56 protein-coding genes and 1 pseudogene (1 of these 57 only partly in view) are annotated in these 56,133 nt (G+C 75.4%); 34 read left to right on the top strand and 23 right to left on the bottom strand.

The genetic code is table 11. The features are described 5' to 3' along the window. A pseudogene (locus tag EPD83_RS03355) lies at window positions 1-1,387 on the top strand (SulP family inorganic anion transporter) (it extends 105 nt beyond the left edge of the window). Between the two features lie 39 nt (window positions 1,388-1,426). Here the strand turns inward: EPD83_RS03355 and nadA are convergent. Both nadA and EPD83_RS03345 read right to left on the bottom strand, forming a co-directional pair. Beyond that, on the bottom strand, window positions 1,427-2,623 hold the full coding sequence (gene nadA, locus EPD83_RS03350) for a quinolinate synthase NadA (protein ID WP_128367396.1): 1,197 nt from the start codon (window positions 2,621-2,623) through the stop codon (window positions 1,427-1,429). Between the two features lie 27 nt (window positions 2,624-2,650). Beyond that, the gene (locus tag EPD83_RS03345) at window positions 2,651-3,169 is read right to left on the bottom strand and encodes a DinB family protein (RefSeq protein ID WP_128366755.1); all 519 of its coding nucleotides are present in this window, start codon (window positions 3,167-3,169) and stop codon (window positions 2,651-2,653) included. A gap of 102 nt (window positions 3,170-3,271) precedes the next feature. Between EPD83_RS03345 and EPD83_RS03340 the strand changes: the two genes are divergently transcribed. The 4 genes from EPD83_RS03340 to aat all read left to right on the top strand — a co-directional run bounded on the left by EPD83_RS03340 (window position 3,272) and on the right by aat (window position 6,816). Further along, window positions 3,272-4,438 carry a glycerate kinase family protein gene (locus EPD83_RS03340; protein ID WP_128366754.1) on the top strand — a complete coding sequence of 389 codons (1,167 nt, stop codon included), beginning with the start codon at window positions 3,272-3,274 and terminating at the stop codon, window positions 4,436-4,438. 213 nt (window positions 4,439-4,651) lie between these two features. Continuing rightward, window positions 4,652-5,023, top strand: a complete 372-nt coding sequence (locus EPD83_RS03335; protein WP_128366753.1) for a HesB/IscA family protein — start codon at window positions 4,652-4,654, stop codon at window positions 5,021-5,023. An 81-nt stretch (window positions 5,024-5,104) separates the two neighbouring features. Further along, window positions 5,105-6,088 (top strand): carbohydrate kinase family protein, encoded by a 984-nt coding sequence (locus EPD83_RS03330; protein ID WP_128366752.1) that lies wholly within the window; start codon window positions 5,105-5,107, stop codon window positions 6,086-6,088. 50 nt (window positions 6,089-6,138) lie between these two features. Then, window positions 6,139-6,816, top strand: coding sequence for a leucyl/phenylalanyl-tRNA--protein transferase (gene aat, locus EPD83_RS03325; protein ID WP_128366757.1), 678 nt, complete (start codon window positions 6,139-6,141; stop codon window positions 6,814-6,816). Here aat and EPD83_RS03320 read toward each other — a convergent pair. Next, window positions 6,783-7,070, bottom strand: a complete 288-nt coding sequence (locus EPD83_RS03320) for a sulfurtransferase TusA family protein (protein ID WP_128366751.1) — start codon at window positions 7,068-7,070, stop codon at window positions 6,783-6,785. The genes aat and EPD83_RS03320 overlap by 34 nt on opposite strands. Then, the gene (locus EPD83_RS03315; RefSeq protein WP_235950320.1) at window positions 7,067-8,245 is read right to left on the bottom strand and encodes an aminotransferase class V-fold PLP-dependent enzyme; all 1,179 of its coding nucleotides are present in this window, start codon (window positions 8,243-8,245) and stop codon (window positions 7,067-7,069) included. Before EPD83_RS03315 ends, EPD83_RS03320 begins: the two co-directional genes overlap by 4 nt. Before the next feature lie 89 nt (window positions 8,246-8,334). On the opposite strand from EPD83_RS03315, the gene ctaC reads away from it, so the two are divergent. From ctaC to EPD83_RS03300, 3 genes are read left to right on the top strand one after another with little or no spacing between them, the layout of a single operon-like run. Then, on the top strand, window positions 8,335-9,225 hold the full coding sequence (gene ctaC, locus EPD83_RS03310; RefSeq protein ID WP_128367520.1) for an aa3-type cytochrome oxidase subunit II: 891 nt from the start codon (window positions 8,335-8,337) through the stop codon (window positions 9,223-9,225). A 28-nt stretch (window positions 9,226-9,253) separates the two neighbouring features. After that, complete coding sequence (gene ctaD, locus EPD83_RS03305) at window positions 9,254-11,011, top strand: aa3-type cytochrome oxidase subunit I (RefSeq protein ID WP_235950324.1); 1,758 nt, start codon at window positions 9,254-9,256, stop codon at window positions 11,009-11,011. A gap of 3 nt (window positions 11,012-11,014) precedes the next feature. Then, window positions 11,015-11,428, top strand: coding sequence for a cytochrome c oxidase subunit 4 (locus EPD83_RS03300; protein ID WP_128367518.1), 414 nt, complete (start codon window positions 11,015-11,017; stop codon window positions 11,426-11,428). A 57-nt stretch (window positions 11,429-11,485) separates the two neighbouring features. Here EPD83_RS03300 and EPD83_RS03295 read toward each other — a convergent pair whose 3' ends face one another. From EPD83_RS03295 to ctaE, 6 genes are all read right to left on the bottom strand, one after another. After that, window positions 11,486-11,839 carry a metallopeptidase family protein gene (locus EPD83_RS03295; protein ID WP_235950319.1) on the bottom strand — a complete coding sequence of 118 codons (354 nt, stop codon included), beginning with the start codon at window positions 11,837-11,839 and terminating at the stop codon, window positions 11,486-11,488. A gap of 28 nt (window positions 11,840-11,867) precedes the next feature. Continuing rightward, the gene (locus EPD83_RS03290) at window positions 11,868-13,292 is read right to left on the bottom strand and encodes a serine hydrolase domain-containing protein (protein WP_165566196.1); all 1,425 of its coding nucleotides are present in this window, start codon (window positions 13,290-13,292) and stop codon (window positions 11,868-11,870) included. 155 nt (window positions 13,293-13,447) lie between these two features. Continuing rightward, complete coding sequence (gene qcrB / locus EPD83_RS03285) at window positions 13,448-15,205, bottom strand: cytochrome bc1 complex cytochrome b subunit (protein WP_128367387.1); 1,758 nt, start codon at window positions 15,203-15,205, stop codon at window positions 13,448-13,450. Continuing rightward, window positions 15,202-16,350, bottom strand: a complete 1,149-nt coding sequence (gene qcrA, locus EPD83_RS03280; protein WP_128367386.1) for a cytochrome bc1 complex Rieske iron-sulfur subunit — start codon at window positions 16,348-16,350, stop codon at window positions 15,202-15,204. The genes qcrB and qcrA overlap by 4 nt, the downstream gene beginning before the upstream one ends. 49 nt (window positions 16,351-16,399) lie before the next feature. Next, window positions 16,400-17,212 carry a cytochrome bc1 complex diheme cytochrome c subunit gene (gene qcrC / locus EPD83_RS03275; RefSeq protein ID WP_128367388.1) on the bottom strand — a complete coding sequence of 271 codons (813 nt, stop codon included), beginning with the start codon at window positions 17,210-17,212 and terminating at the stop codon, window positions 16,400-16,402. Window positions 17,213-17,250: 38 nt separating this feature from the next. Further along, the gene (gene ctaE / locus EPD83_RS03270) at window positions 17,251-17,940 is read right to left on the bottom strand and encodes an aa3-type cytochrome oxidase subunit III (protein WP_456107189.1); all 690 of its coding nucleotides are present in this window, start codon (window positions 17,938-17,940) and stop codon (window positions 17,251-17,253) included. 147 nt (window positions 17,941-18,087) lie between these two features. On the opposite strand from ctaE, the gene EPD83_RS03265 reads away from it, so the two are divergent. Both EPD83_RS03265 and trpD read left to right on the top strand, forming a co-directional pair. Beyond that, window positions 18,088-18,537 (top strand): response regulator, encoded by a 450-nt coding sequence (locus EPD83_RS03265; RefSeq protein WP_128366945.1) that lies wholly within the window; start codon window positions 18,088-18,090, stop codon window positions 18,535-18,537. A gap of 5 nt (window positions 18,538-18,542) precedes the next feature. After that, on the top strand, window positions 18,543-19,613 hold the full coding sequence (trpD, locus tag EPD83_RS03260) for an anthranilate phosphoribosyltransferase (protein WP_205859390.1): 1,071 nt from the start codon (window positions 18,543-18,545) through the stop codon (window positions 19,611-19,613). A 114-nt stretch (window positions 19,614-19,727) separates the two neighbouring features. Here the strand turns inward: trpD and EPD83_RS03255 are convergent, their stop codons facing one another. From EPD83_RS03255 to EPD83_RS03245, 3 genes are read right to left on the bottom strand one after another with little or no spacing between them, the layout of a single operon-like run. Then, a complete protein-coding gene (locus EPD83_RS03255; protein ID WP_128366944.1) occupies window positions 19,728-20,009 on the bottom strand; it encodes an Lrp/AsnC family transcriptional regulator in 282 nt (93 codons plus the stop codon). 9 nt (window positions 20,010-20,018) lie between these two features. Next, window positions 20,019-20,786 (bottom strand): dienelactone hydrolase family protein, encoded by a 768-nt coding sequence (locus tag EPD83_RS03250; protein ID WP_128366943.1) that lies wholly within the window; start codon window positions 20,784-20,786, stop codon window positions 20,019-20,021. Window positions 20,787-20,834: 48 nt separating this feature from the next. After that, window positions 20,835-22,553 (bottom strand): DEDD exonuclease domain-containing protein, encoded by a 1,719-nt coding sequence (locus EPD83_RS03245; RefSeq protein ID WP_128366942.1) that lies wholly within the window; start codon window positions 22,551-22,553, stop codon window positions 20,835-20,837. A 160-nt stretch (window positions 22,554-22,713) separates the two neighbouring features. On the opposite strand from EPD83_RS03245, the gene EPD83_RS03240 reads away from it, so the two are divergent. Together EPD83_RS03240 and EPD83_RS03235 are read left to right on the top strand one after the other, a co-directional pair. After that, on the top strand, window positions 22,714-22,971 hold the full coding sequence (locus tag EPD83_RS03240) for a hypothetical protein (protein WP_235950318.1): 258 nt from the start codon (window positions 22,714-22,716) through the stop codon (window positions 22,969-22,971). A 184-nt stretch (window positions 22,972-23,155) separates the two neighbouring features. Further along, window positions 23,156-24,463: a hypothetical protein gene (locus tag EPD83_RS03235; RefSeq protein WP_165566195.1), complete on the top strand. Its 1,308-nt coding sequence runs from the start codon at window positions 23,156-23,158 to the stop codon at window positions 24,461-24,463. On the opposite strand, the gene EPD83_RS03230 is transcribed toward EPD83_RS03235, so the two are convergent. Both EPD83_RS03230 and EPD83_RS03225 read right to left on the bottom strand, forming a co-directional pair. Continuing rightward, window positions 24,411-25,817 (bottom strand): hypothetical protein, encoded by a 1,407-nt coding sequence (locus tag EPD83_RS03230; protein ID WP_128366790.1) that lies wholly within the window; start codon window positions 25,815-25,817, stop codon window positions 24,411-24,413. The two genes, EPD83_RS03235 and EPD83_RS03230, sit on opposite strands and share 53 nt — an antisense overlap. Continuing rightward, the gene (locus EPD83_RS03225) at window positions 25,810-27,600 is read right to left on the bottom strand and encodes an AMP-dependent synthetase/ligase (protein ID WP_235950317.1); all 1,791 of its coding nucleotides are present in this window, start codon (window positions 27,598-27,600) and stop codon (window positions 25,810-25,812) included. Before EPD83_RS03225 ends, EPD83_RS03230 begins: the two co-directional genes overlap by 8 nt. Before the next feature lie 70 nt (window positions 27,601-27,670). Between EPD83_RS03225 and EPD83_RS03220 the strand changes: the two genes are divergently transcribed. The 4 genes from EPD83_RS03220 to EPD83_RS03205 are packed head-to-tail and all read left to right on the top strand — an operon-like array spanning window position 27,671 to window position 30,409. Continuing rightward, a complete protein-coding gene (locus EPD83_RS03220; protein WP_128366789.1) occupies window positions 27,671-28,114 on the top strand; it encodes an SRPBCC family protein in 444 nt (147 codons plus the stop codon). After that, window positions 28,111-28,632: a hypothetical protein gene (locus tag EPD83_RS03215; RefSeq protein ID WP_128366788.1), complete on the top strand. Its 522-nt coding sequence runs from the start codon at window positions 28,111-28,113 to the stop codon at window positions 28,630-28,632. The genes EPD83_RS03220 and EPD83_RS03215 overlap by 4 nt, the downstream gene beginning before the upstream one ends. Next, window positions 28,625-29,707, top strand: coding sequence for an ROK family glucokinase (locus tag EPD83_RS03210; protein WP_128366787.1), 1,083 nt, complete (start codon window positions 28,625-28,627; stop codon window positions 29,705-29,707). Before EPD83_RS03215 ends, EPD83_RS03210 begins: the two co-directional genes overlap by 8 nt. Before the next feature lie 6 nt (window positions 29,708-29,713). After that, entirely contained in the window at window positions 29,714-30,409 is a 696-nt protein-coding gene (locus EPD83_RS03205) for an endonuclease/exonuclease/phosphatase family protein (RefSeq protein WP_235950316.1), read from the top strand. A gap of 31 nt (window positions 30,410-30,440) precedes the next feature. Here EPD83_RS03205 and EPD83_RS03200 read toward each other — a convergent pair whose 3' ends face one another. Next, complete coding sequence (locus tag EPD83_RS03200) at window positions 30,441-31,022, bottom strand: hypothetical protein (protein WP_128368160.1); 582 nt, start codon at window positions 31,020-31,022, stop codon at window positions 30,441-30,443. A 146-nt stretch (window positions 31,023-31,168) separates the two neighbouring features. Between EPD83_RS03200 and EPD83_RS03195 the strand changes: the two genes are divergently transcribed. The 5 genes from EPD83_RS03195 (at window position 31,169) to EPD83_RS03175 (ending at window position 36,349) form a co-directional block, all read left to right on the top strand. Then, window positions 31,169-31,990 carry a lysophospholipid acyltransferase family protein gene (locus tag EPD83_RS03195; protein WP_128368161.1) on the top strand — a complete coding sequence of 274 codons (822 nt, stop codon included), beginning with the start codon at window positions 31,169-31,171 and terminating at the stop codon, window positions 31,988-31,990. An 8-nt stretch (window positions 31,991-31,998) separates the two neighbouring features. Beyond that, window positions 31,999-33,180 (top strand): MacS family sensor histidine kinase, encoded by a 1,182-nt coding sequence (macS, locus tag EPD83_RS03190; protein ID WP_165566194.1) that lies wholly within the window; start codon window positions 31,999-32,001, stop codon window positions 33,178-33,180. After that, a complete protein-coding gene (locus tag EPD83_RS03185) occupies window positions 33,177-33,872 on the top strand; it encodes a response regulator (RefSeq protein WP_128367822.1) in 696 nt (231 codons plus the stop codon). Before macS ends, EPD83_RS03185 begins: the two co-directional genes overlap by 4 nt. Before the next feature lie 69 nt (window positions 33,873-33,941). Beyond that, window positions 33,942-35,294: a class II 3-deoxy-7-phosphoheptulonate synthase gene (locus tag EPD83_RS03180; protein ID WP_235950315.1), complete on the top strand. Its 1,353-nt coding sequence runs from the start codon at window positions 33,942-33,944 to the stop codon at window positions 35,292-35,294. An 8-nt stretch (window positions 35,295-35,302) separates the two neighbouring features. Then, window positions 35,303-36,349: a threonine aldolase family protein gene (locus EPD83_RS03175; RefSeq protein WP_165566193.1), complete on the top strand. Its 1,047-nt coding sequence runs from the start codon at window positions 35,303-35,305 to the stop codon at window positions 36,347-36,349. A gap of 122 nt (window positions 36,350-36,471) precedes the next feature. Here EPD83_RS03175 and EPD83_RS03170 read toward each other — a convergent pair whose 3' ends face one another. Genes EPD83_RS03170 through EPD83_RS03160 form a run of 3 tightly spaced genes read right to left on the bottom strand, consistent with a single transcriptional unit; the run spans window position 36,472 to window position 40,531 of the window. Beyond that, window positions 36,472-37,401, bottom strand: a complete 930-nt coding sequence (locus tag EPD83_RS03170) for a DMT family transporter (protein WP_235950314.1) — start codon at window positions 37,399-37,401, stop codon at window positions 36,472-36,474. A gap of 7 nt (window positions 37,402-37,408) precedes the next feature. Then, complete coding sequence (pknB, locus tag EPD83_RS03165; RefSeq protein ID WP_235950313.1) at window positions 37,409-39,364, bottom strand: Stk1 family PASTA domain-containing Ser/Thr kinase; 1,956 nt, start codon at window positions 39,362-39,364, stop codon at window positions 37,409-37,411. 51 nt (window positions 39,365-39,415) lie between these two features. Beyond that, window positions 39,416-40,531 carry a LysM peptidoglycan-binding domain-containing protein gene (locus tag EPD83_RS03160; protein ID WP_128365295.1) on the bottom strand — a complete coding sequence of 372 codons (1,116 nt, stop codon included), beginning with the start codon at window positions 40,529-40,531 and terminating at the stop codon, window positions 39,416-39,418. Window positions 40,532-40,714: 183 nt separating this feature from the next. On the opposite strand from EPD83_RS03160, the gene EPD83_RS03155 reads away from it, so the two are divergent. Next, complete coding sequence (locus tag EPD83_RS03155) at window positions 40,715-41,098, top strand: Rv2175c family DNA-binding protein (protein ID WP_235950323.1); 384 nt, start codon at window positions 40,715-40,717, stop codon at window positions 41,096-41,098. Beyond that, window positions 40,987-42,408: an alpha-amylase family glycosyl hydrolase gene (locus EPD83_RS03150; protein WP_235950322.1), complete on the top strand. Its 1,422-nt coding sequence runs from the start codon at window positions 40,987-40,989 to the stop codon at window positions 42,406-42,408. Before EPD83_RS03155 ends, EPD83_RS03150 begins: the two co-directional genes overlap by 112 nt. Before the next feature lie 65 nt (window positions 42,409-42,473). Here EPD83_RS03150 and EPD83_RS03145 read toward each other — a convergent pair whose 3' ends face one another. Continuing rightward, complete coding sequence (locus EPD83_RS03145) at window positions 42,474-43,559, bottom strand: polyprenyl synthetase family protein (RefSeq protein WP_128365294.1); 1,086 nt, start codon at window positions 43,557-43,559, stop codon at window positions 42,474-42,476. Window positions 43,560-43,642: 83 nt separating this feature from the next. Here EPD83_RS03145 and metF point away from each other — a divergent pair, with 83 nt between their 5' ends. Further along, window positions 43,643-44,548 (top strand): methylenetetrahydrofolate reductase [NAD(P)H], encoded by a 906-nt coding sequence (gene metF, locus EPD83_RS03140; RefSeq protein ID WP_128365293.1) that lies wholly within the window; start codon window positions 43,643-43,645, stop codon window positions 44,546-44,548. A 77-nt stretch (window positions 44,549-44,625) separates the two neighbouring features. Continuing rightward, window positions 44,626-44,910 (top strand): hypothetical protein, encoded by a 285-nt coding sequence (locus EPD83_RS03135; RefSeq protein WP_128365292.1) that lies wholly within the window; start codon window positions 44,626-44,628, stop codon window positions 44,908-44,910. Window positions 44,911-44,932: 22 nt separating this feature from the next. Here EPD83_RS03135 and EPD83_RS03130 read toward each other — a convergent pair whose 3' ends face one another. Continuing rightward, a complete protein-coding gene (locus tag EPD83_RS03130) occupies window positions 44,933-45,484 on the bottom strand; it encodes a YbaK/EbsC family protein (protein WP_128365291.1) in 552 nt (183 codons plus the stop codon). Between the two features lie 195 nt (window positions 45,485-45,679). Between EPD83_RS03130 and EPD83_RS20530 the strand changes: the two genes are divergently transcribed. The 9 genes from EPD83_RS20530 (at window position 45,680) to EPD83_RS03085 (ending at window position 55,247) form a co-directional block, all read left to right on the top strand. After that, window positions 45,680-46,072: a YciI family protein gene (locus EPD83_RS20530; RefSeq protein ID WP_128365290.1), complete on the top strand. Its 393-nt coding sequence runs from the start codon at window positions 45,680-45,682 to the stop codon at window positions 46,070-46,072. Further along, a complete protein-coding gene (locus EPD83_RS03120; protein WP_128365289.1) occupies window positions 46,069-47,319 on the top strand; it encodes an RNA polymerase sigma factor in 1,251 nt (416 codons plus the stop codon). Before EPD83_RS20530 ends, EPD83_RS03120 begins: the two co-directional genes overlap by 4 nt. A gap of 225 nt (window positions 47,320-47,544) precedes the next feature. Next, on the top strand, window positions 47,545-47,955 hold the full coding sequence (locus tag EPD83_RS20525; RefSeq protein ID WP_235950312.1) for a DUF6504 family protein: 411 nt from the start codon (window positions 47,545-47,547) through the stop codon (window positions 47,953-47,955). Window positions 47,956-47,969: 14 nt separating this feature from the next. Further along, on the top strand, window positions 47,970-48,383 hold the full coding sequence (locus EPD83_RS03110; protein WP_128365288.1) for an SAV_6107 family HEPN domain-containing protein: 414 nt from the start codon (window positions 47,970-47,972) through the stop codon (window positions 48,381-48,383). 20 nt (window positions 48,384-48,403) lie between these two features. Further along, the gene (locus tag EPD83_RS03105) at window positions 48,404-52,426 is read left to right on the top strand and encodes a DNA polymerase III subunit alpha (RefSeq protein ID WP_128365287.1); all 4,023 of its coding nucleotides are present in this window, start codon (window positions 48,404-48,406) and stop codon (window positions 52,424-52,426) included. Window positions 52,427-52,483: 57 nt separating this feature from the next. Continuing rightward, window positions 52,484-53,284: a class I SAM-dependent methyltransferase gene (locus EPD83_RS03100; protein WP_128365286.1), complete on the top strand. Its 801-nt coding sequence runs from the start codon at window positions 52,484-52,486 to the stop codon at window positions 53,282-53,284. Between the two features lie 60 nt (window positions 53,285-53,344). Next, window positions 53,345-54,601, top strand: coding sequence for a DNA polymerase IV (dinB, locus tag EPD83_RS03095; RefSeq protein WP_128365285.1), 1,257 nt, complete (start codon window positions 53,345-53,347; stop codon window positions 54,599-54,601). A 59-nt stretch (window positions 54,602-54,660) separates the two neighbouring features. Then, window positions 54,661-55,050, top strand: coding sequence for a DUF3040 domain-containing protein (locus EPD83_RS03090; protein ID WP_164896074.1), 390 nt, complete (start codon window positions 54,661-54,663; stop codon window positions 55,048-55,050). Between the two features lie 11 nt (window positions 55,051-55,061). After that, window positions 55,062-55,247, top strand: a complete 186-nt coding sequence (locus tag EPD83_RS03085; protein WP_128365283.1) for a PGPGW domain-containing protein — start codon at window positions 55,062-55,064, stop codon at window positions 55,245-55,247. Here the strand turns inward: EPD83_RS03085 and EPD83_RS03080 are convergent. Together EPD83_RS03080 and EPD83_RS03075 are read right to left on the bottom strand one after the other, a co-directional pair. Further along, window positions 55,240-55,734 (bottom strand): DUF456 domain-containing protein, encoded by a 495-nt coding sequence (locus tag EPD83_RS03080; RefSeq protein WP_128365282.1) that lies wholly within the window; start codon window positions 55,732-55,734, stop codon window positions 55,240-55,242. The two genes, EPD83_RS03085 and EPD83_RS03080, sit on opposite strands and share 8 nt — an antisense overlap. Next, complete coding sequence (locus tag EPD83_RS03075; RefSeq protein ID WP_128365281.1) at window positions 55,734-55,952, bottom strand: DUF7455 domain-containing protein; 219 nt, start codon at window positions 55,950-55,952, stop codon at window positions 55,734-55,736. Before EPD83_RS03075 ends, EPD83_RS03080 begins: the two co-directional genes overlap by 1 nt. Window positions 55,953-56,133 lie beyond the last annotated feature (181 nt).

Below are 56,133 nucleotides of genomic sequence, written 5' to 3'. Positions count from 1 at the left end.
GCCCTCATCCCCGAGGCCATCTCCTTCTCGGTCATCGCCGGCGTCGACCCGCGCGTCGGGCTCTTCGCGTCCTTCACTATGGCCGTGTCCATCGCGGTGCTGGGCGGCCGCCCGGCGATGATCTCGGCGGCCACCGGCGCGGTCGCCCTCGTCATCGCCCCCGTCGTGCGCGAGTACGGCCTCGATTACCTCCTCGCCACCGTCGTCCTGGCCGGGCTCATCCAGGTCGCGCTCGGGCTGCTCGGCGTGGCCCGGCTCATGCGCTTCGTGCCCCGTTCGGTGATGGTCGGCTTCGTCAACGCGCTGGCCATCCTCATCTTCCTCTCGCAGGTGCCGCACCTGGTCGGCGTGCCGTGGCTCGTCTACCCCCTCGTGGCGGTGGCGCTCGCGGTCATCGTCCTGCTGCCGCGCCTCAGCACCGCCGTGCCGTCACCACTCGTCGCCATCGTCGGCCTCACCGCCGTCACCGTCGCCGCGGCCCTCGCGGTGCCGACCGTCGGCGACGAGGGCGCCCTGCCGGACAGCCTGCCCGGGTTCGTCCTGCCCGACGTCCCGTTCACCCTCGAGACGCTGCGTCATCGGTCCCTACGCCCTCGGCATGGCGCTCGTCGGGCTCATGGAGTCGCTGATGACCGCGACCCTCGTCGACGAGATCACCGACACCCACTCCAGCAAGACCCGCGAGTCCTGGGGCCAGGGCGTCGCCAACGTCGTCACCGGCTTCTTCGGCGGCATGGGCGGCTGCGCGATGATCGGCCAGACGATGATCAACGTGCGCGCCTCGGGCGCCCGCACCCGCATCTCGACGTTCCTCGCCGGGGTGTTCCTCCTCGTCCTCGTCGTGGTGCTCGGCGACGTCGTCGGGCTCATCCCCATGGCCGCGCTCGTCGCGGTGATGATCATGGTGTCGGTCGGCACCTTCGACTGGCACAGCATCCGCCCCTCCACCCTGCGCCGGATGCCGCGCAGCGAGACGGCGGTCATGGTCGTCACGGTCGCCGTCGTCGTCGCCACCCACAACCTCGCCATCGGCGTCGTCGTCGGCGTCCTCACGGCGATGGTGCTCTTCGCCCGCCGCGTCGCCCACCTCACCCGCGTGGTCCCCGTGGAGTCGGGCGACCCCGGGGTCCGCGTCTACGCCGTCCAGGGCGAGCTGTTCTTCGCCTCGAGCAACGACCTCGTCACCCAGTTCGACTACGTCGGCGACCCCGAGCGCGTCGTCGTCGACCTCACCGCCGCGCGGGTGTGGGACGCCTCGAGCGTCGCCGCGCTCGACGCGGTGACGACGCGCTACGCCGCCAAGGGCAAGACCGTCGAGGTCGTCGGGCTGGGCGGGCACAGCCGCGACCGGCACGAGCGGCTGGCCGGCCACCTCGGCTCGCACTGACCCCCGACCCGACCCGGTCCGCCGGGGAGGGCGAGGGGCTCAGTCCTTGGCGGTCTCGCCGGGGAGGGCGAGCATGCGGTCCAGGGCCACCCGCGCCCAGTGCGCCGTGCCCTCGTCGACCCGGATGGGGTTGACGACGCGGCCGTCGACGAGCGACTCCAGCGCCCAGACCAGGTGCGGCAGGTCGATGCGGTTCATCGTCGAGCAGTAGCAGACGTTCTTCTCCAGGAAGAGGATCCGCTGCTCGGGGAACCGCGCGGCCAGCCGCCGGACGAGGTTCAGCTCGGTGCCGACCGCCCAGGCCGTGCCGGGCGGGGCCGCGGCGACGGTCGCGATGATGCGCTCGGTGGAGCCCACCTCGTCGGCGAGCTCGACGACCTCGTGGCGGCACTCCGGGTGGACGATGACCTTGACCCCGGGGACCTCCCGGCGTGCGGCCTCGACCGCCTCGACGGAGAAGCGGCCGTGCACCGAGCAGTGGCCGCGCCACAGGATCATCGTCGCGTCGCGCAGCTGCGCGGCGGTGAGCCCGCCCTGCGGCTTGTGCGGGTCCCAGACGACGCAGCCGTCGAGCGACCCGCCGAGGTCGCGCACGTAGGTGTTGCGCCCGAGGTGCTGGTCGGGCAGGAAGAGCACCTTGCCGCCGTCCCCGGCCTGCTCCAGCGCCCAGGTGAGGGCGGTCCGCGCGTTCGACGACGTGCAGATGGTCCCGCCGTGCTCGCCGGTGAACGCCTTGATGGCGGCCGAGCTGTTCATGTACGTCACCGGCACGGTCGCGTCGGCGACCCCGGCCTCGGTGAGCTCGTCCCAGCACTCGCGCACCTGGTCGATGGCGGCCATGTCGGCCATCGAGCAGCCGGCGGCGAGGTCGGGCAGGACGACGGTCTGGGTGTCGGCGGTGAGGATGTCGGCGGACTCGGCCATGAAGTGCACGCCGCAGAAGACGACGTACTCGGCGTCCGGCCGGGCCGCGGCCTCCTTGGCGAGCTTGAAGGAGTCGCCCGTGACGTCGGCGAACTCGATGACCTCGTCGCGCTGGTAGTGGTGGCCGAGGACGAACAGCCGGTCCCCGAGGGCCGCCTTCGCCGCCCGCGCCCGGGCCACGAGGTCGGGGTCGGACGGCGCCGGCAGGTCGCCGGGACACTCCACGCCGCGCTCGGTGGCGAGGTCGCGGCCGTGACCGAGGACGAGCAGGGGCAGCGGGGCGTGCTGGGGCGTGCCGGTGGTGGTCGTCACCCGGCCGATCCTAGGTGCACCGAGGACTCAGGCCATGGTGCGCTGCCCGTCCAGGGCCTCCCGGAGGATGTCGGCGTGGCCCGCGTGCTGCGCGATCTCGGCGGCGAGGTGGACGAACGATCGCCGGGCCGAGCGGACCGCCCCCGGCTCGAACCACGGCGCGGGCGGCAGCGGCCGGGTGGCGTCGAGGTCGACCGAGGCGACGGCGGCGTCCGTCGCCTCGCCGGCGGCCGTGAAGGCGGCGACGAGGTCGGCGAGGGTCTCACCGGCGGCCATCGTGAACGACGCGGTGAACTCCTCCTCGTCGCCCGCCATCGCCGACGGCCCCTCGAGGACGAACCCGGTCCACTGCCGCTCCATGAGCGTGAGGTGCTTGACGAGCCCGCCCAGGCACAGGGTGCCCACCGTCGGGGTGGCGGCCGCCTGCTCGTCGGAGAGCCCGTCGACGGTGCGCAGGAACAGGAAGCGCTGGGTGCGCAGGGACTCCAGGAGGTCCGCGCGCTCGCCCCCGGCGGGAGGGGGCTCGGTGGTCGGGGTGTCGGTCACGGCGGGCTCCTCGGGGGGTCGGCGGGTCGGACCTGCGACGGTACGCCGGGGCACCGACACCGGTCTGGGTCCGCGGCCGTCCGGCCCGATACCCTCGCACGCGTGCGCGTCCTCATCGCCCCCGACGCCTTCGGGTCGACGCTCGGACCCATGCAGGCGGCCGCCGCGATGGCCGAGGGCTGGGGGACCGGAGCCCCGCACGACGAGGTCCGCACCCTGCCGCTGTCGGACGGCGGGCCCGGCTTCCTCGACGTCCTGGAGTCCGCCACCGGTGGGACGACGGTGGCCGTGACCGTCAGCGACCCGCTCGGGCGCGAGGTGCCCGCGGCGGTGCTCGTCGTCGACGACGGACGCCACCGCACCGTGTGGATCGAGGCCTCCCAGGCCACCGGGCTGCACCTCCTCGGCGCCGACGAGCGCGACCCCGGCGTCACGAGCACGTGGGGTGTCGGACAGCTCCTCGACGCCGCCCTGGCCGAGGGCGCCACCCGCGTCGTCGTCGGCGTCGGCGGCGGGTCCACGAACGACGCCGGTGCCGGGATGCTCGCCGCCCTCGGGGCCGGCCCCGCGTCGGTGCTGGCCCGCGGCGGCCTGGCCCTGCGCGACGCGCCGGGGGACTCGCTGCTCGGCCTGCCGGCCGTCCTGGACCGGCTCTCCGGCGTCGAGCTCGTCCTCGCCACCGACGAGGAGACCCCCCTGCTCGGGCTGTCCGGCACGAGCGCCGTCGAGGCGCCGCGCAAGGGCGCGTCGCCGGGCCTGGCCCAGACCCTGGAGTTCGCCCTCGGGCACTTCGCGGACGTTCTCGGCCGTTCGCTGCCCTCGCCCCCGCTGGACCTGCTCTCGGGCCGCCCCCGCCGCCTGGACCGCGAGCCCGGCGCGGGCGCCTCCGGGGGCCTCGGTTTCGCGCTGCTCGCCCTCGGCGCGCGGCCGGTGGGCGCCGTCACCGAGGTGCTGCGCGTCACCGGCTTCGACGTGGCCGCCGCCGGCAGCGACCTCGTCGTCACCGGCACGGCCCGGCTGGACTGGACCGCGCTGCGCGGCTCCGTGGTCTCCGGGGTGGCCGAGGCGACGATGCAGACCGCCCGGCCGGTGGTCTGCATCGCCGGCGAGCTGCTCGTCGGCCGGCGCGAGACGATGACCATGGGGCTCGCCGGCTGCTACGCCGTCGCCGACCAGCCGCACGAGGTCGAGGCCATGGTCGCCGACCCGGTGGCGACGCTGGAGGCGCGCACCGCCCGGGTGGCGCGCACCTGGTCCCCGGGGCGCTGACCCACGAGGACGCCGAGCGGTCCGTCCGGCCCCGCCGGCACGCGGTGGCGGGCCGCGCCGACACCGGCGGACGCGCCCGGACCGGCGGCCCGTCCGGCGCTGTCGGCGAGGAGACGTACAGTGGACGTCGTGTCCGGGAACACCCGCCGACCCCCGGCGGTTCCACCCAGTGAACCGGCTCCGGCCACCTGAACCGACGAGGAGGACTCCTCCATGAGCGACCAGCTCCAGACCACCACCGAGGCCCCCGAGACCGCCGCCCACGGCGTCGTGCTCACCGACCTGGCCTCGTCCAAGGTCGCGTCCCTGCTCGCGCAGGAGGGGCGCGACGACCTGCGGCTGCGGGTCGGGGTGCAGCCGGGCGGCTGCTCCGGCCTCATCTACCAGCTGTACTTCGACGAGCGCACCCTCGACGGCGACCTCGTCCGGGACTTCGACGGCGTCGAGGTCGTCGTCGACCGGATGAGCGCCCCCTACCTCGAGGGCGCGACCATCGACTTCTCCGACACGATCGAGAAGCAGGGGTTCACCATCGACAACCCCAACGCGGGCAGCTCCTGCGCCTGCGGCGACAGCTTCAGCTGACCTCGGCACGCGGACGGGCCCGGACCACCCCCTCGGTGGCCCGGGCCCGTCCGCGTCCCGGCGCCCGGTAGGTTCGCTCCCGTGCAGATCGCCGTCACCGGATCCATCGCCACCGACCACCTCATGACCTTCCGCGGGAGGTTCGCGGACTCGCTGGTCGTCGACCAGCTCGACAAGATCTCGGTGAGCTTCCTCGCCGACCGCCTCGAGATCCGCCGCGGCGGCATCGGCCCGAACATCTGCTTCGGGATGGCCGTGCTCGGGATCCGGCCGCTGCTCGTCGGGTCGGCGGGGGAGGACTTCGGGGAGTACCGCAGCTGGCTCACCCGGCACGGCGTGGTCACCGACCACGTGCGGATCTCCGACACCCAGCACACCGCCCGGTTCGTGTGCACGACCGACGACGACATGGCCCAGATCGCGACGTTCTACACCGGGGCGATGTCCGAGGCCCGGATGATCGAGCTCGGCCCCATCCACGACAGGTGGGACCTCGACCTCGTCCTCGTCGCCCCCGACGACCCCGAGGCGATGCTGCGGCACACCGAGGAGTGCCGCGCCCGGGGCATCCCGTTCGTCGCCGACCCCAGCCAGCAGCTCGCCTTCGCCGACGGCCCGTTCATCCGCAAGCTCGTCGACGGCGCCGACTACCTCTTCACGAACGAGTACGAGTCGCACGTCACCGAGACCAAGACCGGCTGGACCCAGGACGAGATCGACGACCGGGTGACCACCCGCGTCATCACCCGCGGCAAGGACGGTGCCGACATCCGGACCAAGGGCGCCGAACCCATCCACGTCCCGGTGGCCGGGGAGGTCGAGCGCGTCGACCCGACCGGGGTCGGCGACGCCTTCCGCGCCGGCTTCCTCGTCGGCCTCGCCGGCGGCCTCGGGCACGAGCGCTGCGCCCAGATGGGCTCGGTGCTCGCCGCCTACGTCCTGGAGACCGTCGGCACGCAGGAGTACACCGTGGGGCAGCGCGGCTTCCTCGACCGGGTCGCCGCCGCGTACGGCGACGACGCCGCCGCCGAGATCGCCCCCGTCGTGCGGTGCGCGCGCCCCTGACCCGCCCCCGCGCCGTGTTCCCGCCGCAGGAGCCCCCGCGCAGCCCGTGGATGCTCGACGCCGCCCGGGCGACCCCGGGGGAGGACCTCGTCGCCGCCGGGGCCGACCTCGAGCCGGGGACCCTCCTGGCCGCCTACCGGCTGGGGCTGTTCCCCATGGGGCTCGGGGCACACGGCGAGGGGACGACCGGCTGGTGGTCGCCGGACCCCCGCGGCGTCATCCCGGCCGGCGGCCTGCGGGTGCGCACGTCGCTTCGGAAGGTGCTCGGCCGCTTCGAGGTCACCGTCGACACGGCCTTCGCCGACGTCCTCGCCGGCTGCGCCGACCCCTCCCGTGAGGGTCGGTGGATCACCCCCGAGGTCGAGGCGGCCTACACCGTGCTGCACGAGCTCGGGTGGGCCCACAGCGTCGAGGTGTGGCAGGACGGCGCCCTCGTCGGCGGCCTCTACGGGGTGTCGGTCGGCGGGCTGTTCGCGGGGGAGTCGATGTTCCACCGGGTGCGCGACGCCTCGAAGGTCGCCCTCGTCGGGCTCGTCACCCGCTTCCACGCCGACGGCGACCCCCGGCGCATCGTCGACGTCCAGTGGGCCACCGACCACCTGCGGCGGATGGGGGCGCAAGAGTGGTCCCGCGAGCTCTACCGGGAGCGGCTGGCGACAGCGCTCACCGCCCCCCAGGTCGACCTGGCCCGCGTTCAGCCGGTGCCGGCGCCGAGGACGAGCACGTAGCGCGTCCACGTGCCCTCGGGCTCGGCGTCGACGTGGTGCCCACGCAGCCAGGCCCAGGCGGGGACGTCGACGGCGGCGATCTCGTCGTCGGCGAGGAGGACGACCGTCGCGCCGGCCGGGAGGTCACGGGCGGCGCGGGCCACCCGGACGACGGGGACGGGGCAGCGGGTGCCGCGGGCGTCGACGACGGGTGGCTCGCCGCCCGGCCGGCCGGCCGGCGGTCCGTCGTCCGGGGCCCGCTCCGGCGCCGTCACAGGTCGGCCACCCCGAGCCGCGCGCGCAGGCCGGCGACGACGTCGGGCAGGAGGGCGCAGAGCCGGTCGACGTCGTCGGCGCGGTGCGGCGAGACCGACGCCAGCGGCAGGGTGACGCGGACGTTGCCGTGGGTGAGCACACCGAGCGCCGCGAGGACGTGGCTGGGGCGCAGGGTGCTCGAGGTGCACGCCGACCCCGAGCCGACGGCCAGGTCGTGCCGGGCCAGCTCGTCGACGACGGTCTCGCCGTCGACGTAGAGGACGCTGAAGGTCACGACGTGGGGCAGGCGGTCCTGCGGGTCGCCGACGACCTGGACGTCCGGCACGGCGCCGGCGGCCGCCCGCAGCCGGTCCACGAGCGCCCGGGCGGAGGTGGCGTCCTCGTCCGCGGCGGCCTCGCCCTGGCGCCAGGCCTCGGCGGCCGCGAGGACGAGCGGCACCCAGGGTGCGGCGAGGGCGCGGCCCTGCTCCGCCTCGCGCCGGGGCCCGGGTAGGCCCCAGCGGGCCCCGGACCGGACGCCGAGCAGGCCGAGCGGGGGGCCGCCGAAGGACGCGGCGTCGGCGACGACGACGTCGCCCGCGCCGGCCGGCAGCGGGTCGCGCCCGAGCGAGGTGGTGGCGTCCAGCAGCAGGGGCACGCCGGCCTCCCGGGCGGCGGCCGCGACCGCCGCGACCGGCTGCCGGGTCCCGACCTCGCCGTTGGCGGTCTGGAGCACGACGGCGGCGGTCCCGGGACGCGCGAGGGCGGCGACGAGGGCGGCGACGTCGACGACCCCGGACCGAGACACCGGCACCGGCGCCTCGTCGCCGGTGCGGACCAGCACGGCCGTGCGCTCGACCGCCGAGGCGACGACCCGCTCGCCGACCCGCCGGCGGGCGTGCCGCAGCCCTTCGAGCCCGACGGAGAGGGCGTCCTCGGCGCTCGCGTGCACCGAGAGCTCGTCGGGCCGCACCCCCAGCGCACCGGCGAGGACCTCGCGGGCGGTGTCCAGGAGGCCGCGCGCCCGGCGACCGGGCCCGTGCCGGCGGGTCGGGTCGGCCCAGGCGAGGTCGGCGGCGGCGCCCAGGGTGGCCGCGGCGAGGGGGTGCAGCGGGCCGCGCGTGGCGTCCAGGCAGCCGGCCGCGACACCCCCGGGGGGACCGGCCGGGAGAGGGTCCGAGGTGGTGTTCGCCACGGTTCGACAATAGGGCCCCAGCCTGGGCCGGACCGGGGGGGTGCAGTAGGCTCTGACCCGTTCTGTCCACTCGACCAAAGGGTGAAGCGGTGCGCCAGCACGACCTCCTTCCGCCCCGACGCCCGGCCCGCCGGATCGGCACGTGGGCCGCTCTCGGAGCGCTGTCGGCCACCGTGCTCGGCGGGTGTGCGAGCGGCGACCTGCGCGGTGACGCCTCGACCGGTTGGCTCCCGCACGCGGTGACCGAGGGCGGGGAACGGGTGACGAACCTCTGGATCGGCGCCTGGATCGCCGCCATCGCCGTGGGCCTGCTCGTCATCGGCCTCATCGTCTGGTGCATGGTCGCCTACCGGCGCCGCAAGGACGACGTCGAGCTGCCGGTGCAGCTGCGCTACAACATCCCGATCGAGATCCTCTACACGGTCGTGCCGATGCTCATGGTCATCGTGCTCTTCTACTACACGGCCCGGGACGAGTCCGCGCTCATCGACACCAGCCAGGAGCCGGACGTGACGGTCAACGTCATCGGCAAGCAGTGGAGCTGGGACTTCAACTACGTCGAGGCCGACGTCCACGAGGTCGGCACCCAAGCCATCCTCACCGGTGAGCCGGGCGCCGAGGAGACCATCCCGACGCTCTACCTCCCGGTGGGCGAGCGCACCGAGTTCGTCCTCACCACCCGCGACGTCATCCACTCGTTCTGGGTGCCGGCGTTCCTCCAGAAGATGGACATGATCCCGGGGCGGGTCAACCGCTTCCAGGTCGTCCCGACCCAGGAGGGGCAGTTCAAGGGCAAGTGCGCCGAGCTCTGCGGGGCCTACCACTCGCAGATGCTGTTCAACGTCAAGGTCGTCTCCCGCCAGGAGTACGACGCGCACCTGGCCGACCTGCGGGCCGCGGGCCAGACCGGGCTGCTCAACAACAGCCTGAACCGCTCCGAGCTCATGGACGACCAGGTCGTCACCGACGGAGGGAACTGACCCGATGAGCACCGCCTCCGACACCCGGATGTTCCGGGAGGCCACGACGACGAGCACCACGCGCCGCGTGGCCAAGGGCTCGGTCGTGGTCCGCTGGATCACGACCACCGACCACAAGGTCATCGGTCACCTGTACTTCATCACCTCGTTCATCTGGTTCCTCCTCGGCGGCGTCATGGCGCTGGTCATCCGCGCCGAGCTCGCCGAGCCCGGCCTGCAGATCGTCGACAGCCCGGACCAGTACAACCAGCTGTTCACGATGCACGGCACGATCATGCTGCTGCTCTTCGCGACGCCGCTCTTCGCGGGCTTCGCCAACGCGCTCATGCCGCTGCAGATCGGCGCCCCGGACGTGTCCTTCCCGCGCCTGAACATGTTCGCCTACTGGCTGTACCTGTTCGGCGGCCTCATCGCCGGCGCCGGCTTCCTCACCCCGAACGGCGCCGCCGCCTTCGGCTGGTTCGCCTACGCCCCGCTCTCGGACAACGTCTACAGCCCGGGCGTCGGCGGTGACCTGTGGGTCTTCGGCCTCGCGCTCAGCGGCTTCGGCACCATCCTCGGCGCCGTCAACTTCATCACGACGATCATCACGATGCGCGCACCCGGCATGACGATGTTCCGGATGCCCATCTTCACGTGGACGGTGCTCATCACCTCGATCCTCGTGCTCATCGCCTTCCCGGCGCTGGCCGCCGCGCTGTTCGCGCTCGGCGCCGACCGTCGCTTCGGCGCCCTGATCTTCGACCCCTCCGGGGGCGGGGCGATGCTCTGGCAGCACATCTTCTGGTTCTTCGGGCACCCCGAGGTCTACATCATCGCGCTGCCGTTCTTCGGCCTGATCTCCGAGATCCTCCCGGTGTTCTCCCGGAAGCCGATCTTCGGCTACAAGACGCTCGTCTACGCGACGATCGCCATCGCCGCCCTGTCGGTGTCGGTCTGGGCGCACCACATGTACGCCACCGGACAAGTGCTGCTGCCGTTCTTCGCGATCATGACGATGCTCATCGCCGTGCCCACCGGGGTGAAGTTCTTCAACTGGATCGGGACGATGTGGGGCGGCAAGATCGAGTTCGCCACGCCCGTCTACTGGGCCATCGGCTTCCTCGTCACGTTCCTCTTCGGCGGGCTCACCGGGATCATCCTGTCCAGCCCGGCCCTGGACTTCCAGCTGTCCGACAGCTACTTCGTCGTCGCGCACTTCCACTACGTCGTCTTCGGCACCGTCGTGTTCGCGATGTTCGCCGGCTTCTACTTCTGGTGGCCGAAGTTCACCGGCCGCATGCTCGACGAGAAGCTCGGCAAGATCCACTTCTGGATGCTCTTCGTCGGCTTCCACACGACGTTCTTCGTCCAGCACATCCTCGGCGCCCAGGGCATGCCCCGCCGGTACGCCGACTACCTCCCCGAGGACGGCTTCACCCTCGGCAACCAGATCTCGACGGCCGGCGCGTTCCTCCTCGGCGCCTCGATGATCCCGTTCTTCTACAACGTGTGGAAGACCTGGAAGACGGCGCCGCTCGTGGAGTCCGACGACCCGTGGGGCTACGGCGGCTCGCTGGAGTGGGCGACGTCCTGCCCGCCGCCGCGGCACAACTTCGACCGCATCCCGCGGATCCGCTCGGAGCGTCCGGCCTTCGACCTGCACCACCCGGAGGCCGCGCCCCCCGGCAGCCACCACCCCGACCGCGACGCGTCCAAGAAGAGCAGCCTCGTCTCGGCGCTCGGCCCGGCCGACATCGAGGACGAGGGGTTCACCGACGAGCCGCGCCAGAACACGGAGGACTGACCGATGCGCGCGATGGAACGGATCGGCATCCTCGTCGGCGTCTTCGCCTTCACGATGGCCGTCATCTACTGGGCCTGGACGGCGTCCACGGTCATCGGTGTCGAGTGGGTCGGGGTCATCGGCCTCATCCTCGCCGGGCTGCTCGGCTTCATGATCGCCTGGTACCTGTGGATGACGCGGCGCAAGCTGGACCAGGACCCCTCGGACGACCCGCTCGGCGACATCGACGAGATCCAGGGCGACTACGGGTTCTTCAGCCCGCACAGCTGGCAGCCGCTGTTCCTCGGCGCCTCGGCCGCGGTGTGCTTCCTCGGCCTCGCCGTCGGCTGGTGGCTCTTCATCATCGGCGCCTTCTTCGCCATCCCCGCGCTCGTCGGCTGGACCTTCGAGTACTGGAAGGGCCCCAACGCCCTCTGAGCCCGCCGCGCGGCCCACGACGGGCCGTGCCGCGGCGTCCGTGGCTCCCGGACGCCCTCAGTCCCAGCCGAGGTCGTGCAACGCGTCGTCGTCGATGCCGAAGTGGTGGGCGATCTCGTGGACGACCGTCACCGCGATCTCGTCGGTCAGCTCCTCGGTGTCGGCGCACATCCGGGTCAGCGGTCCGCGGAAGAGCAGGATGCGGTCGGGCAGCGCGCCGGCGCCCCAGCCGTCGCCGCGCTCGGTGAGCGGCACGCCCTCGTAGACGCCGAGCAGGTCGGGGTCGTCGGCGGGCGGCTCGTCCTCGACGAGGAACACGACGTTGTCGAGCATGGCCATGAGCTCCTCCGGGACCTCGTCGAGGGCGTCCTCGACGATGGCGTCGAACTCCTCCGGGCCGATCGGCTGCACGGGCGTGTCCCTGGTCGTCCCGCGCCGCTCAGGCCCACGGGGCGGGCAGGGCGTGCAGGGCTGGAACCGCCAGCGGCACGCCGTTCCAGGACGCGGTGACCGTGCCGTCGACGCAGCGCAGGTGCAGCACGTGAGGGGACTCCACGGCGCAGACCGACGTCTCGAACACCCCCGGCGCCGTCCACGCCCCGGCCGCGGTCCAGGGCCCCGTGACCGGTGCCCACGCGCCGTCCCCGCACGGCACGTCGAGGACCTCCTCTCCCTCGTCGACCCGCAGGCTCCACCCGTCGTCGGCGGGGGACACGGTGACGGCGGCGAGCCGGGGGACCTCCTCGGTCGGCTCGTGCGTGAAGACCCACGGGCCGGGACCGTCCGGCACGGAGGCCGGGACGGGGTGAGGCAGCGTCAGAGCCCCCAGGTGGGCCGTGAGGGCCTCCTGGGCGTCCGCGGACGGCGGGAGGGGTCCCTCGGACAGCGCGGGCAGCAGGACCTGCCAGATCGCGTCCAGCGTCTCCTGGGTGCGCTCGGTGCAGGAGGTGAGGGCGAGGACGAGGTCGGCGCCGGGGACGACGACGGCGAACTGCCCGTACGCCCCGTCCGCCCGCCAGGCGTCGTGGGTGCAGCGCCACATCTGGTACCCGTAGCCCTGGCGCCAGTCGGCGGTCTCGGGGTGGTGCGAGGTGTCGGTGTGCACCGTCGTCATCGCGGCCGCCCAGCCCGGGGGGAGGACCTGGCGGCCCTGCCAGGCGCCGTCGTGCAGCACGAGCTCGCCGAGACGGGCCAGCGCGTCGGTGGTGACGTGCAGGCCGGAGTAGCCGGCGTCGGCGCCGCCCGAGCCCAGCCAGGCCGCCGGCCCGATGCCGACCGGGTCCAGCAGCCGCGGCCGCAGGTAGTCCAGCAGCCGGGTGCCGGCGGCCCGCTGCACCGCGAGGGCGGCCAGGCGGGTCGCACCGTTGTGGTAGACGAACCAGCCCCGCTCCTCCTCCGGCTCCAGGGCGAGGACGCGCTGGACGAAGGGCACCGGCTCCTCGGCGCGCCAGAACAGCGTGTCGGCGCGGTGGCCGGTGCGCATGGCCAGCAGGTCGTGCAGGGTGAGCTCGCGGGTGCGGGGGCCGGCGTCCGCGGCGGCGGCCTCGTCGGGGAAGAGGTCGACGACCCGGTCCTCGAGGCGCAGCAGGCCCTCGTCGACGGCGAACCCGACGGCGCACGCGGTGAACGTCTTGCTCACCGAGTAGACGAGCTGCACCCCCTCCGGCCGGTACGGCGTCCACGAGCCCTCGGCGACGACGTGGCCGTGGCGCAGCACGAGCACCCCGTGCGGCTCCAGCCCGGACCGCTCCCAGCGGCGGACGAGCGCGAGGAGCGCCTCGCTCGGCACGCCCTGGCTCTCCGGGGTGGCGCGGGGGAGTGGCACGGTGTCGGTCCCGGACGGGGCGGGCTCGGTGTCGGTCACGGGTCCACCCTAGGCAGCACGGCCCGCGGTCGGCCCGCGACCTGCGCGGGACACCCGCCGGGCCCCGGTCCGGGGACGACGGGTGTCCCGCCGGACGACGAGGGGCCGCACCCCGGTCGGGATGCGGCCCCTCGTCGTGCTCCGGTCCGGCCGGGTCACTCCAGGCGGCGCGCCAGCGCGTCGTCGCGCGAGGAGGACTCGATCTCGCCGGCGGGCGTCGGACCCTCGATGGCCTCGGCCTCGTGGCCGTGGTGGTGGGCCGCGGCGAGCTCGGCGGGCGTCACCGGGTTGACGGCGTCGGCGAAGTAGAACCGCGACATCGCGCTGCGGACCCGGTCGGAGCGGGCCGCCGGGCGGGCGACACCGTGCTCGTCGGCGGTGGCCGCGATCTCGAAGGGCCGCACGGCCTCGTGCTGGACGAGGATCCACTGGTCCTCGGGCAGCTCCGCCTCGTGCCGCTCGAAGAAGCGGCCGTCGGGGGTGCGGATGATCGTCCCGGACTCGCGTCCGTGGAGGACCTGCTCGCGGTCGCGTCGCTGCAGGGCCAGACAGGTCCGCTTGGTCACCCAGAAGACGATGGGCGGCAGGACGAACAGCCCGATCCGGAAGAACCACGTGATGTCGTTGATCGACAGCCCGAGCTTGATGGCCATGATGTCGTTGCCGGCCGCGAACATGAACACCGTGTAGGCGGTGATGCCGGCCATGCCGATGCCGGTGCGCACCGGGTTGTTGCGCGGGCGGTCCAGCAGGTGGTGCTCGCGCTCGTCCTTGGTGACGAACCGCTCGACGAACGGGTAGGCCCCGAGCACGATGTAGACCAGCGGCAGCAGGACGAGGGCGCCGAGCGCGATGTTCAGCGACAGCGTGTACTCACCCCAGAGGTTGAACTCCAGCCACCCGGGCAGCAGCCGCAGCGCGCCGTCGGCGAAGCCCATGTACCAGTCCGGCTGGGACCCGGCCGTCACCGGCGAGGGGTCGTAGGGCCCGTAGCCCCAGATCGGGTTGATCTGCACGAGGGCCGAGATGAGGGCGAGGACGCCGAACACGATGAAGAAGAAGCCACCGGCCTTGGCCGCGTACACCGGCATCACCGGGTAGCCGACGACGTTGTCGTTCGTGCGGCCGGGGCCGGGGAACTGGGTGTGCTTCTGCAGCGCGACGAGGGCGATGTGGACGGTGAAGAGCCCGACGAGAATGGCGGGCAGCAGGAGGATGTGCACCGAGTACAGCCGCGGGATGATCATCTCGCCGGGGAAGGGCCCGCCGAAGATGCCGTACACGAGGTAGGACCCGATGACCGGGGCGGTCTGGACGAAGCCGGCCATGGCGCGGATGCCGGTGCCGGAGAGCAGGTCGTCGGGGAGGGAGTAGCCGGCGAAGCCCTCGATGATCGACAGCAGCGCGAGCACCGAGCCGATGACCCAGTTGATCTCGCGGGGCTTGCGGAAGGCGCCGGTGAAGAACACCCGGAACATGTGGACGACGACGGCCACGGTGAACATCAGCGCGGCCCAGTGGTGGATCTGGCGGATCATGAGACCGCCCTTGATGTCGAAGCTGATGTGCAGCGTCGAGGCGTAGGCCTCGGACATCTCCACCCCGCGCAGCGGGACGTACGAGCCGTCGTACACGGTGAGCCCCGCGCTGGGGACGTACCAGAAGGTGAGGAAGGTCCCGGTGATCAGGCAGATGATCATCGAGTACATCGCGATCTCGCCGAGCATGAAGGACCAGTGGTCCGGGAAGACCTTCTTCATGAGGTAGCCGACGGGCTTGGCCGCGCCGGTCCGGTCGTCGACCCAGCCGGCGAGGCCGCCGACCTTGCGGGCGGCGGCGCTCGGGGGCGCCTGGTAGGCGGAGTCGCCGTCGCGCAGCGCATCGGCCGGACGTGGTGTCGACGTGGTCGTCATGAGTTCCGCTCCCAGAAGCTGGGCCCGACCGCTTCGTCGAACGGCTGGGCCGAGACGAGGTACCCCTCGTCATCGACGGTGATCTTCAATTGTGGCAGCGGACGCTTGGCGGGACCGAAGATGACCTTGCAGTCCTGCGTGACGTCGAACGTTGACTGGTGGCACGGGCACAGCAGGTGGTGGGTCTGCTGCTCGTAGAGGCCGACGGGGCAGCCGACGTGGGTGCAGATCTTCGAGTAGGCGACGATCCCCTGGTAGCCCCAGTCGCGCTCCTTCTGGCTCTTGATCTGCTCCGGGTCCAGCCGCATGAGGAGGACGGCGGCCTTGGCCTTCTCCTCGAGGAGGTGCTCGGCCCCGCCCTCGTGGGTCACCGGGTCCGGCAGCAGGCCCTGCGGCATGACGTGGAACACCGAGCCGATGGTCACGTCGGACGCCTTGATGGGCAGGTTCTCGGGGTCCTTCATGAGCCGCAGCGGACGGAACGTGGGGATCTCGCCCGGGCCCGACGGGCCGCCGTTCCACCAGGTGAGGGAGAGGCTCTTGCGGGGCATCTCGCCGAGCGATCCCGCGACCTGGAGGACGATGGGCAGGGCGAACAGGCCCATCGCCCCGCCGAGGGTGTACTTGATGAGCGGGCGGCGCCCGATCTGCGACTTGCCACCCTCCTGGGTCATGACCCGGACGGCCTCGGCCCGCTCGGCGTCCCCGGCGCGCATCGGGTGGCGGTCCTCGACGACCTCCTCGTCGGGCATGAGCGTCTTGGCCCAGTGGACGGCGCCCAGGCCGATGCCGAGCAGCGAGAGGGCGAGGGTGACCCCGAGCGCGGCGTTGGACGCGCTCGTCACCCCGACACCGGGGATGAAGACCGTCTGGTTGACGTCGATGACGAAGTAGAGGACGAGGAAGGCGAGTGTCGCGAGCATCGAGATGCCGAAGAGGGTGGCGACCTGCTTCTCGGCCCGCTTGGCGGCGGCCTCGTCGAGGTCGGCCATCCGCGGGATGTGCGCGGGCAGGCCGGGGTTGGCGAACCGCTCGGGCACGCCGCCGGCCCCGACGACGTGACCCTCGTCGAGGCGCACGGCACCGCCGTGGCCGTCCTGACGGGCCACCTCCGTGCCGGTGGTCTCGTGGTCCTGCTCGTTCATCGGGTCCGGACTCTCTCGTGGGGGACGGGCGTACGGGGGCTCACGCGGGTCAGGCGGCCTTGGAGCCGAGCCAGACGGCGCAGCCGACGAGGATGCCGAGGCCGAAGACCCAGGCGAAGAGGCCCTCGGTGACCGGGCCGAGCGACCCGAGCGTCATGCCGCCGGGGTTCTCCTGCTCGTCGATGGTCGTGAGGAAGGCGATGACGTCGCGCTTGTTCTCGGGGGTGATGTTGGAGTCGTTGAAGACCGGCATGCTCTGCGGGCCGGTCTGCATCGCCTCGTAGATGTGCGTCGGGGTGACGCCCTTGAGCGACGGCGCGTACTTGCCGCGGGTCAGGGCGCCGCCGGAGCCGGCGAAGTTGTGGCACATCGCGCAGTTGACGCGGAAGATCTCGCCGCCGAGGGCGGGGTCGCCCTGCGTCGGGTCGACCGCCTCCTCGCTGGGCACGGCCGGTCCGGGGGCCAGGGAGGCGATGTACGCCCCGAGGTGGTCGATCTGCTCCGGGGTGAACTGCACCTCGTCCGAGGCCGCGGCCTGGACGCCGGGCTGGGTCATCGGCATGCGGCCCGTGCCGACCTGGAAGTCGACGGCGGCGGCGCCGACCCCGGCCAGCGGCGGGCCAGCGATCTTGTCGCCCTGGCCGGTGGCGCGTCCCTCGGCGTTGAGGCCGTGGCAGGAGGCGCAGTTGGCGCGGAAGAGGGCCTTGCCCTCCTCGACGGACTGGGCGGGCAGGGCCCGGGTCGTGGCGTCGGCGGGCTCGGGGGCCACGGCGGCGTACGCGGCCCCGGTGAGGAACAGGCCGAGCATGAGGAGGACGGCGATCGCGGCCGGGTGTCGGCGGCGGGCTGCCAGTGCGTTCACGACGGGGGCGCTTCCTTCTCGTCTGCTGCGGTCGGGGGTCAGCCCACGCCGGGCGCGGGGAGGAGGTAGATCATCGCGAAGAGGGCGATCCACACGACGTCGACGAAGTGCCAGTAGTAGGAGGTCACGACGGCGCCGGTGGCCTGGGCGTGGCTGTAGCGGCGGGTCGTGAAGGTGCGCCCGATCATGAGGAGGAACGCGATGAGGCCGCCGGTGACGTGGAGGCCGTGGAAGCCGGTGGCCAGGTAGAAGATCGAGCCGAAGGGGTCGGAGGAGAGCGTCACGCCCTCGGTGACGAGGTTCGCGTACTCGAGCACCTGCCCGGAGACGAAGACCGCCCCGAAGATGTAGGTGAGCACGTACCACTCGCGCATGCCCCAGTTCTTGTACGGGCTGCGGTACAGAGGGGTCCCGGCGGGGCGGGCGGCGACGCCGCGCTCGGCCTGCCACACCCCGAGCTGGCACCACACCGAGGAGATGACGAGGATCAGGGTGTTGACGGCGGCGTAGGGGACGTCGAGGCCCGCGACGCTGTCCCGCCAGATCTCGGGCAGGTTGCCCCGCAGGGTGAAGAAGAAGGCGAAGAGCGCGGCGAAGAACATCAGCTCGCTGGACAGCCACACCATCGTCCCGACGGCGACCATGTTGGGGCGCGTCGCGGGGCCGGAGCCGGCGATCGAGGGGACCGGCCCGGTGTGCTTGAGCGATGCTGCCGTTGTAGACGCCACGCACGCATTATGCCGACTCACCCCCGGGCTTGCCGAGGCGACCCCCCGTAACCCTCGACACGTCGTGCGGCCCGCCCGGCCGCGTGCCGGTCGGGCCGCCGCCCGCCAGGTCGGGGGCGCCGGAGCGCCCTCGCTACGATGCACGTCATGAGCGACACCCACGCCGCAGCGGGCGCCTCCGCCACCTCCGCGACCGACGGCGTCCACCGGGTCCGCGTCCTGCTCTACAGCGACGACATCACGACCCGTGACGCCGTGCGCGCCGCCGCCGGGCGTCGCCCGGACCGGGACGTCGAGATCAGCGGGTGGCACGAGTGCGCCACCGCGGAGGCCGTCATCGAGGCGATGGACGCGGGCGGCGTCGACGTCGTCGTGCTCGACGGCGAGGCCGCGCCGGTCGGGGGGCTCGGACTGTGCCGCCAGCTGAAGAACGAGATCTTCCGCTGCCCGCCGATCCTCGTGCTCACCGGGCGCCCACAGGACGCGTGGCTCGCGGGCTGGTCGCTCGCGGACGACGCCGTCCCGCACCCGCTGGACCCGATCGCGGTGGCCGAGGCGGTCTCCCGCCTCGCCCGCGAGCGGGTCGCCGGCGGCTGAGCGCCGTGCCGAGCCCGGAGGCCGCACCCACCTGGCCCGACCTCATCTCCGCGCTGCTGCGCGGTGAGGACCTGCGGACCGAGGAGGCGGCCTGGGCCATGGACCAGATGATGCGCGGCGAGGCGACGCCCGTGCCGGTCGCCGGCTTCCTCGTCGCCCTGCGGGCCAAGGGCGAGACGGTCGACGAGCTGCGCGGGCTCGCGGACGTCATGCTCGCCCACGCCCACCGCATCGAGGTGCCCGGCCCGAGCATCGACATCGTCGGCACCGGCGGCGACCGCATGCACTCGGTGAACATCTCGACGATGGCCTCGGTCGTCGTCGCGGCCACCGGGCTCACCGTCGTCAAGCACGGCAACCGCGCCGCGTCCTCGTCGTCGGGGTCCGCCGACGTCCTCGAGGCCCTCGGGGTCGACCTCGGCCTCACGCCCGACCGGGTGCAGGCCGCCGCCGGCCGCGCCGGCATCACCTTCTGCTTCGCCGCGGCCTTCCACCCCTCGATGCGGCACGCGGCGCCGGTGCGCAGCGGGCTCGGCATCGGCACGGCCTTCAACGCGCTCGGGCCGCTCACCAACCCCGGCCAGCCGACGTACGCGGCGGTGGGGGTCGCCGACGCGCGCCTCGCCCCGCTCATGGCGGGCGTGTTCGCGGGGCGGGGACGCCCGGCGGCGGTGTTCCGCGGCGACGACGGGCTCGACGAGCTGACCCTGGCGACGACGTCCACCGTGTGGTGGGTCGCGGGCGGCGAGGTCACGACGCTCACCGTCTCCCCGGGCGACGCCGGCCTGGCCGAGGCGCCGGTCGAGGCGCTGCGCGGCGCCGACGCCGCCTTCAACGCCGACGTGGCCCGCCGGGTGTTCGCGGGCGAGGCCGGGCCGGTGCGCGACGCCGTCGTCCTCAACGCCGGGATGGCGCTGGCGGTGGCCGCGGGCCTGGAGGGACCGCCCACCCGCGAGTCCCTCGTCGCCGCGCTGCGCGACGGGGTGCGGCGGGCCGAGGCGGCCCTGGACGACGGGGCGGCGGCCGCCCTGCTGGAGCGCTGGGTGGACGTCACCCGCGAGCTCGCGGCCGGCTGAGCGGGGTCCCGGGGTCCCGGGGTCCTGCGGGCCGCAGGGGTCGGGGCCGGCCGAGGCGGAGGCGGACCGCCGGGCCCCGGACGACGACGGCGCCCTCGGTGGGCGCCGGGGAGGTCAGTCCTCGATGCCGAGGCTGAACGCCGACTCCAGGTCGTGGGAGGAGTAGGTGCGGAACGCGATGTGGGTGTTGGTCCCGGTGACGCCCTCGACCTTGTTGAGCCGGTCGGCGATGACGTCGGCCAGCGCCTCGTGGCGGCGGACCCGGACCATCGCGACGAGGTCGGCGTCCCCCGCCACCGAGTAGACCTCGGTGACCCCGTCGAGGTCGGCGATCTCCTGGGCGACCTCGGGGATCCGGTCGACGTCGGCGGTGATGAGGACGATGGCGGTGATCACGCCGCCAGCCTAGCCAGTGCGCCCGGGGCCGACCCGGCGGGAGAGCAGGTCGTGGAGCACGTCGTAGTGCCGCTCGGCGCCGCGCTCCTGGTACATCGAGGTGTCGGCCATCGTGTAGCCGTGCGGGGCGTCGGGGTAGACCTCGTTGCGGGCGGTGAGGCCCGCCTCGGCGATGGCGACGCCGAGCGTGGCCACGGCCTCCGGCGGCATCGAGCGGTCGCCGTCGGCGTGCCCGAACGCGAGCTCGGCCCGCGCCTTCGCGAGGGCGAGGTGCGGGCTGTCGGCGTCGTCCGTGACGAGCCCGCCGCCGTGGAAGCCCCCGCACGCGGCGACGTCGTCGGGGTGGTCCGCCGCGGCGTAGACGGCGAGCCGGGCGCCCATGCAGTACCCGGTCGTGCCCAGCGGGCCGTCGTCGACGCCCTCGAGCCCGCGCAGGGCGGTGACGTACTCGGCGATGTCGGCCCGGGCCAGGTCCGTGGTGAGGCGGCGGACCCGCGACATGGCCTGCGCCATGACCGCGTCGCGGCCCTCGGGCGTGCGGGCGTCGGCGGTGGGGGCGAGGTCGGCGACGGTGCCCTCGCGGTGGAAGACGTGGGGGGCGAGGACGACGTAGCCCCAGCCGGCGACCCGCTCGCACATGGCGGCGATCTGCGGGCGCAGGCCGATGGCGTCCGTGAAGAGGAGCACGCCGGGACCGTGCCCGGACTCCGGGCGCGAGACGTGCGCCTCGGCGGTGCCGCCGGCGACCGGGAGGGCGAGCAGGTCGAGGTCGGTCATGGTCTCGACGCTACGCCACGGCCCGCGGCCGGCGAGGGGCCCGCGGGGTCAGCGGGTGGCGGCGAAGCCGGCGGTGGCGCGGCGGGAGGCCTCCAGCGGCTCGAGCTCCTCGCGGACGGCGGCCGCGCCCGCGACCGGGCAGGTCCACAGCCCGTCGACGTCGACGACGCGCACCCCCGGGGCCTCGAGCCAGCGCAGGATCTTCTCGCTCTCCTCGGGGTGGGCCGCGGTGGCCGGGGCGCGGGAGGCGGGCACGACCTCGGCGCTGGCGCGCAGCGCCTCGATGTAGGGCATGGGGTCGGCGCCGCGCGGGGAGCTGGTGCTGCCGGCGAGCCGTCCGTGGCGGACGCAGACGACCTCCCAGCCGCCGGTGACCGAGCGCCGGGCGGCGACGAGCTCGGGGATGCGGGCGAGGGGGTCGAGGCGTTGGCTGCGGGTGGCGCCGCGGACGAGGGCGACGAGCCGGTCGCGGACGACCTGGGCGTCCTCGAACCGCTCGACGGCCGACAGGGTGGCCATCCGCTCCTGGAGGGCGTCGAGCAGGTCGCGGGTGCCCCCGGACAGCAGGTCCGCCGCGCGCCCGACGACGACGGCGTAGTCCTCGACGCTCTGGGCGCCGGTGCACGGGGCGCCGCACCGGCCCATCTCGGCGAGGGCGCAGGCCGGCCTCGGGGTCGTGGGGGAGAGCCGGCCGACACACTGGCGCAGGGGCAGCACCTCGTGGACCGCGGCGACGGCGGCCTCGGCGGCGTGCCGTGAGCCGAACGGACCGACGTAGCGCGCGTCGTCGTCGGCGACGGCGCGCACGACGGACAGCCGCGGGAAGGGCTCGACGGTGAGCTTGACCCACAGCGCCTTCTCGGGGTGGCGCGAGCGCCGGTTGTAGCGCGGCTTGTGCTCGGCGATGAGCCGGAGCTCGCGGACCTCGGCCTCGAGGGTCGTCGCGCAGACGACCGGGCTCACGGACTCGGCGAGGCGGACCATCTCGCCCATCCGCCGGCGGTGCTCGGAGGCGGTGAAGTACGAGCGGACGCGGGTGCGGATGGACACCGAGGTGCCGACGTAGAGGACGCGGCCGTGCCCGTCCTTGAACAGGTACACCCCCGGCGCGTCGGGCAGGCCGTCGGCGAGGTGGCGCTTGCGGCGCCGGGCGGGGGAGACCCGGACGGTGTAGTCGAGCAGCTCCTCGAGGGAGTGGACCCCGAGGTTGCCGACCCGCGCGATGAGCCCGTGGAGGACGTCGACGGTGGCGCGGGCGTCGTGCAGCGCCCGGTGGTCGGGGGTGGTGCGGGAGCGGAAGAGGGTGGCCAGGGACGCGAGCCGGTGGTTCGGCACCTCGTCGCGCTTCACGAGCTGGCGGGCGAGGTGGACGGTGTCGAGGACGGGGAAGCCCGGCCACTCGCGCTCGGTGCGGGCGGCCGCGGCCTTGAGGAACGACACGTCGAAGCGGGCGTTGTGCGCGACGAGGACCGCGCCGGAGGCGAACTCGAGGAAGGCGGGCAGGGCGGTGCCGATGCGGGGGGAGTCGGCGACCATGGCGTCGGTGATGCCGGTGAGCACCGAGATGAACGCGGGGATGGGCTCCCCGGGGTTGACGAGGGTCTGGAACTCGCCGAGGACCTCCCCGCCGCGGACCTTGACGGCCCCGATCTCGGTGATGCCGCACTCGGCCGGGCTGCCGCCGGTGGTCTCGAGGTCGACGACGACGAAGGTCGTCGACGACAAGGGGGTGCCCAGGTCGTCGAACGTGCCCTGGACCATCGTCATGTCCGGAACCGTAGGTCGGGGCACCGACAGCCCGTCCGAGGCGCGCGGGGCGAGGGTGACGGGGGTGGCCCTCGGGCCGGCAGGGTGAGCGGCGACGGGGGAGGGGTGTCGGTGGTCGCGTCTAGCGTCGTCCGCGACACCTTGGAAAGGGGTGAGACGCATGACCCGACACGACGTGATGGCGGTCGAGTGCCACACCTGCCCCGTGCGCGAGCTGCACTGCGACGACTGCATGGTGCCGGTGCTGTTGAGCATCGCCGGCAGCCGGACCGAGACCTCGCTCGACCCCCTCGAGCGGGCCGCGGTGACGCGCCTCGTCCGCGCGGGGCTCGTCGACGCCGCGACGGCGTCGGCGGCCAGGGCGCGGCTCGACCCGGAGGAGGCGGGGCGGACCGGCCACGGGCGCGCGGTGGGCTGACGGCCGCCCGGGGACGCCGGGGCGGGGACGCGCCGCACGACGAGGGCGGTGCCGACCACGAACCTACGATGAGACGGTGCCGTCCACCCTCCGTCGTCGACGACCGGTGACCCGGCGGCCGGGGGGAGGAGCGGGTCGGGCGACGGGCGCCGGGGGGCGCGGTCGTGCGCTGGTGGCGTCCGGCGTGGTGGGGATCGTCCTGCTGACCGCCGGCTGCTCCGGGGACGGCGCCACCGAGGCGAGCGGTCCGGGCTCGGGGACGGCGACCGCCTCGTCGGCGGACCCGCAGCCGCCGGGGACCTCGACGGCGTCGGCGGTGCCGCCCGGGGACGGTGGCGTGCCGCCCGGGGCGGGCGAGGACCCCGCGGCGCTGGCCACCGCGGTCGAGGACCTGCTGTCGGCGCGGGAGGCGGCCCTGCGCGCGGGGGACCGGGCGGCCTTCGCCGCCACCGTGGCCGCGCCGGACGAGCCGGACGGGGAGCGGCAGCTGCGCGCGTTCCGGGCGGCCCGCGCGCTGGGCGCGACGCCCCTGGGCCACGACGCCGTCGCCCCGGTCACCGACGCCGCGGCCGTCGACGTCCGGGTGCGCTACCGCGTGCGGGGAGTGGACCGGGCCGACCGCACGAGCACCGTCCGCTACGCCGTCACCCGCACGGCGGCCGGCTGGCGGGTGGCCTCGGAGCGCCCCACCGGAGCGGACGCCGCACCCGCCTGGCTCGCGATGCCCGGCCTCGTCGTGCGCCGCAGCGACCACGCCGTCGTCGCCGGCACGGCCGGGCCGGGCCCCCTGCGCGCGTCGGCGCGCACCGTCGATACGGTCCTGCCCGCCCTGTCCGGCCACTGGTCCGGCACCCCGCGCCGCACCCTCGTCCTCGTGCCCCGGACCGCCGCCGAGGCCGAGGCCCTGCGCGGCAGCCCCGCCCCGGGGACCGGTGAGGTCGCCGCCACCACCGACGGGCCGACGGACGCCGCGGGCCGCGCCACCGGGGACCGCGTCGTCCTCGACCCCGCCGCTCGCGGGCGCCTGACCCCGACCGGACGCGACGTCGTCCTCGCCCACGAGCTGGCGCACGTCGCCGTCCGCGCCACCGTGCCGGGCGGCCCGCCGACGTGGCTCTCCGAGGGCTACGCCGACCACGTCGGCTACGCCCGGGCCGGGCTGCCGCAGCGCGCGCTCGCCGCGCCGCTGCTCGCGGCCGTCCGCTCCGGCGACGCCCCGACGGCGTTGCCGGGCGCGGCCGACCTCGACCCCGCGACGTCGGACGTCTCGCTCGTCTACCTGGCCTCGTGGCAGGCGGCCGAGACCGTCGTCGGCCTCCGCGGGGAAGCCGGTCTGCGTGCGCTGGTCCGCGCCTGCGCCGACCGGCGCGGTGAGCAGGCCGCCGAGCGGACCTGCACCGCGGCCCTGCCCCGTGTCCTGCGGGTCGACCGTGACGGCCTCACCCGACGCTGGCAGGCGCGGCTGCAGCGGCTCGCGGGGACCGCGGGCTGACGGCGTCGGCGGCCAGCGACGCCGCGACGAGCACCGCCACGAGCCAGAACTGGTTGTAGAAGGCCTGCTTGTTGACGAGGTTGACCACCGCGAGCACGAGCGCCATCCAGCGCAGCACCTCGCCGACGTCGGGCCGGCGCCGCCGCACCGCCCACACGGCCGCGCCCACCGCGAGGAGCATGGCCAGGCCGGTGACGACGAACGGCAGCTCGACGCCGTGCCGGTCGAGGAAGTACAGGTACCAGGTGTTCGCGAAGCGGATGGGGTGGAAGGTCAGCAGCGTCGTCACGGTGTCGTCGACGAACGCCGCGGGGTCGGCGACCAGCCACGGCGAGACGAGCACGCCGGCCGCCGCGCCCGTCACCAGCGTCCGCCGCCACCCGAAGGCCGGCCAGACCAGGAGCAGCGGCGCGAGCAGCGCCAGGTGCTGCTTGCTGGCGCACGCCAGCGCCAGCGGCACGACGGCCCACCAGGCGTGCCCGCGGCGGACCAGCACCGCCCACCACACGAGCAGCGCGGCGAGGACCGGCTCGGTCCAGGCCTGGTCGACCTGGGTCAGGGTGCCGGGGGCGAGGACCACGAGCGCGACGAGGGTGGCGCCGCGCACCGGGTCACCGCCCCGCCCGCCCGCGAGGGCCCAGAGACCCGCGAGCAGCACGAGGGTCCACACGGCGAGCATCCAGCGCACGTCCCCCGCGACCCAGCGGCCGGGTGCGGTGAGCACCGCCATCCAGGGCAGGTAGGTGAAGTGGTCCTGCACGCCGGGGGAGTCCGACCACTGCGCGGTGTAGATGTTGCCGAGCCGGGCCGTGACGTCGGCGCCCTGCTGGAGGATCACCCAGACGTCGATGCGCGGGGCGGGGTCGGCGCGCACGACCACCGCGGCGAGGACGGCGTGCACCGCCCCGGCGAGCAGCGCCGCCGTGCCGGCCATCGGCCGGGGCAGCGCCAGCAGCACCGCGCAGCCCAGCGCGCCGGCGGCGAGGACGGCGAGCGCCGCACGCTCGGCGCCGTCCGGGAGGTAGGAGAACAGCGGGACCGCGAGGGTGACGGCCACCGACCCCGCGATCACGGCCGGCCCGAACCACCGGGGCAGCCGGAGCACGGTGCGCCGCCACAGCCAGACGCCGAGCAGCAGCGTGCCGGCGGTGAGGACGAGGACGATCTGCACCCGGAACCGGGGCACGCTCCACTGCGCGACCCCGAACCAGGCCAGCCAGGTCAGGGCCAGCAGGACCGGACCGAGCAGCCCCCGCGCCGTCGTCGTGCCCTCGCCGTCGCCGGGACGGACCCGCCCGTCGGCGCCCGCCGCGTCGCCGGCGACGGCCGTGGGACCGGCCGCGGGGTCAGCCACCGTAGAGGGCGTCGACCTCGTCGCCGAAGTCGCGCATCACGACGCCGCGCTTGAGCTTCAGCGACGGGGTGAGGTGCCCGGACTCCTCGGTGAAGTCGGTGTCGAGGATCGCGAACTTACGGATGGACTCCGCCTTGGACACCGCGGTGTTCGCGTCGTCGACCGCCCGCTGGATCTCCTCGCGGACCCGGTCGTCCGAGGCCGCCTTGGAGAAGGGCAGGTCGTCCAGGCCGTTGTTCTGCGCCCACGTCGGGTACATGTCGGCGTCGAGGGTCACCAGGGCGGCGATGAACGGCTTGCCGTCGCCGACGACGATGCACTGGCTGACCAGCGGGTGGGCCCGCAGCCGGTCCTCGAGGACCGCGGGGGCGACGTTCTTGCCGCCGGCCGTCACGAGGATCTCCTTCTTGCGGCCGGTGATCTTCAGGTACTCGCCGTCGACGAGCTCGCCGAGGTCGCCGGTGCGGAACCACCCGTCCTGCAGGGCCTCGGTGCTCGCCTCGTCGTTGCCGCGGTAGGCGCGGAAGACGCCGATGCCGCGGATCTGGATCTCGCCGTCGTCGGCGATCCGCAGGTCGGTGCCCGGCAGCGCCTTGCCCACGGTGCCGACGCGCATGTCGTCGGGCCGGTTGACCGTCGCCGGCGCCGTGGTCTCGGTGAGGCCGTAGCCCTCCAGGATCGAGACCCCGATGCCGCGGAAGAAGTGGCCGAGCCGGGTGCCGAGCGGCGCCCCGCCGGACACGGCGTACTCGACGCGACCGCCCATGGCCTCGCGCAGGCGGGTGTAGACGAGCTTGTCGAAGACGGCGTGCCGGACCCGCAGGCCGAGCGGCACCGTGCCGGCGTCGAGGGCCTCGGACCAGGCGATGGCGGTGGCCGCCCCGCCGGCGAAGATCTTGCCCTTGCCGCCGGCCTCGGCCTTCTGCTCGGCGGAGTTGTAGATCTTCTCGAAGACTCGGGGCACGGCGAGGACGAAGGTCGGCTTGAACGCGGTGAAGTCGTCCATGAGCGCCTTGAGGTCCGAGGAGTGCCCCATCCGGACCCCGGAGGAGACGGCGAGCACCTCGACGAAGCGTGCGAAGACGTGCGCGAGGGGGAGGAAGAGGAGGGTCGCCGCCCCGTCGCGCTTGACGACGGGCGCGATCTCCTCGGCGGTGTTCTCGGCGAGGGTGAGGAAGTTGCCGTGGGTGAGCTCGACGCCCTTGGGCCGTCCGGTCGTCCCCGAGGTGTAGATGACGGTGGCGAGGCTGTCGCGGTCGAGATCCGCCCGCCGCGCGGCGAGCTCGTCGTCGCCGACGTCGTCCCCGTCGCGGCTCAGGGTGGCGACGTCGCCGTGGTCCAGGCACCACACGTGCGACAGGTGCTCGACCCGTCCGCGCACGGACTCGACCGAACGCAGGTGCGCCTCGGTCTCGACGAGGACGCCGACGGCCCCGGAGTCGGAGAGGATCCACTCGACCTGGTCGGCCGAGGAGGTTTCGTAGATCGGCACGGGCACCGCACCGGCGGACCACAGCGCGAAGTCGGCCAGGGTCCACTCGTAGCGGGTGCAGCTCATGATGCCGACGACGTCGCCGACCTCGATGCCGGCGGCGATGAACCCCTTGGCCAGCGCCGCGACCTCGGCGGCGAAGGTTGCGGAGGTCACCGAGGTCCAGCCCTGCTCGGAGCGGACCGAGAACGCCACCCGGCCGGGATCGTCGGCGGCGAGCCGCCCCGGCAGGTCGCCGAGGCTCCCCTCGCGCGTCTCGGGCAGGACGAGGGGGGTCGACGTCTCGTGCACCGTCGGGCTCCTTCGGACGCGGGGGCGGGCCCTCAACTCTAGGCCCCAGGCGGCGGGTAGCCTGCGGGCCATGGCCGACCGCACGCGCTCCTCCGTCGACATCGCCGCGGCACCCGGCGAGGTGCTCGACGTCATCGCCGACTTCGAGACCTACCCGCAGTGGGCCGAGCAGGTCAAGGAGTGCCGGGTCCTCAGCGAGGACGGCGACGGCTGGGCCGACCAGGTCGAGTTCGTCCTCGACGCCGGCGCCATCAAGGACCGCTACGTCCTGGAGTACGACTGGAACGTCGGCGAGGACGGCACCGGCGTCATCTCGTGGCACCTCGTGCGGGCCGACCTGCTCAAGGGTCTCACCGGCAGCTACACCCTCGAGAGCGTCGGCGAGGGCACCCGGGTCACCTACGACCTCGAGGTCGACCTCACGATGCCGATGATCGGGATGCTCAAGCGCAAGGCCGAGAAGCACATCATCAGCACCGCGCTCACGGAGCTGAAGAAGCGCGTCGAGGGGTGAGCGCGGGGATGACCGCGCAGCGCTGGTCCGACGACGTGGGGAGCGTCGCCGAGGAGGCCGGACGGCTGCTGGAGAGTCTGCGCCGCGCCGGGTCCGACGCCGCCGAGGCCGCGGCCGCGCGCGGACCGGCGGCCGGCGACCCCCCGGCCGCGGGGGAGGCCTCGGCCGAGGACCGGGGGTCGTCCTGGTCCGCGGCCACCGGCGGCGAGGAGCCGGGACCGGCCGGCGCCGGGTCCGGGTTCACCTGCGAGGACCCGGTGTGCCAGTGGTGCCCGGTGTGCCGCGCCTCGGCCTTCGTGCGCCGCCTCAGCCCCGAGACCCTGAGCGGGCTCGCCGAGCTCGCGGGCTTCGCGGCCACCGTCCTCGGCGACCTCGCGAGCGCCCGCGCCCGTGACGCCGCCGCCCGGGGCGAGCCCACCGCACCGGACGGCCACCCGTCCGCGCCGGACGACTCCGCCGCGGGCCCCGCGCCGGACGGCGACGCCGCGGACGAGCACCCGGAGGGCCGTCGTGGCTGACGGTCCGCTCGCCATCGGCGTCGACATCGGCGGCACCAAGGTCGCGGCCGGGCTCGTCGACGCCACGGGCGCGGTGCTGGCCCGCGCCCGCCGGGTCACGCCGGACCGCTCGAAGAGCCCGCGGGTCGTCGAGGACACGATCGTCTCCGCCGTCGAGGAGCTGCTGGCGTCCTCGGCCGACGTCGTCGCCGTCGGGATCGGCGCCGCCGGGTTCGTCGCCGCCGACCGCGCCACGGTCGTCTTCGCGCCGCACCTGTCCTGGCGCAACGAACCGCTGCGCGAGGCGCTCGGGTCGCGGCTGGACCTGCCGATCTTCGTCGACAACGACGCCAACGCCGCCGCCTGGGCGGAGTACCGGTTCGGGGCCGGCCGCGGCGAGAGCTCGCTGGTCCTGGTCAACCTCGGCACCGGCATCGGCGGCGGCATCGTCCTCGACGGCCGGGTGCTGCGCGGCCGGTTCGGCATCGCGGGCGAGTTCGGGCACATGCGCGTCGTGCCGGACGGGATCCGCTGCGAGTGCGGCAACCGCGGGTGCTGGGAGCAGTACGCCTCCGGCAACGCGCTGGTCCGTGAGGCCCGGCTGCTCATGTCCGCCGGCAGCCCCGTCGTCTCCGACCTCTTCGAGCGGGTCGGCGGCGACCCCGGCGAGCTCACCGGACCGCTGGTCACCGAGGCCGCCCGCGACGGCGACCCCCTGGCCCGCGAGCTCCTCGCCGAGATCGGGCGTTGGCTCGGCGTCGGCATCGCCGACCTCGCCGCCGCCCTCGACCCCGGCACCTTCGTCATCGGCGGGGGCGTGAGCGCCGCCGGCGAGCTGCTCCTCGCGCCCGCCCGGGACGCCTACCGCCGCCAGCTCACCGGCCGCGGCTACCGGCCCGAGGCGCGGGTCGTCGCGGCCGAGCTCGGGAACGAGGCCGGTCTCGTCGGGGCCGCCGACCTCGCCCGGGTGGGTGCCGCGGCCCTGGCCTGGGCCGAGGCGGGCGACCCCGCGGAGCGGGGGCACCGCCCGGCGGACGGGGCCGACGACGTCCCGCCCGGGGACGCCGCCCCCGTCGTCGCGCCCGGCTCCGGCTGACCCGACGTGGGCGGCGCCACGACGGTGCGGGTCGCGACGTACAACACCCGCGACTTCCTCGACGACCACCGCCTCGCGGCCCGGATCGTGCGGGCCGTCGACCCCGACGTGCTGTGCCTCCAGGAGGTGCCCCGCCGCCTCGGTGCACCGCTGCGGCTGCGCCGCTTCGCCGCCGCCTGCGGCCTGCGCCGGTGCGGACCGCACCGCGGGAGCGGCGGGACGACCGTGCTGCTCTCGCCGCGGGTCACCCTCGTGGCGGGCTCGCACCACCGCCTGCCGGTGCGCTGGCCCGACCGCACGCGCGGGTGGGCGCGGGCGCGGGTGCGGCTGGCCGACGGCACCGAGCTGACCGCCGTGTCCGTGCACCTCGGGCTCAAGGCGCCGGAGCGGGTCCGGCACGCGAGGTCGGTCCTCGCCGCGCTCGACGGGACCGCGCCGCTCGTGCTCGCGGGCGACCTCAACGAGGGCGAGGACGGCGACGCCTTCCGGCTGCTCACCGGGGCCGGCGGTCTGCGGGTCGCTGGGCCCGCCGGCCCGACCTACCCGGCCCGTGCCCCGCGCCGGCGGCTGGACGTGCTGCTCGCCTCGCCGGACCTCGTGCCCGCCCCGACGCGCGCGGTGTCGGTACCTGAGGGGGTGTGGGCCCGCGCCAGCGACCACCGGGCGGCCTGGGTCGACCTCGAGGTGCCCCGGCCGAGGTGAGCCCGGCGACGACCTGGACCGGCGGGTCGGGTCAGACCCGGGCGCCGTCGTCGTCGCCGTCGCGGTTCGACGGGCTGCGCAGCACGAGCAGGGCGAACCCGACGAGGCTCAGGGCGAGGCCGGCGAGGAACCACCGGGTGCTGTGGAACGGGCGGGCCATCGCGACGTAGACGAGGCACAGCGGCCCGGCGACGAGCCCGAGGACCGCGCCCCAGAAGTGCAGGTCCTCCTGCGGCGGCAGCTGCACCGACGGCGGCTCGAAGTGCTCGTCGTCGTCGGGGCCCGGCGCGACGACGGGCGGGGCGTCGGGGTCCGGCGGCTGGACGACCCGCCACGACGAGGCGTGGACGCCGGTGATGGGCGAGGGGTTGACGACGGGACGCCGCGGCGGGGGCTCGGCGGCGGGGGGCTCGGGGTCCTCGGCCCGCGGCGTGTCCTCGCGCGGCGCGGGTCCGGCGGCGTCGGACGGCGCGTCCGGGCGGGGGCGGGGGTCGGGTCGGGCGGGGGTGCCCGGGGCGGACGTCGCGTCGTCGGCGACGTCCCAGCGCGCGACGATGGAGGCGAAGCGCTCGTCGACGTCGCGCTCGTCCATCTCACCGGGGCGGTCGTTCACGGGTGCCCCTCCTCCTGCTCGGTCCTCCCGCAGATCTTCGCACGCCCGGCGGGGAGGAACGGTCGCGGGCGTGCGTTCTCGTGCCACCTCGCCGTCCACGGCCGGTGCACTAGGCTGCCGAGGACACGCGCAGAAGGGTGGTCCGGTTGTTCTACTGGTTCCTGAAGACGGTCGTCCTCGGGCCGGTCCTCCGCCTCCTCTTCCGACCGTGGGTCGAGGGCGCCGAGCACATCCCGGAGTCCGGCGCGGCGATCTTCGCGAGCAACCACCTCTCGTTCTCGGACTCGATCTTCCTGCCGCTGCTCGTGCCGCGGCGGATGACCTTCCTCGCGAAGTCCGACTACTTCACCGGCGTCGGCCTCAAGGGCCGGCTCACGGCGGCGTTCTTCAAGGGCGTCGGGCAGCTGCCCATCGACCGCTCCGGCGGGCGGGCCAGCGAGGCCGCGCTCGGCTCCGGGCTCAAGGTCCTCACCCGCGGCGACATCCTCGGCCTCTACCCCGAGGGCACCCGCAGCCCCGACGGCCGCCTCTACAAGGGCCGCACCGGGGTCGCGCGGATGGCGCTCGAGGCCGGCGTCCCCGTCATCCCGGTCGCGATGATCAACACCGACAAGGCCCAGCCCACCGGCACGAAGGTCCCCAAGCTCGTCCGCATCGGGGTGCGCATCGGCCGCCCCCTGGACTTCTCGCGGTACGAGGGGATGGAGGGCGACCGGTTCGTCCTGCGCTCGGTCACCGACGAGATCATGTACTCGCTCATGGAGCTCTCCGGCCAGGAGTACGTCGACATGTACGCGACGGCGATGAAGGACCGGATCGCCCGCGAGAAGAAGATTAAGGCCAAGGAGGCCGCCGAGGCCGCCGCCCCCGGCCGCGCGGTCGGCGAGCTCGAGGACACCCTCGACCACCAGGGCCTGCGCGACGACGACGCCGGCGAGGACGACGGCCGGCAGCGGCGCGCGAGCTGAGCGTTCCCGTGGGGGTCCTGGGGCCGCGCTCGTCCCGCACCGGGCGCCGTGAGCCGGTCGTCGTCGAGGCGTTCCACCGCGGCCTCGACGTCTTCCGCCCGCTCGCCGTCCTCTACGCGGCGGTGCTCGCCTGGCAGCGGCACGAGGACATGGTCCGGCCGTGGGTCGCCGGCGTCGCGCTCGGGATGATGCTCGCCTGGTCCCTCGCGCTGCTGTCCTACCGCCGGCGGGGCCGGGCGGTCGTCGTCACCGAGGTCGGCATCGCCGTCGCCGCCGTCCTCGCGACGCCGCTGGCCGACGGGGCGGCCGCCGTCGCCGCCGGGCAGTTCACCCTCCCGACGGTGTGGGCGGCGGGCTCGGTCGTCGGCACCGCCGTGACGGTCGGGGCCCGCGGCGGGCTGCTGGCCGCCGCCGCCGTCGCCGTCGCCGACCTCGTCGAGATCGCCGGGCGGCCGACGCAGTCGACCATCCACAACATCGTCATCCTCGTCCTCCTCGGCAGCCTCATCGGCCTGGCCGTCGACCTCGCCCGCTCCGGGCAGGCCCGCGAGGAGCAGGTGCTCCTGGAACGGGAGCGGCTGCGCGAGCGGGAGCGGATCGCCCGGGTCGTCCACGACGGGGTCCTGCAGTCGCTGGCCTACATCCACCGTCGCGGCAGCGACCTCGGGGGAGAGGCGGCCGAGCTCGGCGGGCTCGCGGCCGACCAGGAGCGGGCGCTGCGCCGGTTCGTGTCCGGGGCGGGGGCGCCCGGCGGCGGGGTCGCCGACCTGCACGGCGCCGAGGGGGCCGAGACCGATCTGCGGCTCGTCGTCAGCGCCGTCGAGCGGCCGGGGGTGTCGGTGGCGGTGCCCGCCGACCCGCTCGCCGTCGACCCCCAGGTGGCGCGCGAGCTGGCAGCGGTCCTCGCGGCGGTGCTCGACAACGTCGACCGGCACGCCGGCGACGGCGCCCGCGCCTGGGTGCTGCTCGAGGGCGACGCCGAGGGCGTCGAGCTCACCGTCCGCGACGACGGCGCCGGCGCCGACCTCGCCGAGCTGCACGCCGCCGCGGCGCGTGGGCGGATGGGCGTCAGCGGGTCGATCCGCGGCCGGGTCGAGGACCTCGGCGGTTCGGCCACGTGGACCACCCGTCCCGGGGCAGGATGCACGGTGCGCATCGTCGTGCCCCGCCGCCCCGAGGAGCAGAGATGACCGACCTCGCCGAGGACACCGCCTCCCCGAGCGTGCTCGTCGCGGACGACCACCCGCTGTGGCTCGCCGCCCTGGAGCGCGACCTCACCTCGCGCGGCGTCCGGGTCGTCGGCACGGCGGCCGACGGACCGGCGGCGGTGCGCCGGACCCGGGCGACCCGCCCCGACGTCCTCGTCCTCGACCTCAACCTGCCCGGCCTGCGCGGCGACGAGGTGTGCCGCGCGCTCGGCGACCTCGAGACCCGCGTCCTCATCCTCTCGGCCAGTGGCGAGCAGCAGGACGTCCTCGACGCCATCAAGGCCGGGGCCACCGGGTACCTCGTGAAGTCCGCCGCGCCGGCCGAGATCCTCGCCGCCGTCCACGCGACCGCCCGCGGCGAGGCCGTGTACACCCCGGGGCTCGCGGGGCTCGTCCTCGGCGAGTTCCGGCGGCTGCGCTCGGCCGGGTCCGACCCCGCCGCCGACCGCGACCCCGAGCGCCCCATCCCGCAGCTCACCGCGCGCGAGACCGAGGTGCTGCGGCTCGTCGCCACCGGGCTCGGCAGCAAGGAGATCGCCGCCCAGCTCGGGCTGTCGCACCGGACCGTGCAGAACCACGTGCAGAACACCCTCGGCAAGCTGCACCTGCACAACCGGGTCGAGCTCGTCCGCTTCGCCCTGGCCCACGGCCTCGAGGACGACGACCCGGCCTGACGCGTGGCGCCGGGGTCCGTGATCCGGGCCGGACCGGTGGCCGCCGTCCACCCCACCTACGATGGCCGGGTGAGCACGACGACGACCCCCGACGCGCTGCCGGCCCCGGCCGGCGGCGACGACCTTCCGGCCGCCCAGCAGCCGGTCTGGCCCGACCCGGTGGCCCTCGAGGCGGCGGTGTCGACGCTCGGGACCTATCCGCCGCTCGTGTTCGCGGGGGAGTGCGACGTCCTCAAGGAGCGCATGGCCGCGGTCTCGCGCGGCGAGGCGTTCGTCCTCCAGGGCGGCGACTGCGCCGAGACCTTCGCCTCGGCGACGGCCGACAACATCCGTGACCGGGTCAAGACGATCCTCCAGATGGCCGCCGTGCTCACCTACGGCGCGTCCGTCCCCGTCGTCAAGGTCGGGCGGATGGCCGGGCAGTACGCCAAGCCGCGCTCCAGCGACAGCGAGACCCGCGAGGGCGTCACCCTGCCGGCCTTCCGCGGCGACATGGTCAACGACTTCGAGTTCACGCCCGAGGCCCGCACCCCGGACCCGCAGCGGCTCGTGCGGGCCTACCACGCGAGCAGCGCCACCCTGAACCTCGTGCGCGCCTTCACGACCGGCGGCTTCGCCGACCTGCGCCACGTCCAGGAGTGGAACCGCGGCTTCGTCGCCAACGCGGCCTTCGCGCGCTACGAGCGGCTGGCCAAGGACATCGACCGCGCGCTGCGGTTCATGAGCGCCTGCGGCGCCGACTTCGACCGGATGAAGACCACCGAGTTCTTCTCCGCGCACGAGGCCCTGCTGCTGGACTACGAGCGGCCGCTGACCCGCGTCGACTCGCGCACCGGCGACCTCTACGACACCTCCGGGCACTTCGTGTGGGTCGGCGAGCGCACCCGCGACCTCGGCGGCGCGCACCTGGACTTCGTCTCGCGGATCCGCAACCCGGTCGGGGTCAAGGTCTCCGCGAACGCCGACGTCGACGACCTGCTGCGGGTCATCGACCTCCTCGACCCCGAGCGCGAGCCCGGCCGGCTCACGTTCATCACCCGGATGGGCTCGCGCCGGGTGCGCGACGCGCTGCCGACCATCGTCGAGCGGGTCACCGCCTCCGGCGCGCCGGTCACCTGGGTGTGCGACCCGATGCACGGCAACACCTTCGAGTCCTCCTCCGGCTTCAAGACCCGCGACTTCGAGGACGTCGTCGACGAGGTCCGCGGCTTCTTCGAGGTCCACCGGGGGCTCGGCACCCACCCGGGCGGCATCCACGTCGAGCTCACCGGCAACGACGTCACCGAGTGCATCGGCGGGTCGGAGAAGATCCTCGACGCCGACCTCGGCACGCGCTACGAGTCGGTGTGCGACCCGCGCCTGAACCACCAGCAGAGCCTCGAGCTCGCCTTCCTCGTCGCCGAGATGCTCGGGCAGGACTGACCCCGCCGATGCCCGACGTCGCCGTCGACCTCCTGTCCGACACCCTCACCCGGCCGACGCCCGCCATGCGCGCGGCGATGGCGGGCGCCGACGTCGGCGACGACGTCTTCGGCGAGGACCCGACCGTCCGCGCCCTCGAGGAGCGGGTCGCCGGGCTGCTCGGGCACGAGGCGGCGCTGTTCACCCCGACCGGGTCGATGGCCAACCAGCTCGGGCTGCGGCTGCACGTCGCGCCGGGCCAGGAGCTCGTGGCCGACCAGCAGGCGCACGTCGTGCGGGCCGAGCTCGGGGCGGCGGCGGTGTTCTCCGGCATCACGAGCCGCACCTGGCCCAGCGTGCGCGGGCTGCTCGACCCGGCCGGGCCCATGTCGCTCGTCACCACCGGCGTCGGGCCCTACCAGGTCGAGACCGCGCTCGTCGTCGTCGAGAACACGCACAACTTCGGCGGCGGGACGGTCCAGCCGCTCGCCGCGATCCGCGAGGTGCGGGCGGCCACCCGCGAGCGCGGGGTGGCCATGCACCTCGACGGCGCGCGGCTGTGGAACGCCCACGTCGCCTCGGGGGTGCCGCTCGCCGACTACGGCGCCGAGTTCGACACCGTCTCGGTGTGCCTGTCCAAGGGCCTGGGGGCTCCGGTGGGGTCGGTGCTCGTCGGGTCCGCCGAGGCGATGGCCTCGGCCCGCGTCTGGCGCAAGCGCTACGGCGGCGGGATGCGGCAGGTCGGCATCCTCGCGGCCGCCGGGCTGCACGCGCTGGACCACCACGTCGAGCGCCTGGCCGACGACCACGCCCGGGCCCGGCGCTTCGCGCAGGCCTGCGCCGACGCCGCGCCGGGGGTCATCGACCCCGAGGGCGTGGAGACGAACATCGTCGTCCTCGACGTCGGGGCGGCGGGGCTGGGCTCGGCCGCGTTCGTCGAGGGCATGGCCTCCCACGGGGTCCGCACCTACGCCGTCGGCCCGGCCGCGGTGCGCCTGGTCTGGCACCTCGACGTCGACGACGCCGGTACCGACACCGCCGTCGCCGCCGCGCGAGAGGTCCTCGCCTCCGCCTGAGCCGGTCGCGCCCGACGGGCCGACGACACGTCGCGCCTTTTACCCGCCCGACCCGCCGGAACCCGGCCCCGGCCTCCGTCTGCGTGTCGTCCGCCCGTCCCCCGGTCGCGCCCGTCCCGCCGTCAGACGTCGTGGTGCAGGGCCTCGACCGGGGGGTCGTCGGCGGCGGTGGCCCCGCGACGCCGGCGCCGGGCCAGGACGCCGCGCAGCTCGACGAGGTACATCGACGCGACGACGAGCCCGCCCCCGACGAGGAGCCGGGTCGTGGCGTCCTCGCCGCCGAGGAGGACGGCGAAGAGGGCGGCGAACACCGGCTCCATGGCCATGACGATCGCGGCGCGGGTGGCGGTGAGGTGCGCCTGGGCCCAGGTCTGCGCCCACAGCGCGGCCGCGCCGGCGACGACCGCCATGTAGAGCAGCGAGGCCCACTGGCCGGTCCCGTCCGGCAGCGTCAGCCCGCCGGGCACCGCCGCGACCGCGGTGATGCCGGCGATGACGCCCGCCTGCACCGTCGCCAGCCCGACCGCCGCCGACGGCGTCGACCAGCGACCGAGGACGACGATGTGCCCCGCGTAGAGCACGGCCGACGCCAGGGTCACGCCCTCGCCGTAGCCGACCGAGAACCCCCGCAGCGACAGGACGGCCAGCCCCGCCGTGGTGAGCAGCGCGGCGCCCCACGTGACCGCGTCGATCCGGTCGCGCAGCAGCAGCGCGGCGAGCACGGGGGTGAGGACGACGTAGGTGCCGGTGACGAACCCGGAGACCGAGGCGGCCGTGTGCTGGAGGCCGACCGTCTGCAGCAGCTGGGCCAGGCCGTAGAGCACGCCGAGCCCCGCCCCGAGCCGCAGGTCGGCCCGGGACAGGGCGAGGGTCTGTCGCCGGAACAGGACGAGCATGACGAGCGCCGCGATGGCGAAGCGCACCGCGATGAAGTCGGCCGCCGGCACGGTGGCGACGAGGTCGCGGATGAGGAAGAAGGTCGAGCCCCACACCGCGGTGACGGCGAGGAGCATCAGCGTCGCCACGCGGGCGAGCCGGACGGGGTCGGTCACCGGCGGCTCAGACGATGGTCACGGTGACGGTGCTGCCCTCCGGCGCCAGGCCGTTCTCGGGGTCCTGGAAGCGCACCGTCCCGAAGATGCCGCCGAGCGCCTTCTTCACCTGCACCTCGAAGCCGGCCTCCTCGAGGATGCGCCGGGCCTCGGGCAGCTGCTTCCCGACGACCGCGGGCACCTCGACCATGACCGGCCCCTTCGAGACGACGAGGCTCACGGTGTCGCCGCGGTAGAGCGTGCCGTCGCGGGGGGACTGGGAGACGACGTCGCCGGCCGCCACGGTGGCGCTGTTCTCCTCGGACCGCTGCACCTCCAGGCCGGCGTCCTGCAGCGTCGCCGTCGCGGCGTCGGCCCCCTGACCGGTGACGTCGGGCACGGGGACCGGCCGGCGGCCCTTGCTGAGGACGAGCGCGACCTTCGTGTCCGGCTTGACGCTGGCGCCGGCCTCGGGGCGCAGCGAGAGGACCTGGCCGTCGGGGACGGTCTCGCTGTAGCGCTCGGTGACCCGGCCGAGGGCGAGATTGCGCTCGCCCAGCTGCCGGCCGGCCTCCTTGCGGGTCATCCCGGCGACGTCGGGCACCTCGTAGCGCTCCGGACCTCGGGACACGGTGAGGACGACCTGCTCGCCCCGGCCGACCGTCGACCCGACGCCGGGCTCGACGGTCATCACCGTGCCCTTGGCGACGTCCTCGGAGAACGCCCGGGTGACCGTGGGGTCGAGGTCCGCCTGCTGGACGGCGGCGACCGCCTGGTCGAGGGGACGCTGCAGGACCGACGGCACGGTGGCGACGGCGCCGGGGCCGAGGAGGAAGAACCACGCGGTGAGGGCGGCCAGGGCGACCGACGCGACCGCGGCCGGCCACCAGGTCCGGCGCCGGTGGCCGCGTCCCGCGACGACGACGCCCTCCAGCGGCGGCGGCGGGACCGACAGCGCGTCGGTGCCGGTGCCGGACCGGGGGCCACGGGGGCCCTGCGGACGGCGGGGCCCCCGTGGTCCGCGCGGGTCGCGGCCCGCCCGGGCGACGGCACCCACCGGCAGCGCGGCGGTGGAGGTCGGCACCGACGCGGCGGCCAGGGCCTCGGAGCCCGCCGGGCGGGCGTCGAGGGCGGTCGGGGTGAGGCCGGTGCGGGTGCGGCGCACGAGCGCCAGCAGCTCGCCGGCGTCCCGGGGACGGTCGTCGGGGTCGCGCGAGGTGGCGACGGCGACGAGGTCGTCGAGCACCGGCGGCAGGCCGTCGACCCGCTCGGAGGGGACGGGGACGCCGCCGTGCACGTGCTGGTAGGCGACGTGGATCGGGGTCTCGCCGGTGAACGCCTTGGCTCCGGTGAGCATCTCGAACAGGACGAGGCCGGCGGCGTAGACGTCGGAGCGGGCGTCGGCGATGCCGCGCTCGACCTGCTCGGGCGAGAGGTAGGCGACGGTGCCGAGCAGCACCCCGCTGGAGCTCGTCATCGTCTGGCTCGAGACCGCGCGGGCCAGCCCGAAGTCGGCGACCTTGACCGTGCCGGCGCCGGTGAGGATGACGTTCTCGGGCTTGACGTCGCGGTGGACGAGCCCCTTGGCGTGCGCCTCGCCGAGTGCCTGGAGCACCGGGTCGAGGACGTCGAGCGCGGCGCGGGGCGAGAGGGGGCCCTCGTCGGTGAGGACCTCGCGCAGGGTCGGCCCGGCGACGTACTCCATGACGAGGAAGACGTGGTCGCCGTCGCGGCCCTGGTCGAACACGCCGACGACGTTGGGGTGCGACAACGACGCCGCCGAGCGGGCCTCGCGGCGGAAGCGGCTCACGAAGGTGTCGTCGTGGACGAGGTGGGGGCGCATGACCTTGAGCGCCACCTCGCGCTCGAGCCGGGTGTCGACGCCGAGGTAGACCGTGGCCATGCCGCCGTCGGCCAGCCGGGACTCGACGCGGTAGCGCCCGTCGAGGAGGTGCCCGATGAGGGCGTCGCCGGTCGGTGACACCGCACGAGTGTACGTAGTCACGGCCTCACCCCCTCGTGCCCACCGGGTCGCTCACATCGTCGCGCGCAGCGCCATGACGGAGCGGACGTAGTGCCGCGTGTCCGCGTACATCCCGCGGGACTGCACCGAGGCCAGGCCCTGGTAGTAGGCGGCGACGGTGGTCCTCGTGCTCGACGTCGACCGGCCGAGCGCGCGGAGCATGACGACACCGGCGGTGACGTTGTCCTCGGCGTCCAGCAGGTCCAGCCGCCGCCCGACGAGCGAGGACGCCCAGTCGCCGGCGGAGGGGATGACCTGCATGACGCCGACGGCGTTGGCGGGGCTCACGGCCCGCTGGTTCCAGCCCGACTCCTGGTAGGAGATGGCGAGCGCGAGCCGCGGGTCGACCCCGTGCCGGCGGGCGGTGCGGGCGACGAGCTCGCGCACCTGCGAGCGGCTCGGCACCGAGCGGGTGGCGAGCGTCGCGTGGTTGCGGCGGGCGGCGGCGACGACGGCGTCGGGGTAGGTGACCCCCGCGAAGCTGTCGGGGACCGGGTGGGCGCTGGAGGCGCCGGGGATGCGCAGGCGCTGCCCGACCTGGAGCAGCGAGCGGGTCGACACGTGGCTGGCCGCGGCGATGCGCCCGGCGGTCGTGCCGTAGCGCTGGGCGATGTCGCTCAGGGTGTCGCCGGGGCGGACGGTGTAGGTCCGGCCGGCGCCGCCCGTCGAGCGCTTCGTGGCGCGGGCGGCGCTGGTGCGCGGGGCCGAGCGCGAGCCCCGCACGACGAGCCGGTCGCCCGGGTGGATGAGGGTGCGGGCGGTGAGGCCGTTGGCCTTGAGGACGCCCGACACCGAGGCGCCGTAGCGGGCGGCGATGCCGCTGACGGTCTCGCCGGGGCGGACGACGTGCGTCGTGCCGCTGCGGGCCGGCGTCGAGCCGGAGCGGGCCGCCGAGGTGCGGGGGACCTGCAGCCGGTCGCCCGGGTGGATGAGCCCGGGGTCGCGCACGTGGTTGCGGGCCACGAGGGCGCCGATGGTCGTGCGGTGCCGGGCGGCGATGCCGTCGAGGGTGTCCCCGGGACGGACCCGGTAGGTGGTCCAGCCGTGCGGCGCGACCCGGGCGGGGGTGACGAGCGTCGTCACGGCCTCGGCCGGCGGCATGGCGGGAGGGGGAGCGGCGGCGACCATCGACCCTGTCCTTCGTGGCGTGGGGTGCAGCCCCGGCTCGTGGGGCTGGTGTGTGCAGTGGGGCAACACGGTACCCGAGTGACGCGTGGGACGCAGGAGCCTCGCGGGACCGGTTCCGGACCGGGGTCGCCGCGGGCACCGGGGCCGGGACGGGCTGCCGGTCCGCTGTGGCACGCTGGCGTCGTGAGCGACCCCGTGCCCGAGCCCGCCCCGGACGTCGAGACCCTCGTCCCCTCCTGGCTCACCGTCCCCGACCTCGCCGAGCGGCTGTCGATGCGGCTCTCGGACGTCCGCCGCCTCATCGAGGAGCGCGAGCTGCTGGCCCTGCGGGTCGGCGAGCGCCGCGTCGTCGCCGTGCCCGCGGGCTTCCTCGACGACGAGGGCGTCATCCCCGCGCTGCGCGGCACCTTCACCGTCCTCGCCGACGGCGGCATGGACGACACCGAGATCGTCCGCTGGCTGCACACCCCCGACGGGACGCTGCCGGTGCCGGGCACGCCGCTGGACGCCATCCGGGCCGGGTTCAAGACCGAGGTCCGCCGGCGCGCCATGGAGGAGGCGTTCTGAGCCCCGAGCCCGCCTGGGTCGAGCACGCGCTGTGGTGGCGCGTCTACCCCCTGGGCGCCGTCGGGGCCTTCCCGCAGCCGCCGTCCGGCCCCGTCGCGCCGGACGAGCACCGGCTGCTGCGCCTGCTCCCGTGGCTGGACCACGTCGTCCGGCTCGGCGCCGGCGGGGTCGCGCTCGGCCCGGTCTTCGCCGCGTCCGGCCACGGCTACGACACCCTCGACCATCGCCGGGTCGACCCCCGGCTCGGCACGGACGAGGACCTCGAACGGCTCTGCGCGGCCGCCCACGAGCGGGGGCTGCGGGTTCAGCTGGACGGCGTCTTCAACCACGTGGGGCGCGACCATCCGTGGGTCGCGGCGGCGCTCGCCGACGGCCCCGGCAGCGAGGCCGCCCGCCGGGTGCGCCACACCGTGGGCGAGGACGGGGCCCTGCACCTGCACTCCTTCGAGGGGCACGACGCCCTCGTCACCCTCGACCACGGCTCGCCGGAGGTGCGGGCCGAGGTCACCGACGTCCTGCGCCACTGGCTGGACCGCGGCGCAGACGCCTGGCGCCTGGACGCGGCCTACGCCGTACCGACCGACTTCTGGGCGGCGGTGCTGCCGGAGGTCCGCCGCACCCACCCGGACGCGTGGTTCGAGGCGGAGGTCATCCACGGCGACTACGCCGCGTTCGTTGAGGCCAGCACCGCCGACACCCTCACCCAGTACGAGCTGTGGAAGGCGGTGTGGTCGAGCCTGGAGGACGCCAACCTCCACGAGCTCGACCACGCCCTCGGGCGCCACGACGCCTTCCTCGACACCTTCGTGCCGGTGACCTTCGTCGGCAACCACGACACGACGCGGATCGCGAGCCGGGTCACCGACGCCCGGCACCACCCGCACGCCGTCGTGCTGCTCGCCCTGCTCGGCGGCACCCCGGCCGTCTACGCCGGCGACGAGCTCGGGCTGCGCGGGGTCAAGGAGGACCGGGCCGGGGGCGACGACGCCGTCCGCCCCGAGCTGCCGGCCGACCCCGCGGACACCCCGGGCGCGGACCCCGCGGTGCTCGCCCTGCACCAGGAGCTGCTCGGCCTGCGCCGGCGCCACCCGTGGCTGCACCGGGCGCGCTCGCGCGCGGTCTCGCTGACGAACACCCGGTACGTGCTGGAGGTCTCCGCCGACGGGGAGTCGCTGCGGGTCGCGCTCAACCTCGACGACGAGCCGCTGGACGCCGGGGCCGGGACGGTGCTGGCCGCCGACCCGGCCACCCGCGAGCGGGGCGGGCCGGTGGCGCCGCACGGCTGGGCCGTCCTTGCCCCGGAGGCGTAGCCGCCCCGGACGCATCGCCGCCCCCGGCGGGCGTGGGCCGGCCCGTGGGGTCGGACCCGGTGCGCTCAGGCCGAGCGCGCCGTCGCCGTCGTCACGAGGTGCTCGAGCACCCCGCGCGCCTGCGCGTCGAGGTCCTCGGCGTCGGCCAGCGCCTGCCGGGCGGAGGCGGCGAGGCGGGTGATCTCCTCCTCGAGGACCGCGACCGCCCCGGAGCCGGTGATGACCGAGCGCAGCTCGTCGACCTGCTCGTCGCACAGGTCGGACCGGCCGAGCAGCGCGTCGACCCGCTCGCGACCGGCGGCGTCGGTGCCGGCCAGGGCGTGCGCGAGCAGGACGGTGCGCTTGCCCTCGCGCAGGTCGTCGCCGGCGGGCTTGCCGGTCTCGCCGGGGTCGCCGAAGACGCCGAGCAGGTCGTCGCGCAGCTGGAAGGCGCGGCCGACGTCGAGGCCGTAGCGGGAGAGCGCGGCCAGCCCGGCGTCGCCGAGCCCGCCGACCGAGGCGCCGATGAGCAGCGGGTGCTCGACGGTGTACTTCGCGCTCTTGTAGCGGATGACCCGGCCCGCCCGCTCGACCCGCTCGGCGTCGCCGAGGCCCGCCCACGGGCGCATGGACTCGACGACGTCGAGGAACTGCCCGGCCATGAGCTGGGTGCGCATCCGGTCGAAGACGGCGCGGCCGCGGGCCAGGTCCGGCCCGGGCAGCCCGCACGTCGAGTACATCTCGTCGGTCCAGGTGAGGCACAGGTTGCCGGCGAGGACGGCCCCGGCCAGGCCGAACCGCTCGTCGTCGCCGGACCAGCCGCGGTCGGCGTGCCGCGAGGCGAGGGCGCGGTGCGCGGCGGGACGGCCGCGGCGGGTGTCGGAGTCGTCCATGACGTCGTCGTGGATGAGGGCCGCCGCCTGGAAGACCTCCATCGCGGCGGCCAGCCGGACCAGCGCCTCGGAGTCGGCCGCGCCGCCGGCCCGCGCGCCCCAGTAGAGGAAGGCGGCCCGCAGCCGCTTCCCGCCGCGCAGCAGGTCGGCGACGGCGCCGAGGAGGTCCTCGACGTCCGGCCCGAGCTCGGCGAGCACCCCGGCCTGGCGCTCCAGCTCGGCGTCGAGGGCGGCCTGGACCCGCCGCCGCAGGTCGGCGGTGTCGAGCACGCTGGTCACGAGGGGCTCCTGGGCGGTCCGCGGTCGGGTCGGATGACGGCTCCCCGAGCCTACGGCGTCGGGGCTGACGTACCCTCGGCGCCATGGCCCAGCACGGCGGTGGAGGACGTCCCGCGCACCTCGTCGCGTCCATCCCGGACCGGCTGCGCTCGCCCCGGCCGTCGATCAGCTTCGAGTTCTTCCCGCCGAAGGACGACGCCGCGGAGGCGTCCCTGTGGGACGCGATCCGGCGCCTGGAGCGGGTGAGGCCGGCCTTCGTCTCCGTGACCTACGGGGCGGGTGGGACGAGCCAGGACCGCACCGTCCGGGTCACCGCCCGGATCGCCGACGAGACCTCGCTGACCCCCCTCGCCCACCTCACCTGCGTCGACCAGTCCCGCCGCGAGCTGCGGCGCGTGGTCGGCCACTACGCCGACTCCGGCATCCGCAACGTCCTCGCGCTGCGCGGCGACCCGCCGGGCGACGTCGGCGGCTCGTGGACCCCGCACCCCGACGGCCTCGCGCACGCCGAGGACCTCGTCCGGCTCGTGCGCGGCCTCGGCGACTTCACCGTCGGGGTCGCGGCCTTCCCCGACGTGCACCCCGACAGCCCGGACCTGGACCACGACGTCGACGTCCTCGTCCGCAAGGCCGACGCCGGCGCGACGTTCGCCGTCACCCAGATGGTGTTCGACGCCGACACCTACCTGCGCCTGCGCGACCGGGTCGCCGCCCGGCGCGACCTGCCGGTGACGCCCGGGCTCATGCCGGTGACGAGCTACCGGCAGATCCAGCGGATGTCCGAGCTCATGGGCACCCCGCTGCCGCCGACGGTGGTCGAGCGGCTCGAGGCCGTCAAGGACGACACCCGGGCCGTGCGCCGCGTCGGCGTCGAGATCGCCACCGAGCTCGGCCGGCGGATGCTCGACGAGGGCGCGCCGGGGCTGCACTTCATCACGATGAACCGCTCGACCGCGACGCTCGAGGTGCACGAGGCCCTCGGCCTGTGAGCCTCCGGCGCCGCGGGCCCGCCGGTGACGGGGCCGGGCCGTTCCGTCGGAGCGACCTCCCGCACTAGTGTGGACGTGTGGCGTTCGTCCGGCTGGCGTTCTTCCCCGGCGGCACCGCCGCGCACGAGCAGGTGCTCGCCGACGCGCTGGTGGGCGCCCCCGAGCCCCCCGGCCGCCTCCTCTTCGCGAGCGGCGCGGTCGAGGGCGGGTGGCAGGTCGTGCAGGTCTGGACCTCCCGCGAGGAGCTGGACGCGTTCAACCGCGACTGGTTCCTGCCGGCCTGGCGCGAGGTCGCCGGTGCCTCCTTCCCCGCACCGCCCGAGGTCCGGGACGTGCCGGACGCGCGGGTGGGGCCGGCGTGACGGACCCGGGGGAGGTCCGGGCTCAGGCGACGTCCATCGCCTGTCCGCCGGTGATCCGGATGAGCTCGTCGTAGGTCGTCCCGAACACGGTGTGGCTGTGCCCGGCCGCGGCCCAGACCCGGTCGTAGCGGCCCAGCGTGACGTCGACGACGGTGCGGATGCGCTGCGGGTGCCCGACCGGGGCGACGCCGCCGATGGCCATGCCGGTGTGCTCGCGGACGAAGTCGGGGTCGGCCTGCTCGACGGTGGCGAGGCCGAGGAGCCCCGCGACCTTGCCGGTGTCGACGCGGTGCCCGCCGGAGGCGAGGACGAGCAGCGGCGCGAGGGTGCCGTCCTGGTCCCTGCTCGTGAACACGAGGCTGTTGGCGATCTCGGCCGGCGTGACGCCGAGGGCCTCGGCGGCCGCCTTCGCCGTCCGCACCGCGTCCGGCAGCTGCCGCAGGTCCGGGCGGACGTGGTGCAGCGCGAGCGTCCCGAGGACGGCCGAGACCGCCCGGCGCGTCGTGAGGTCGCGGGGCGGTGCGAGGGCCGGGGCCGGGTCCTCGGGGGCCGGGGCGGCCGGCTCGGGCGTCATGCGGGAAGCGTAGTGAGCGCGGCGCCGCCGGGCCCGGAACGTCCGGTCGGCCCCGCGGCCGCTGCGCCGACCGGTCGCCCCGCGGGGCCGACCGGTCGCTAGGGTCGCCGGGACGGGGACGTCGGGGGATGTCGCACCGGGGGCGGCCGGCTCCGACCTCCGGACGACAGCACCACCGCACGGAAGGACCGGACCATGAAGTACGTCATCCTCATCCACTCCAACCCGCAGCCCTGGGGCCACCCGACGGGCGAGTTCGTCGCCGAGAACCAGGCCCTGCCGGCCGAGCAGCGGCAGCGGCTGGACGCCGACTTCGAGACCCTCCTGGGCCAGATGCAGGAGTCCGGCGAGCTGCTCGGCGGCGAGGCCCTGGGCGACCCCCGCAGCGCCAGCCTCCACCGCTGGGTCGACGGCGAGCGGGTCGCCGTCGACGGGCCGTACTCCGAGGGGCGCGAGCACTTCGCGGGGTTCTTCCTCGTCGACGTCGCCTCCGAGGAGCGGGCGCGGGAGATCGCCGCACGCTTCTCCGGCCCGGGCGAGACCGTCGAGCTGCGGCCCACCATGTGGCCCGGCGGCGACGAGCGGTGACCGCCGGCGTCGAGGACGTGGTGGCGCGGGAGGCGCCCCGCGTCCTCGGCGCGCTCGTCCGGCGCCACGGCTCGCCCGAGGACTGCGAGGACGCGCTGCAGGAGGCGCTGCTGGCCGCGGTCGAGCGGTGGCCGCGGGAGGGCCTGCCCGACGACCCGCGGGCCTGGCTGCTGACCGTCGCCCGGCGCCGGCTCGTCGACGCCGTCCGCTCCGGCAGCGCCCGGCGCCGCCGCGAGGAGCGGGACGCCCGCACCGGCCCCGGCGAGGTGCTGGACCCGTTCGCCCCGGACCGGGCCGGGCGGGACGGCACCCTGGCGACGCTGCTCCTGTGCGCCGACCCGGCCCTCAGCCGCGCCTCCCAGGTGGCGCTCACGCTGCGGGTCGTCTCGGGCCTGAGCACCGCGCAGGTCGCGGCGGCCTTCTTCGTCCCGGAGCGGACGATGGGGCGCCGGCTGGCGCGGGCCAAGGAGACGCTGCGGGCCGCGCGGGCGGCGTCCCCGGACCTCCCGGCCCGGGCCGGGGTCGTCACGCCGGAGCGGCTGGGCGCCGTGCGCCAGGTGCTCTCGGTGGTCTTCACCGAGGGCTACACGTGCAGCAGCGGCGAGGCGCTCACCGACGTCCGGCTGGCGGACGAGGCCGTGCGCCTGGCGCGCGAGCTGCACGCCGCCGTCCCCGACGACACCGAGACCGCGGGGCTGCTCGCGCTCCTGCTGCTCACCCACGCCCGGGTGGCCGCCCGCACCGACGCCCGCGGCGACCTCGTGCCGCTCGCGGAGCAGGACCGGACCCGCTGGGACGCCGCACTCGTCGCGGAGGGGGTCGGGCTCGTCGAGCGGGCGCTCGTGCGGGGGCCGGTGGGTCCCTTCCAGCTCCAGGCCGCGATCGCCGCGGTGCACGCCGAGGCGGCGGCGTGGGAGGCGACCGACTGGCCGCAGATCCTCGTGCTCTACCGGATGCTCGTGGCCCTCGCGCCCGACCCGCCGGCCCGGCTGGGGCTGGCCGTCGCGGCGGCCGAGGCGGGCTCGCCGCAGGACGGGCTGGACGTCGTCACCGGGCTGCTGGAGGACCCCGGGCTCGCCCGCGGGCACCGGGTCCACGCCGTCCACGGGCAGCTGCTCGCGGCGGCGGGGGACCACGCCGCGGCGGTGGCGGCGCTGGAGCGCGCGGCCGCGCTCGCGACGAGCGTGCCCGAGCAGCGCCACCTGCACCGCCTCGTCGCGCGGGAGCGGGCGGCCGCGGGGGAGTGACCCGGGGCCGCGGACGGGGCGCGCCGGGAGGCTCGATCCGGGCGCGCGGCGGGGCCCGGGAGGGCCCGGACGCGGTGTCCGCGGAGTGCGCGGAACGGGTTGACGGGGTGTCGGTGCCGAGGGTTACAGTGGACACCCGATCGAACACGCGTTCGAACATCCGTCACCCGTCCACCGGTCCCGCGAGGGTCGCCGGGCGGTCGGTCCTGCCCACCGGAGGTTGCCATGACCCGCCGACACGACGAGATCGTCACGGTGCGCACGACGTGGGGCCGACCCGACGTCACCGTGGTCGTCGACACCGGCACCCCCGGCGCCGGCGACGAGGGCGGCGGCCCCCGGCCCCCGGCCCCCGCCGCGCCCGGCGACGACGGGGCGGGCGGGGTGCCCGGCGTGGAGCCCGGACCCCGGTCCTTCGTGTGGCGGGGGCGGCGCTACGCCGTGTGCGCCGTCCTGGACACCTGGCAGGAGCGGCGGGCCTGGTGGCGCGAGGTCGGGGACCTCCCCGGCGCGCGCGTCCCCGACACCGAGCGCCGGGTGTGGCGGGTCGAGGCCCGCCCACCGTCCGGCACCGCCGGGGTCTTCGACCTCGGCCGCGACGACGACCACTGGCTCCTCCTGCGGGCCCACGACTGAGGAAGCAGCCACCGATGCCCCACGCCGCGACGACCCTCGACCTCCTCGAGCGCGCCCGCGAGTCCGTCACCTCCGGGTACGCCGCCTCGGCCACCTCGGCCCGCTACCTCGCCGCCTCGCTCGCCGCGCTGCGGGCCGCGGCCGCCGTGCTCGCCGCCCGCCCGGCCCGGCCCGCCGGCCCCGGACCGCACGACGTGTGGGCGCTCACCGCGCGGGCCGCCCCCGAGCTCGGCGAGTGGGCGGAGCTGTTCGCCGGGGCCACCGGCCAGCGGGTCGGCGTCGAGACCGGGCTCGTGCGGGTCGGCGTCCGCGAGGCCGACGACCTCCTCCGCGACGCCGAGACCTTCGTCGACCTCGTCGCCACCCGGCTCGGGGTCCCGGTCGTCCACGGCACCGGGCGCCGGCTCGCGCCGGTCCGCCCGGCCTGACCCGGCGCGAGGAGTCCTCGATGACCGCTCCCGACGGGTTCGCCCACCTCCACGTCGCCTCGGGGTTCTCGATGCGCTACGGCGCCTCGACCCCCGAGGACCTCGTCGCCCGCGCCGTCGACCTCGGCCAGGGCACGCTCGCGCTCACCGACCGCGACGGCCTGTACGGCGCGGTCCGGTTCGCCCGGGCGTGCGGCGCGGTGGGCCTCGACCCCGTCCTCGGCGTCGACCTCGCCGTCGACGACCTCGTCGCGGGGCCGCGGGCCCCCCGGGTGCGCACCCCGGTCCGCGGCGGCGCCGTCGTCGACCCGCGCCGCCCGCGGGTCACCGTCCTCGCCCGCGGCCGCGGCGGGGGAGCGGCCCCCGGGGCGGGCTGGGCCGCCCTCTGCCGGCTCGTCACCGCCACCCACCTGCGCGGCGAGCGCGGGGTGCCCGTGACGACCCCCGACCTCCTCGCCCACTGGGCCGCCCCGGCCGGCACCCCGGCCCGCGTCGCGGCGGCCGCCGTGGACGGCGACGGGCCGGCGCGGCTCGTCGTCCAGCTCGGACCGGACTCCGACGTCGGGCGGGCCGCGCTCGCCGGGCAGCAGTCCCGGGCCCGCGACCTGCTGGAGCGCTGGCGGACGCTGCTGCCGCGCGACGGGCTCGTCGTCGAGGTCGTCCTGCACGGCGGCCCCGACGGCACCCCCGGCTGCCGCAGCCACGCCGCCCGGCTCCTCGGGCTCGCCGACGCCGCCGGCGTGCCCGCCGTCCTCACCGCCGCCGTCCGGCACGCCGAGCCCGGGCAGGTCCGCACCGTCGACGTCCTCGACGCCGCGCGCCGGCTCGTCGTCCTGGACTCCCGCCACCTCGACCGGGTCACCGACGCCGGGCACCTCGCGGGCACCGGCGCCATGCGCGAGCGGGCCCTGGTCGTCACCTCCGGGGACGCCGCGCGGGCCGACCGGCTGCTCGCGATGACCGCCTCCCTCGCCGCCGAGTGCGTCCTGCACGACCGCGACGACCTCGGCATCGGCGCCGTCCACCTCCCCGAGCCCGAGGTCCTGGACATCGAGCCCGGCACCGACCCGATGGACGTCCTGGCCCGCCGCTGCCACGCCGGGGTCGGCCGGCGCTACCCGGGCGCCTCCGACGCCGAGCGGCAGGTCGTCCTGGACCGGCTCGACGCCGAGCTCACCGTCATCCGCTCGCTCGGCTACCCGACGTACTTCCTCACCGTCGCCGAGGTCACCGACCTCGTCCGCGCCCGCGGCTGCCGGGTGGCGGCCCGGGGCTCGGGCGCCGGCAGCCTCGTCAACCACCTCCTCGGGATCAGCGGCGTCGACCCGATCCGCTACGGCCTCCTCATGGAGCGCTTCTGCTCCCCGCTGCGCGCCGAGCTGCCCGACATCGACGTCGACGTCGAGTCCGCCCGGCGCACCGAGATCTACGAGGCCGTCCTCGAGCGCTTCGGCGGCGAGCGGGTCACCTGCGTGTCGATGATGGACACCTACAAGGTCCGCCACGCCGTCCGCGACGTCGGCGCCGCGCTCGGGATGCCGCCGCTGGAGGTCGACGAGATCGCCAAGGCGTTCCCGCACGTCCGGGCCAAGGACGCCCGGCACGCCATCGCCGACCTCCCCGAGCTGCGCAGCCGCGGCCTGGACTCCCCGCGGATGGGCGCCTTCTTCGACCTCGTCGAGGCCCTCGACGGCCTGCCCCGGCACATCGCGCTGCACCCGTGCGGGGTCGTGCTGTCCAACGCCGGGATGCTCGACCGCACCCCGGTCGAGGCGTCCTGGCTCGGCTTCCCGATGAGCCAGTTCGACAAGGACGACGTCGAGACCCTCGGCTTCCTCAAGCTCGACGTCCTCGGGATCCGGATGCAGTCCTCGATGGCGCACGCCGTCGCCGAGGTCGAGCGGGTGAGCGGGCGGCGCATCGACCTCGACGACGAGACCCAGGTGCCGCTCGACGACGAGAGCACCTTCGAGCTCATCCGCACCACCCGCACCCTCGGGATGTTCCAGATCGAGAGCCCCGGCCAGCGCGAGCTCGTCGGCAAGCTCGGCCCGAGGGAGTTCGAGGACCTCGTCGTCGACATCTCGCTGTTCCGGCCGGGCCCGGTGAAGTCGGACATGATCACCCCGTTCCTGGAGTCCCGGCACGGGTGGCGCGAGCGGCGCTTCCTCCACCCGAGCCTCGTCCCGGCCCTCCAGGAGACCGAGGGCGTCGTCGTCTTCCACGAGCAGGTGCTGCTCATCGTCGCCGAGACCACCGGGGTCACCCTGGCCCAGGCCGACGAGGTCCGGCGCTCGATGGGCACCCCGAAGGGCCAGCAGGACGTCGAGGCCTGGTGGCGCCCGGCGGCGCGGGCCCGCGGGTACACGGCGGAGGAGCGGGACCGGATCTGGGAGGTGCTGAGGAGCTTCGCGTCCTTCGGGTTCTGCAAGGCGCACGCCGCGGCCTTCGCCCTGCCGACGTACCACTCGGCCTGGCTCAAGGCCCACCACCCGGCGGCCTTCCTCGCCGGCATCCTCACCCACGACCCGGGCATGTACCCCAAGCGGCTGCTCCTGGACGACGCCCGCTCCTTCGGCATCCCGGTGCTCGGGCTCGACGTCAACGCCTCGCGCGGGACCTACCGGATCGAGCCCGTCCTCGACGCCGGCGACCCCGACCCCGGGGACGACGCCCCCGACGGCGTCGCGGGCTGGCGGCGCACCCCGCAGCCGTACGGCATCCGGCTCTCGCTCGCCGACGTCAAGGGCATCAGCGAGGCCGAGGTCGCGCGGGTCGTCGCCGGCCAGCCGTACTCCGACCTCGGCGACTTCTGGACCCGGGCCCAGGTGAGCCGGCCGGTCACCGAGCGGCTCGTCCTCGCCGGGGCGTTCGACGCCCTCCACGGCACCGCCGGGGGCAGCGCCGTCGGCCGGCGCGGACGGGTGACCCGCCGCGACCTGCTGCTCCACGTCGCCGAGCTCGACCGCTGGGAGCGCGGCACCGGCCGCTCCCGCGGTCCCCGCCGCACCGGCCGCCCGGCTCCGGCGGCGCACCCGGGCGGGGCGCGTCCCGGCGGGCCGCAGCGCCCGCCGCGCCCCGGCACGGTCGACGGGCACCGGCTGACGCTGCCGCGCTCCGCGGTGGCCGAGGTGCAGGGCCCCGGCGACCCCGGCCTCGACGTGCGGGCGCGGGCCGCGGCCCAGTCGCAGGCGGCCCGGGAGGTCGTCCCCGCCGACGCCCGGCCGACCCAGCTGACCCTCGACCTCGGCGACCGGCCGACCCTCGTCGCCGGCACCGGGCTGCCGGAGATGACCGGCCCGGAGCGGGTGCGCGCCGAGCTCGACGTCCTCGGCCTCGACGTGTCCGACCACGTCGTCGCCTTCTACGAGCCGCTGCTCACCGCGTTCGGCGTCACCCGCAGCCGCGACCTCGTCGGCTCCCGCAGCCGCAGCGAGGTGTGGGTCGCCGGGGTCAAGGTCGCGACCCAGACCCCGCCGGTGCGCTCCGGCCGGCGGGTCGTCTTCCTCACCCTCGACGACGGCACCGGCCCGTCGGACTGCACCTTCTTCGAGGACGTCCAGGGCCCGTACGCCGGCGTCGTCTTCCACAGCTGGCTGCTGCTCGTGCGCGGCGTCCTGCGGCGCACCGGCGACCGGGGCGTCTCGATCCGGGCCACCGGCGCCTGGGAGCTCGCGGGGCTGTGGGACGCCTGGCAGCTCGGCGGGCTCGGGGCGGTCCGGGCCGCGGTCGACGCCGGGGAGGCCGACGCCCGCGCCCGGGCCGAGGCGGCCGAGTCCGCCGCCCGGGAGGCCGCCGAGCGCACCGGGCGCCGGGTGCTCGTCCACGCCTCGGGGTTCCGGCAGTCGCCGTACGCCGACATCAAGCCCGCCGGGGCCGACCCGCGCGCCGGCCGGGGCGTCCCGGTCCTGGACCACCCGGGCGGCTTGCCGCGCCCGGTCACGGTCACCCCGCCCGGGGACGTCGTGCCCGCCTCGCCGCCCACCCCCGCGCTGCCCTCGCGCAAGCTGTGGCACGCCAGTCCGGGAAGCTCGGGACACTAGGGTGGGCCCCACGGCAGCACCCGCGCCGTCACCCCGCCCCCGACGAGGAGACCGACCGTGGCCGACGAGCGTGGCCGACCCCCGCGACCCGGGCCGGCGGGCTCGCGGACGAGCGCGGTCCAGCGCGTCCTCGACGCCCACGTCGCCTCCTCCGCCGAGCGCCTCGGGCGTCCGCTGCGCGTCCTCGACCTCGGCGGCGGCACCGGCGGCACCGCCGTCCCGCTGGCCGTCGCCGGCCACGACCTCACCGTCGTCGACCCCAGCCCGGACGCGCTGTTCTCGCTGCGCCGCCGGGCCGCGGAGCACGGCGTCGAGGACCGGGTCCGCGCCCTCCAGGGCGACGCCGACACCGTCCGCGACCTCGTCGGCGAGACCGGGGGAGCGGGGGACGCCGGGGCCTCCGGCGCCGTCTTCGACCTCGTGTGCCTCCACGGCGCCCTCGAGGTCGTCGACGACCCCGACGCCGCCGTCGGGGCCGTCGCCGCGCTGCTCACCCCCGGCGGCACGTTCAGCCTCGTCGTGGCCCAGCGGCTGCACGCCGTCCTCACCAACGCCCTCGCCGGCCGGCTCGACCGGGCCCGGGCGGTCCTCACCCGTCCCGACGGCCGCTGGGGCGAGGACGACCCCGTGCCGCGCCGCTTCGACTCCTCCGCCGTCGTCGACCTCGTCCGGGCCCAGGGCCTCACGCCGGTGCACGTCCAGGGGGTGCGGATGTTCGCCGACCTCGTGCCGTCCGCGCTGCTGGACTCCGAGGCCGACCGCACCGCCCTCGTCGCGCTCGAGGAGGCCGCGGCCGGCTCGGAGCACCCGCTCGGCGCCCTCGGCAGCGCCCTCCACGTCCTCGCCACCCGCGACTGACCCACTCCCGCACCCCGCGAGGGTCCCGGGCGTCCGGGGCCGAAGGGGGAGGGGGAGGCGATGAGCCGCCGCCAGTTCGCGCTCCCGGAGCGGGTCAGCCCGGCGCCGCTCGACGACACCGGCTGCACCGTCCTGCACGTCGACATGGACGCCTTCTACGCCTCGGCGACCCTGCTGTCCCACCCCGAGCTCGTCGGGACCCCGGTCATCGTCGGCGGCGGCACCCGCGGCGTCGTCCTCTCCGCGACGTACGAGGCGCGCCGGTTCGGGGTGACGAGCGCGATGCCGATGTCCCGCGCCCGGCGGCTCTGCCCGCAGGCCACCGTCCTGCGCCCCGACCACGACCTCTACGCCGCGATCTCCGCCGGGGTCATGGAGACGTTCCGGTCGGTGACGCCGCACCTGGAGCCGCTCTCGCTCGACGAGGCGTTCCTCGACGTCTCCGGCGCGGTCCGGCGGCTCGGCAGCCCGGCGACGATCGGGCAGCTGATCCGGGACACCGTCCACGACGAGCAGGGCATCACCTGCTCGGTCGGCGTGGCCCCGAGCAAGTTCGTCGCCAAGCTCGCGTCGAACCTCGCCAAGCCCGACGGCATGGTCGTCGTGCCCCACGACGAGGTCGTCCCGTTCGTCCAGCAGCTGCCCGTCGCGGCCCTCTGGGGGGTCGGGGACCGCACCGAGGAGTCGCTGGTCCGGCTCGGGCTGCGGACCGTCGCCGACATCGCGCACACCCCCCTGGCGACCCTCGAGCGGGCGATGGGGACGGCCACCGGGCGGCACCTGCACGAGCTGTCGTGGGGCCGCGACCCCCGCCCGGTCGAGCGCGAGCAGCGGGAGAAGAGCATCGGCAGCGACGAGACCTTCGAGGCCGACCTCGACGACGCCGTCCTCATCCGGCGCCACCTGCTCGCCCTCAGCGAGCGCACCGCCGGCCGGATGCGGGCCGCCGGTCTCACCGGTCGGACGGTCACCCTCAAGGTGAGGTTCAGCGACTTCACGACGATCACCCGCTCCCGGACCCTGCGCGAGCCGACCGACAGCGGCCGCGCGGTCCACGAGGCCGCGGTCGGCCTGTTCGACGCTCTCGGCCTGCAACGGGCCCGGATCCGGCTCGTCGGGGTGCGGATGTCCGGGCTCCTCGAGGTGCGCCGGACCCCGATCCAGGGCGTCATCGGGGAGCCCGAGCACGGCTGGCGGGACGCCGACCGGGCCGTCGACCGGGCCCGCGCCCGGTTCGGCTCGGGGGTCGTGCGACCGGCGAGTCTCATCGAACCTCGCACATCGGCTTCCGTGCGGCGACCTCGCGATTTATCCTGATGGTTCAGAGCCACCGAGGACGCCTCACCTGGCGTCCCGGGACGACCACGGGAGGTTCCGTGCCCCTTTCGGACCACGAGCAGAAGATGCTCGACCAGATGGAGCAGGCGCTCGCGGCCGAGGACCCGAAGTTCGCCTCGCAGATGCAGGGCAGCGGGCTGGCCTCGCTCCAGCGTCGGCGCTGGGTGATCGGTGCCGTCGGCGTCATCGCCGGTCTGGGGCTCGTGCTCGTCGGGGTCAACACCACTCCGTGGATCGGTGCCGTCGGCTTCGCCGTCATGGTCGCCGCGGCCGTCTTCGCCGCCACCCCGCCCCGCAAGGCCCGCCTCGGCGTCGTCCGCGACGGCGAGGTGCACCCCGCCAAGGGCGGCAGCCGCAAGAGCCGCAAGAGCGGCGGACTCATCGACCGCCTCGACGAGCGCTGGGAGCGCCGCGAGAACAACTGGTGACCCTGCGTCACGTGGCCGCCGGAACCCTGGCGGCCGGGTCGTTGCTGGCCGTCCTCGGCCTGGTCCTCGTCCCCCTGCCCGGCCCGGGACTGCTGCTGCTGGTCCCCGGGGCCGTCCTCCTCGCCGCCGGAGGCGCCGCCCAGCTCGTCGTGCGCTCCCGCCAGCGCGCGGACCGCGAGCTCGTCGACGTCAGCTGAGCAGCACGCCGACGACGTACAGGCCGGCGACGACGAGCGCCGCGGCCATCTCGATGCCCCACCCCTGGAGGATCGCGAGGACGGCGTGCCGGGTCCGCGCCCAGGACTCCTGACGGCCCGAGCCCCGGCCGGTCTCGACGAGCCAGATGCCGCCGACGAAGCCGACGACCGCCCCGATCACCGGGACGAGGAAGAAGCCGACGACGGCCAGCAGGACGGCCACGACGATCGTCGAGGTCGCGACCCCCCGCTCGCGCATCCGGCGGCCGGGGACGAGGTACTGCAGGACCGCGCCGGTCCCGGCGACGAGCAGCCCGAGGACGAGGACGACCCAGCCGACCACGCTCTGCGTGGCGAGGGCCCACACGCCGAGCCCGGCCACCACGAGGAGGAGGCCGGGCAGGACGGGAACGACGATGCCGACGATCCCGAGGGCGATGAGGAGGGGCGGCAGGACGACCCAGGCGTCCTGCCCCAGCCGCTCCATCAGTCGTCGGCGACGCTCGTCACCGGGGGCTCGGTCAGCCGGTCGCTCTCGTCGAGGATCTCGGCCTTGTCGGCGAGGGCCGGGACGTGCTCCCGGCCGTGGTGGGCGCAGAACAGCAGCTCCCCGCCCGCGTGCAGGCGAGCCCGCACGTAGGCCTGGGCGCCGCAGCGGTCGCAGCGGTCTGCGTTGGTCAGGCTTGGTGCCAGTGCGGCGTTCACGTCGGCCTCCTCGGCTCGCTCGGGGTCTGCCCGGGGTTCGTGGTCACCACCCTGTTCGGATGGCGTCCTGTAGAACAGTCAAGCACGCCCGATGCTTCCCGGAGGCCAAGGGTCGGCGAACCGGGCCGGTGGTGTCGAGATCGTGACCTTCCGGCCGAGCCGGCCCGGTGCGCCCGGCCCC

This window comes from Phycicoccus flavus, from assembly GCF_004025965.2.
GTDB classification, from domain to species: Bacteria; Actinomycetota; Actinomycetes; order Actinomycetales; family Dermatophilaceae; genus Phycicoccus; species Phycicoccus flavus.
The sequence above is the reverse complement of the archived record's forward strand: the minus strand, read 5'-3'. Positions and strand labels throughout refer to the sequence as shown.

Excerpts from the sequence above, each read along its gene's own strand:
- EPD83_RS03335 (WP_128366753.1), top strand. The coding sequence starts at position 4,652 with ATGAGCGACCAGCTCCAGACCACCACCGAGGCCCCCGAGACCGCCGCC.
- aat (WP_128366757.1), top strand. The coding sequence starts at position 6,139 with ATGCTCGACGCCGCCCGGGCGACCCCGGGGGAGGACCTCGTCGCCGCC.
- ctaD (WP_235950324.1), top strand. The coding sequence starts at position 9,254 with ATGTTCCGGGAGGCCACGACGACGAGCACCACGCGCCGCGTGGCCAAG.
- EPD83_RS03300 (WP_128367518.1), top strand. The coding sequence starts at position 11,015 with ATGCGCGCGATGGAACGGATCGGCATCCTCGTCGGCGTCTTCGCCTTC.
- qcrB (WP_128367387.1), bottom strand. The coding sequence starts at position 15,205 with ATGACGACCACGTCGACACCACGTCCGGCCGATGCGCTGCGCGACGGC.
- qcrA (WP_128367386.1), bottom strand. The coding sequence starts at position 16,350 with ATGAACGAGCAGGACCACGAGACCACCGGCACGGAGGTGGCCCGTCAG.
- EPD83_RS03265 (WP_128366945.1), top strand. The coding sequence starts at position 18,088 with ATGAGCGACACCCACGCCGCAGCGGGCGCCTCCGCCACCTCCGCGACC.
- EPD83_RS03250 (WP_128366943.1), bottom strand. The coding sequence starts at position 20,786 with ATGACCGACCTCGACCTGCTCGCCCTCCCGGTCGCCGGCGGCACCGCC.
- EPD83_RS03245 (WP_128366942.1), bottom strand. The coding sequence starts at position 22,553 with ATGACGATGGTCCAGGGCACGTTCGACGACCTGGGCACCCCCTTGTCG.
- EPD83_RS03240 (WP_235950318.1), top strand. The coding sequence starts at position 22,714 with ATGACCCGACACGACGTGATGGCGGTCGAGTGCCACACCTGCCCCGTG.
- EPD83_RS03220 (WP_128366789.1), top strand. The coding sequence starts at position 27,671 with ATGGCCGACCGCACGCGCTCCTCCGTCGACATCGCCGCGGCACCCGGC.
- EPD83_RS03185 (WP_128367822.1), top strand. The coding sequence starts at position 33,177 with ATGACCGACCTCGCCGAGGACACCGCCTCCCCGAGCGTGCTCGTCGCG.
- EPD83_RS03175 (WP_165566193.1), top strand. The coding sequence starts at position 35,303 with ATGCCCGACGTCGCCGTCGACCTCCTGTCCGACACCCTCACCCGGCCG.
- EPD83_RS03160 (WP_128365295.1), bottom strand. The coding sequence starts at position 40,531 with ATGGTCGCCGCCGCTCCCCCTCCCGCCATGCCGCCGGCCGAGGCCGTG.
- metF (WP_128365293.1), top strand. The coding sequence starts at position 43,643 with ATGGCCCAGCACGGCGGTGGAGGACGTCCCGCGCACCTCGTCGCGTCC.
- EPD83_RS03130 (WP_128365291.1), bottom strand. The coding sequence starts at position 45,484 with ATGACGCCCGAGCCGGCCGCCCCGGCCCCCGAGGACCCGGCCCCGGCC.
- EPD83_RS20530 (WP_128365290.1), top strand. The coding sequence starts at position 45,680 with ATGAAGTACGTCATCCTCATCCACTCCAACCCGCAGCCCTGGGGCCAC.
- EPD83_RS20525 (WP_235950312.1), top strand. The coding sequence starts at position 47,545 with ATGACCCGCCGACACGACGAGATCGTCACGGTGCGCACGACGTGGGGC.
- EPD83_RS03110 (WP_128365288.1), top strand. The coding sequence starts at position 47,970 with ATGCCCCACGCCGCGACGACCCTCGACCTCCTCGAGCGCGCCCGCGAG.
- EPD83_RS03105 (WP_128365287.1), top strand. The coding sequence starts at position 48,404 with ATGACCGCTCCCGACGGGTTCGCCCACCTCCACGTCGCCTCGGGGTTC.
- dinB (WP_128365285.1), top strand. The coding sequence starts at position 53,345 with ATGAGCCGCCGCCAGTTCGCGCTCCCGGAGCGGGTCAGCCCGGCGCCG.
- EPD83_RS03080 (WP_128365282.1), bottom strand. The coding sequence starts at position 55,734 with ATGGAGCGGCTGGGGCAGGACGCCTGGGTCGTCCTGCCGCCCCTCCTC.